Source organism: Pseudomonas sp. D4002, from assembly GCF_013385665.1.
GTDB lineage: Bacteria > Pseudomonadota > Gammaproteobacteria > Pseudomonadales > Pseudomonadaceae > Aquipseudomonas.
The window spans coordinates 1-53,937 of record NZ_JACAPN010000046.1 but is presented as its reverse complement, the minus strand read 5'-3'; the positions used below and the strand labels follow the sequence as shown (position 1 = coordinate 53,937).

58 protein-coding genes and 1 tRNA gene (1 of these 59 only partly in view) are annotated in these 53,937 nt (G+C 60.6%); 21 read left to right on the top strand and 38 right to left on the bottom strand.

Annotated elements, in window-relative coordinates:
* The 9 genes from HX824_RS28075 to HX824_RS28035 form a co-directional block, all read right to left on the bottom strand.
* Window positions 1-705, bottom strand: partial view of a sigma 54-interacting transcriptional regulator gene (locus tag HX824_RS28075; RefSeq protein ID WP_177009586.1) — the 5' portion only. It extends 228 nt beyond the left edge of the window; 705 of the gene's 933 nt are visible here — the first part of the coding sequence; it begins with the start codon at window positions 703-705; its stop codon lies beyond the left edge, outside the window.
* 402 nt (window positions 706-1,107) lie between these two features.
* Window positions 1,108-2,208, bottom strand: coding sequence for a redox-regulated ATPase YchF (gene ychF / locus HX824_RS28070; RefSeq protein WP_008432257.1), 1,101 nt, complete (start codon window positions 2,206-2,208; stop codon window positions 1,108-1,110).
* 23 nt (window positions 2,209-2,231) lie between these two features.
* Window positions 2,232-2,816 carry an aminoacyl-tRNA hydrolase gene (pth, locus tag HX824_RS28065; RefSeq protein WP_003208389.1) on the bottom strand — a complete coding sequence of 195 codons (585 nt, stop codon included), beginning with the start codon at window positions 2,814-2,816 and terminating at the stop codon, window positions 2,232-2,234.
* A gap of 165 nt (window positions 2,817-2,981) precedes the next feature.
* Complete coding sequence (locus tag HX824_RS28060) at window positions 2,982-3,581, bottom strand: 50S ribosomal protein L25/general stress protein Ctc (RefSeq protein WP_003208391.1); 600 nt, start codon at window positions 3,579-3,581, stop codon at window positions 2,982-2,984.
* A gap of 138 nt (window positions 3,582-3,719) precedes the next feature.
* On the bottom strand, window positions 3,720-4,661 hold the full coding sequence (locus HX824_RS28055; RefSeq protein ID WP_003208392.1) for a ribose-phosphate pyrophosphokinase: 942 nt from the start codon (window positions 4,659-4,661) through the stop codon (window positions 3,720-3,722).
* A gap of 45 nt (window positions 4,662-4,706) precedes the next feature.
* Window positions 4,707-4,781: transfer RNA gene (locus HX824_RS28050), tRNA-Gln, on the bottom strand.
* A gap of 36 nt (window positions 4,782-4,817) precedes the next feature.
* The gene (ispE, locus tag HX824_RS28045) at window positions 4,818-5,669 is read right to left on the bottom strand and encodes a 4-(cytidine 5'-diphospho)-2-C-methyl-D-erythritol kinase (RefSeq protein WP_177055668.1); all 852 of its coding nucleotides are present in this window, start codon (window positions 5,667-5,669) and stop codon (window positions 4,818-4,820) included.
* Between the two features lies 1 nt (window position 5,670).
* Window positions 5,671-6,288, bottom strand: a complete 618-nt coding sequence (gene lolB / locus HX824_RS28040; RefSeq protein WP_008432261.1) for a lipoprotein insertase outer membrane protein LolB — start codon at window positions 6,286-6,288, stop codon at window positions 5,671-5,673.
* 4 nt (window positions 6,289-6,292) lie between these two features.
* Entirely contained in the window at window positions 6,293-8,017 is a 1,725-nt protein-coding gene (locus HX824_RS28035) for a tetratricopeptide repeat protein (RefSeq protein WP_008432263.1), read from the bottom strand.
* 274 nt (window positions 8,018-8,291) lie between these two features.
* Here HX824_RS28035 and hemA point away from each other — a divergent pair, with 274 nt between their 5' ends.
* The 6 genes from hemA (at window position 8,292) to HX824_RS28005 (ending at window position 13,658) form a co-directional block, all read left to right on the top strand.
* Complete coding sequence (gene hemA, locus HX824_RS28030) at window positions 8,292-9,581, top strand: glutamyl-tRNA reductase (protein ID WP_008432265.1); 1,290 nt, start codon at window positions 8,292-8,294, stop codon at window positions 9,579-9,581.
* Window positions 9,578-10,660, top strand: a complete 1,083-nt coding sequence (gene prfA / locus HX824_RS28025; protein ID WP_003208405.1) for a peptide chain release factor 1 — start codon at window positions 9,578-9,580, stop codon at window positions 10,658-10,660. Before hemA ends, prfA begins: the two co-directional genes overlap by 4 nt.
* The gene (gene prmC, locus HX824_RS28020; RefSeq protein WP_003208408.1) at window positions 10,661-11,488 is read left to right on the top strand and encodes a peptide chain release factor N(5)-glutamine methyltransferase; all 828 of its coding nucleotides are present in this window, start codon (window positions 10,661-10,663) and stop codon (window positions 11,486-11,488) included.
* Window positions 11,485-12,240, top strand: a complete 756-nt coding sequence (locus HX824_RS28015; protein ID WP_177055667.1) for a molybdopterin-synthase adenylyltransferase MoeB — start codon at window positions 11,485-11,487, stop codon at window positions 12,238-12,240. The genes prmC and HX824_RS28015 overlap by 4 nt, the downstream gene beginning before the upstream one ends.
* Window positions 12,233-13,027 (top strand): glutamate racemase, encoded by a 795-nt coding sequence (murI, locus tag HX824_RS28010; RefSeq protein WP_177055666.1) that lies wholly within the window; start codon window positions 12,233-12,235, stop codon window positions 13,025-13,027. Before HX824_RS28015 ends, murI begins: the two co-directional genes overlap by 8 nt.
* Window positions 13,028-13,139: 112 nt before the next feature.
* Window positions 13,140-13,658 (top strand): acyloxyacyl hydrolase, encoded by a 519-nt coding sequence (locus HX824_RS28005; protein WP_003208415.1) that lies wholly within the window; start codon window positions 13,140-13,142, stop codon window positions 13,656-13,658.
* 137 nt (window positions 13,659-13,795) lie between these two features.
* On the opposite strand, the gene HX824_RS28000 is transcribed toward HX824_RS28005, so the two are convergent.
* From HX824_RS28000 to HX824_RS27945, 12 genes are all read right to left on the bottom strand, one after another.
* Window positions 13,796-14,101 (bottom strand): YkgJ family cysteine cluster protein, encoded by a 306-nt coding sequence (locus HX824_RS28000; protein ID WP_003208416.1) that lies wholly within the window; start codon window positions 14,099-14,101, stop codon window positions 13,796-13,798.
* A 54-nt stretch (window positions 14,102-14,155) separates the two neighbouring features.
* Entirely contained in the window at window positions 14,156-14,647 is a 492-nt protein-coding gene (locus HX824_RS27995) for a DUF2878 domain-containing protein (RefSeq protein WP_008432274.1), read from the bottom strand.
* The gene (locus HX824_RS27990) at window positions 14,640-15,911 is read right to left on the bottom strand and encodes a cyclopropane-fatty-acyl-phospholipid synthase family protein (RefSeq protein ID WP_003208420.1); all 1,272 of its coding nucleotides are present in this window, start codon (window positions 15,909-15,911) and stop codon (window positions 14,640-14,642) included. The genes HX824_RS27995 and HX824_RS27990 overlap by 8 nt, the downstream gene beginning before the upstream one ends.
* Window positions 15,898-16,704, bottom strand: a complete 807-nt coding sequence (locus HX824_RS27985) for a DUF1365 domain-containing protein (RefSeq protein ID WP_003208422.1) — start codon at window positions 16,702-16,704, stop codon at window positions 15,898-15,900. Before HX824_RS27985 ends, HX824_RS27990 begins: the two co-directional genes overlap by 14 nt.
* Window positions 16,701-17,948, bottom strand: coding sequence for an NAD(P)/FAD-dependent oxidoreductase (locus HX824_RS27980; RefSeq protein ID WP_134325746.1), 1,248 nt, complete (start codon window positions 17,946-17,948; stop codon window positions 16,701-16,703). Before HX824_RS27980 ends, HX824_RS27985 begins: the two co-directional genes overlap by 4 nt.
* Entirely contained in the window at window positions 17,945-18,727 is a 783-nt protein-coding gene (locus HX824_RS27975; protein ID WP_177029275.1) for an SDR family oxidoreductase, read from the bottom strand. Before HX824_RS27975 ends, HX824_RS27980 begins: the two co-directional genes overlap by 4 nt.
* On the bottom strand, window positions 18,724-19,146 hold the full coding sequence (locus tag HX824_RS27970) for a nuclear transport factor 2 family protein (protein ID WP_003208426.1): 423 nt from the start codon (window positions 19,144-19,146) through the stop codon (window positions 18,724-18,726). The genes HX824_RS27975 and HX824_RS27970 overlap by 4 nt, the downstream gene beginning before the upstream one ends.
* Complete coding sequence (gene phrB, locus HX824_RS27965) at window positions 19,139-20,584, bottom strand: deoxyribodipyrimidine photo-lyase (protein ID WP_177055665.1); 1,446 nt, start codon at window positions 20,582-20,584, stop codon at window positions 19,139-19,141. The genes HX824_RS27970 and phrB overlap by 8 nt, the downstream gene beginning before the upstream one ends.
* Window positions 20,585-21,514 (bottom strand): MerR family transcriptional regulator, encoded by a 930-nt coding sequence (locus tag HX824_RS27960; protein ID WP_008432286.1) that lies wholly within the window; start codon window positions 21,512-21,514, stop codon window positions 20,585-20,587.
* 3 nt (window positions 21,515-21,517) lie between these two features.
* Entirely contained in the window at window positions 21,518-22,489 is a 972-nt protein-coding gene (locus HX824_RS27955; protein WP_256347057.1) for a DUF523 and DUF1722 domain-containing protein, read from the bottom strand.
* Window positions 22,490-22,601: 112 nt separating this feature from the next.
* On the bottom strand, window positions 22,602-22,817 hold the full coding sequence (locus tag HX824_RS27950; RefSeq protein ID WP_003208432.1) for a TIGR02450 family Trp-rich protein: 216 nt from the start codon (window positions 22,815-22,817) through the stop codon (window positions 22,602-22,604).
* Window positions 22,814-23,800, bottom strand: coding sequence for an NAD(P)/FAD-dependent oxidoreductase (locus HX824_RS27945; protein ID WP_177055663.1), 987 nt, complete (start codon window positions 23,798-23,800; stop codon window positions 22,814-22,816). The genes HX824_RS27950 and HX824_RS27945 overlap by 4 nt, the downstream gene beginning before the upstream one ends.
* Before the next feature lie 209 nt (window positions 23,801-24,009).
* Between HX824_RS27945 and HX824_RS27940 the strand changes: the two genes are divergently transcribed.
* Together HX824_RS27940 and hemH are read left to right on the top strand one after the other, a co-directional pair.
* A complete protein-coding gene (locus HX824_RS27940; RefSeq protein ID WP_177036370.1) occupies window positions 24,010-24,909 on the top strand; it encodes a TIGR01777 family oxidoreductase in 900 nt (299 codons plus the stop codon).
* Window positions 24,910-24,923: 14 nt separating this feature from the next.
* Window positions 24,924-25,949: a ferrochelatase gene (gene hemH, locus HX824_RS27935; protein ID WP_177055661.1), complete on the top strand. Its 1,026-nt coding sequence runs from the start codon at window positions 24,924-24,926 to the stop codon at window positions 25,947-25,949.
* A 753-nt stretch (window positions 25,950-26,702) separates the two neighbouring features.
* On the opposite strand, the gene HX824_RS27930 is transcribed toward hemH, so the two are convergent.
* The 3 genes from HX824_RS27930 to algW all read right to left on the bottom strand — a co-directional run bounded on the left by HX824_RS27930 (window position 26,703) and on the right by algW (window position 30,809).
* Window positions 26,703-27,422 carry a DUF4198 domain-containing protein gene (locus tag HX824_RS27930; protein ID WP_177020541.1) on the bottom strand — a complete coding sequence of 240 codons (720 nt, stop codon included), beginning with the start codon at window positions 27,420-27,422 and terminating at the stop codon, window positions 26,703-26,705.
* A 12-nt stretch (window positions 27,423-27,434) separates the two neighbouring features.
* On the bottom strand, window positions 27,435-29,546 hold the full coding sequence (locus tag HX824_RS27925; RefSeq protein WP_177055659.1) for a TonB-dependent siderophore receptor: 2,112 nt from the start codon (window positions 29,544-29,546) through the stop codon (window positions 27,435-27,437).
* Window positions 29,547-29,654: 108 nt separating this feature from the next.
* Window positions 29,655-30,809, bottom strand: coding sequence for a Do family serine endopeptidase AlgW (algW, locus tag HX824_RS27920; protein WP_003208442.1), 1,155 nt, complete (start codon window positions 30,807-30,809; stop codon window positions 29,655-29,657).
* Window positions 30,810-30,912: 103 nt separating this feature from the next.
* Between algW and HX824_RS27915 the strand changes: the two genes are divergently transcribed.
* From HX824_RS27915 to cysN, 3 genes are all read left to right on the top strand, one after another.
* On the top strand, window positions 30,913-31,671 hold the full coding sequence (locus HX824_RS27915) for a Nif3-like dinuclear metal center hexameric protein (protein ID WP_003208444.1): 759 nt from the start codon (window positions 30,913-30,915) through the stop codon (window positions 31,669-31,671).
* 256 nt (window positions 31,672-31,927) lie between these two features.
* Entirely contained in the window at window positions 31,928-32,845 is a 918-nt protein-coding gene (gene cysD / locus HX824_RS27910; RefSeq protein WP_003208447.1) for a sulfate adenylyltransferase subunit CysD, read from the top strand.
* Between the two features lie 9 nt (window positions 32,846-32,854).
* Entirely contained in the window at window positions 32,855-34,753 is a 1,899-nt protein-coding gene (gene cysN, locus HX824_RS27905; protein WP_008432291.1) for a sulfate adenylyltransferase subunit CysN, read from the top strand.
* A 168-nt stretch (window positions 34,754-34,921) separates the two neighbouring features.
* Here cysN and HX824_RS27900 read toward each other — a convergent pair whose 3' ends face one another.
* Genes HX824_RS27900 through HX824_RS27890 form a run of 3 tightly spaced genes read right to left on the bottom strand, consistent with a single transcriptional unit; the run spans window position 34,922 to window position 38,320 of the window.
* Entirely contained in the window at window positions 34,922-35,821 is a 900-nt protein-coding gene (locus HX824_RS27900) for an acyltransferase (protein WP_003208452.1), read from the bottom strand.
* Complete coding sequence (gene pta, locus HX824_RS27895) at window positions 35,822-37,921, bottom strand: phosphate acetyltransferase (RefSeq protein WP_003208454.1); 2,100 nt, start codon at window positions 37,919-37,921, stop codon at window positions 35,822-35,824.
* A gap of 60 nt (window positions 37,922-37,981) precedes the next feature.
* Window positions 37,982-38,320 carry a DUF3565 domain-containing protein gene (locus HX824_RS27890; RefSeq protein WP_003208456.1) on the bottom strand — a complete coding sequence of 113 codons (339 nt, stop codon included), beginning with the start codon at window positions 38,318-38,320 and terminating at the stop codon, window positions 37,982-37,984.
* On the opposite strand from HX824_RS27890, the gene HX824_RS27885 reads away from it, so the two are divergent.
* The 3 genes from HX824_RS27885 to HX824_RS27875 all read left to right on the top strand — a co-directional run bounded on the left by HX824_RS27885 (window position 38,289) and on the right by HX824_RS27875 (window position 40,727).
* On the top strand, window positions 38,289-38,774 hold the full coding sequence (locus HX824_RS27885; protein ID WP_003208457.1) for a peptidylprolyl isomerase: 486 nt from the start codon (window positions 38,289-38,291) through the stop codon (window positions 38,772-38,774). The genes HX824_RS27890 and HX824_RS27885 overlap by 32 nt on opposite strands.
* A gap of 135 nt (window positions 38,775-38,909) precedes the next feature.
* Window positions 38,910-39,392, top strand: a complete 483-nt coding sequence (locus HX824_RS27880) for a glutathione peroxidase (protein ID WP_102606072.1) — start codon at window positions 38,910-38,912, stop codon at window positions 39,390-39,392.
* A gap of 231 nt (window positions 39,393-39,623) precedes the next feature.
* Window positions 39,624-40,727, top strand: a complete 1,104-nt coding sequence (locus tag HX824_RS27875) for an NADH:flavin oxidoreductase (protein ID WP_003208465.1) — start codon at window positions 39,624-39,626, stop codon at window positions 40,725-40,727.
* Here HX824_RS27875 and HX824_RS27870 read toward each other — a convergent pair.
* Both HX824_RS27870 and cysZ read right to left on the bottom strand, forming a co-directional pair.
* Window positions 40,696-41,898: a glycosyltransferase family 1 protein gene (locus tag HX824_RS27870; protein WP_008432296.1), complete on the bottom strand. Its 1,203-nt coding sequence runs from the start codon at window positions 41,896-41,898 to the stop codon at window positions 40,696-40,698. The two genes, HX824_RS27875 and HX824_RS27870, sit on opposite strands and share 32 nt — an antisense overlap.
* Window positions 41,899-41,962: 64 nt before the next feature.
* Window positions 41,963-42,718, bottom strand: a complete 756-nt coding sequence (gene cysZ, locus HX824_RS27865) for a sulfate transporter CysZ (RefSeq protein ID WP_003208468.1) — start codon at window positions 42,716-42,718, stop codon at window positions 41,963-41,965.
* 293 nt (window positions 42,719-43,011) lie between these two features.
* On the opposite strand from cysZ, the gene trxB reads away from it, so the two are divergent.
* A complete protein-coding gene (trxB, locus tag HX824_RS27860; RefSeq protein WP_003208470.1) occupies window positions 43,012-43,974 on the top strand; it encodes a thioredoxin-disulfide reductase in 963 nt (320 codons plus the stop codon).
* Between the two features lie 182 nt (window positions 43,975-44,156).
* On the opposite strand, the gene HX824_RS27855 is transcribed toward trxB, so the two are convergent.
* From HX824_RS27855 to HX824_RS27830, 6 genes are read right to left on the bottom strand one after another with little or no spacing between them, the layout of a single operon-like run.
* Window positions 44,157-44,498 carry a HopJ type III effector protein gene (locus HX824_RS27855; protein ID WP_008432300.1) on the bottom strand — a complete coding sequence of 114 codons (342 nt, stop codon included), beginning with the start codon at window positions 44,496-44,498 and terminating at the stop codon, window positions 44,157-44,159.
* Complete coding sequence (locus HX824_RS27850) at window positions 44,491-44,787, bottom strand: DUF1244 domain-containing protein (protein ID WP_003208473.1); 297 nt, start codon at window positions 44,785-44,787, stop codon at window positions 44,491-44,493. Before HX824_RS27850 ends, HX824_RS27855 begins: the two co-directional genes overlap by 8 nt.
* Before the next feature lie 23 nt (window positions 44,788-44,810).
* Window positions 44,811-45,182, bottom strand: coding sequence for a dihydroneopterin triphosphate 2'-epimerase (gene folX / locus HX824_RS27845; RefSeq protein ID WP_003208474.1), 372 nt, complete (start codon window positions 45,180-45,182; stop codon window positions 44,811-44,813).
* A 2-nt stretch (window positions 45,183-45,184) separates the two neighbouring features.
* Complete coding sequence (folE, locus tag HX824_RS27840) at window positions 45,185-45,745, bottom strand: GTP cyclohydrolase I FolE (protein ID WP_003208476.1); 561 nt, start codon at window positions 45,743-45,745, stop codon at window positions 45,185-45,187.
* A gap of 20 nt (window positions 45,746-45,765) precedes the next feature.
* Complete coding sequence (folM, locus tag HX824_RS27835) at window positions 45,766-46,476, bottom strand: dihydromonapterin reductase (protein ID WP_008432306.1); 711 nt, start codon at window positions 46,474-46,476, stop codon at window positions 45,766-45,768.
* Window positions 46,477-46,533: 57 nt separating this feature from the next.
* Window positions 46,534-47,094: an antibiotic biosynthesis monooxygenase gene (locus HX824_RS27830; RefSeq protein ID WP_008432309.1), complete on the bottom strand. Its 561-nt coding sequence runs from the start codon at window positions 47,092-47,094 to the stop codon at window positions 46,534-46,536.
* Between the two features lie 245 nt (window positions 47,095-47,339).
* Between HX824_RS27830 and HX824_RS27825 the strand changes: the two genes are divergently transcribed.
* Window positions 47,340-48,266: a MerR family transcriptional regulator gene (locus HX824_RS27825; RefSeq protein WP_003208481.1), complete on the top strand. Its 927-nt coding sequence runs from the start codon at window positions 47,340-47,342 to the stop codon at window positions 48,264-48,266.
* Window positions 48,267-48,268: 2 nt separating this feature from the next.
* Here HX824_RS27825 and HX824_RS27820 read toward each other — a convergent pair whose 3' ends face one another.
* Together HX824_RS27820 and HX824_RS27815 are read right to left on the bottom strand one after the other, a co-directional pair.
* Entirely contained in the window at window positions 48,269-48,874 is a 606-nt protein-coding gene (locus HX824_RS27820) for a hypothetical protein (protein ID WP_003208483.1), read from the bottom strand.
* Window positions 48,875-48,932: 58 nt separating this feature from the next.
* A complete protein-coding gene (locus HX824_RS27815; protein WP_008432316.1) occupies window positions 48,933-49,400 on the bottom strand; it encodes a PAS domain-containing protein in 468 nt (155 codons plus the stop codon).
* 113 nt (window positions 49,401-49,513) lie between these two features.
* Between HX824_RS27815 and HX824_RS27810 the strand changes: the two genes are divergently transcribed.
* A complete protein-coding gene (locus HX824_RS27810) occupies window positions 49,514-49,969 on the top strand; it encodes a flavodoxin (protein WP_003208486.1) in 456 nt (151 codons plus the stop codon).
* On the opposite strand, the gene HX824_RS27805 is transcribed toward HX824_RS27810, so the two are convergent.
* Window positions 49,950-50,846 carry a LysR family transcriptional regulator gene (locus HX824_RS27805; protein ID WP_003208487.1) on the bottom strand — a complete coding sequence of 299 codons (897 nt, stop codon included), beginning with the start codon at window positions 50,844-50,846 and terminating at the stop codon, window positions 49,950-49,952. The two genes, HX824_RS27810 and HX824_RS27805, sit on opposite strands and share 20 nt — an antisense overlap.
* A 99-nt stretch (window positions 50,847-50,945) precedes the next feature.
* On the opposite strand from HX824_RS27805, the gene HX824_RS27800 reads away from it, so the two are divergent.
* The 4 genes from HX824_RS27800 (at window position 50,946) to HX824_RS27785 (ending at window position 53,842) form a co-directional block, all read left to right on the top strand.
* Entirely contained in the window at window positions 50,946-51,332 is a 387-nt protein-coding gene (locus HX824_RS27800) for a CidA/LrgA family protein (RefSeq protein WP_008432321.1), read from the top strand.
* Window positions 51,322-52,008: an LrgB family protein gene (locus HX824_RS27795; RefSeq protein WP_003208490.1), complete on the top strand. Its 687-nt coding sequence runs from the start codon at window positions 51,322-51,324 to the stop codon at window positions 52,006-52,008. The genes HX824_RS27800 and HX824_RS27795 overlap by 11 nt, the downstream gene beginning before the upstream one ends.
* Before the next feature lie 149 nt (window positions 52,009-52,157).
* Window positions 52,158-52,940 (top strand): class II aldolase/adducin family protein, encoded by a 783-nt coding sequence (locus HX824_RS27790; protein ID WP_003208491.1) that lies wholly within the window; start codon window positions 52,158-52,160, stop codon window positions 52,938-52,940.
* The gene (locus HX824_RS27785) at window positions 52,940-53,842 is read left to right on the top strand and encodes an alpha/beta fold hydrolase (protein ID WP_102368142.1); all 903 of its coding nucleotides are present in this window, start codon (window positions 52,940-52,942) and stop codon (window positions 53,840-53,842) included. The genes HX824_RS27790 and HX824_RS27785 overlap by 1 nt, the downstream gene beginning before the upstream one ends.
* Window positions 53,843-53,937: the final 95 nt, after the last annotated feature.

The following is a 53,937-nucleotide window of genomic DNA, read 5'->3' as shown; positions in this document are numbered from 1 at the left end:
CTTGGCTGTCGAGCGCAGTTCGCGGACGTTGCCCGGCCAGGAATGGCATAGCAATTGTTGCAGCAGCGAGCTGGATGCCAGGGGTATCGGGTATTTAAAGTACTCGGCTTCCTGGCGGACGATGTTCAGGAACAAGGGGATAATCTGCTCGCGACGTTCGCGCAGGGGAGGGAGGCTGATGCTGATTACGTTCAGGCGAAAATACAGGTCGCGCCTGAATAACCCTTGCTCGACCATTTCGTGCAGCGAATGCTGGGCGGACGCGATAACGCGCATGTCCACCGGGATAAAGCGGGTAGAACCCAATCGCTCAACGCCCCGGGACTCCAGTACCCGCAGCAGTTTGGCTTGCAGGGTGAGGGGCATGCTGTCTATTTCGTCGAGGTACAAGGTACCCAAGTGTGCGGCTTCGACAAAGCCTGCCCGTGATTGCATCGCACCGGTGTAGGCGCCGCTGTTGACCCCGAACAGTTGGCTTTCCGCCAGGCTTTCGGGAATTGCAGCACAGTTGACGGCGACGAAGTTGCCTCGCCGGCCCGATAAGCGATGGATGCGTTGGGCCAGGGTATCTTTACCGGTGCCGGTTTCCCCCAGCAAAAGTATGTCGATGTTTAAAGCCGCAGTATTGTTGATAGTGGCTTCAATGGTTGGGCATTCAGTAAATGGATCATCCGTTTCAAACGTGCTTTGATAGGAGGCCGACATATCGCTGTTGCTCCTATTGTTTCTCATTGTTTTACTGAGGGGCTTCCCTGCTGATATGGATAAGTAAAACGGAATTTAGCTGATTTGTCATTCTGTCGGAGAGTGCGAAATAGACGTTTGTTATGTGTGAAAAACCAAAAAATCTTAAGTTAAATATTATCAAGTGGGCGCTCGCTCGTGATTGCCTGATAATGGGTCGGAATAATCTTAAACTCGGGGGTGTCAGGGAGGATTGACGTATTTTTACGTATTGAGGGCTGTGGTTGTTTTATAGGGTTGCCGTATTAAGATGTCAGGGGATATTTCAAAGTCGATCTTTGTAGAAAGTTGCAAACATCGCCCACAAAAAAGCCGATGCAGTGCATCGGCTTTTTGTTTTGCGGCATAGGCCGCAGGTAAAGCTTATACGTTGAAGCGGAAGTGCATCACGTCGCCATCCTTGACGATGTATTCCTTGCCTTCCAGGCGCCATTTACCGGCTTCCTTGGCACCGGCTTCACCCTTGAACTGGATGAAGTCGTTGTAGGCGATGACTTCGGCGCGGATAAAGCCTTTTTCGAAGTCGGTGTGGATCACCCCAGCCGCTTGCGGGGCAGTGGCACCGACCTTGACGGTCCAGGCGCGCACTTCTTCAACACCGGCGGTGAAGTAGGTCTGCAGGTGCAGCATTTCGTAGCCGGCACGGATCACGCGATTCAAGCCAGGCTCTTCCAGGCCCAGGGCCTCGAGGAACATGTCTTTTTCTTCGCCGTCTTCCAGCTCGGCGATTTCCGCTTCGATCTTGTTGCACACCGGAACAACGATAGCGCCTTCTTCTTCGGCAATGGCCAGGACCACGTCGAGCAGCGGGTTGTTCTCGAAACCGTCTTCAGCCACGTTGGCGATGTACATCACCGGCTTGGTGGTCAGCAGGTGGAAGCCCTTGATCACAGCTTTTTCGTCGGCGCTCATGCTCTTCATCAGGCTGCGTGCCGGCTTGCCCAGGGTGAAGTGGGCAATCAGTTGCTCCAGCAAGGCTTTCTGGACCACTGCGTCCTTGTCGCCGCCCTTGGCGTTACGCGTGACCTTTTGCAGTTGCTTCTCGCAGCTGTCGAGGTCGGCGAAGATCAGTTCCAGGTCGATGATCTCGATGTCGCGTTTCGGGTCGACGCTGTTGGAGACGTGAATCACGTTCTCGTCTTCGAAGCAGCGGACCACGTGGGCGATGGCATCGGTCTCGCGGATGTTGGCGAGGAACTTGTTGCCCAGGCCTTCACCTTTCGAAGCGCCGGCTACCAGGCCCGCGATGTCGACGAACTCCATGGTGGTCGGCAGGATGCGCTTTGGATTCACGATGGCCGCCAGGGCGTCCAGGCGTGTATCGGGCATCGGCACGATACCGGTGTTCGGTTCGATGGTGCAGAAGGGGAAGTTCTCCGCCGCAATACCGGATTTGGTCAGGGCGTTGAACAGGGTGGACTTGCCGACGTTAGGTAGGCCGACGATGCCGCAATTGAATCCCATGGTGTTTCCCCTCGGGTAAAGAGTCAGGCCTTCTGGCTGTGCAGGTTTTTCATCGCACGGTTCCATTCACCGGCGAAGATATCCGGCAGCACGCCGAGGGCAAAATCGATGCTGGCATCGAGTTTTTCCTGTTCGGCGCGTGGCGCACGACCCAGGACGAAATTTGAAACCATACTGGCAACGCCCGGGTGGCCAATGCCAAGCCGCAAGCGGTAGAACGTATTCTGATTGCCCAACTGCGCGATGATGTCGCGCAGGCCATTATGCCCGCCATGGCCGCCGCCTTGCTTGAGCTTGGCAACGCCGGGTGGCAGGTCTAGTTCGTCATGGGCCACCAGGATTTCTTCGGGTTTGATCCGGAAGAAGCCCGCAAGCGCCGCGACAGCCTGGCCGCTGCGGTTCATGTAGGTGGTGGGAATCAACAGACGAACATCCTGACCCTGATGCGAAAAGCGTCCGGTCAGGCCAAAATATTTGCGATCGGCCACAAGATTGACGCCTTGGGCGTGGGCGATACGCTCAACAAAAAGGGCCCCCGCGTTATGCCGGGTCTGTTCGTATTCGGCGCCTGGATTTCCCAGGCCAACGATCAGTTTAATGGCAGTCACGACAGGGGCCCTTCCTTTGGAGTTGTGGATAACATCGCCGTTGGTGCGGCGAAAGTGGACGACAAAAACTCATTAACCGTTAGAGGCCAACTTCGCATTCTCGCCCGCTTTCTCGCTACGTTCCGGTCCGCGATGTTTCCTCAAGCTCCGGCATTACAGAGTGAATTACTCTGCAGCGCCTTCTTCAGCTTCTGGTGCAACGCGTGGAGCGTGTACGTTTGCAACAGCTTTGTCGTCACCGTGAGCCAGTGCAACGAACTCAACGCCTTTAGGAGCCTTGAGGTCGGACAGGTGAACGATTGCGCCGATTTCCAGAGCCGACAGGTCGACTTCGATGAACTCAGGCAGGTCTTTCGGCAGGCAGGTCACTTCGATCTCGGCGATAACGTGCGAAACTTCGCCGCCTTTCTTGACCGGAGCTTCTTCACCAACGAAGTGCACAGGCACGATAGCGGTCAGTTTCTGACCAGCTACTACGCGTACGAAGTCAGCGTGCAGCACGTGGCCTTTAGCTGGGTGACGTTGCAGTGCCTTGATGATGACGTTCTGCTTGGTGCCGCCAACGTTCAGCTCGATGATGTGGCTGTAAGCCGCGTCGTTTTCGAGCAGTTTGGCGATTTCTTTAGCCAGCATGCTGATGGATTCAGGGGCTTTTTCGCCACCGTAAACTACAGCTGGAACCAGGCTTGCGAGACGACGCAGGCGGCGGCTCGCACCTTTCCCCAGGTCGGAACGCAGTTCAGCATTCAAAGTAAAATCGTTCATGTTGTATCTCCAAAATAACCACATTCGCCCTAGCGTTTGCGACCAGCGCTAAAGGCGATATGGGCAAAAAAGCCCCGCCCCAACAGAATGCTGGGGCGGGGCGCTTTTCGTCAGGTTGATGCTGCTAAGGTTTGACCCTTAACGGAACATCGCGCTGATCGATTCTTCGTTGCTGATGCGGCGAACCGCTTCGGCAACTACCGGTGCGATATCCAGTTGACGGATACGCGAACAGGCTTGAGCGGCAGCGGACAACGGGATGGTGTTAGTCACCACCAGTTCGTCCAGCATTGAGTTCTCGATGTTCTCGATCGCTCGGCCCGACAGCACAGGGTGTGTGCAGTAGGCGAAGACTTTTGCTGCACCGTGCTCTTTCAAGGCTTTCGCCGCGTGGCACAGGGTGCCGGCGGTGTCGACCATGTCATCAACCAGAATACAGGTACGCCCTTCGACATCACCGATGATATGCATCACTTCAGAGTGATTGGCTTTCTCGCGGCGTTTGTCGATGATCCCGAGATCCACGCCCAGGGATTTGGCAACAGCCCGTGCACGCACGACGCCACCAATGTCCGGGGACACGATCATCAGGTTTTCAAAGCGCTGGTCTTCGATGTCATCCACCAGGACGGGGGAGCCGTAGATGTTATCTACCGGAATATCGAAGAACCCCTGGATTTGGTCAGCGTGCAGGTCAACCGTGAGAACACGGTCGATACCTACCACGGTCAGCATGTCAGCAACGACTTTCGCGCTGATAGCCACACGTGCGGAACGCGGACGGCGATCCTGACGGGCATAACCAAAGTAAGGGATTACAGCTGTGATTCGAGTCGCTGAGGAGCGGCGGAAGGCATCAGCCATCACGACGAGTTCCATCAGGTTATCGTTGGTCGGAGCGCAAGTCGGCTGAATAATGAAGACATCTTTACCGCGGACGTTTTCATTGATCTCGGCTGTAATTTCGCCGTCGGAGAATTTACCGACAGAGATGTCACCGAGAGGGATATGCAGCTGACGTACAACACGCCGAGCCAGATCGGGGTTAGCATTCCCCGTAAAGACCATCATCTTGGACACGCGCAGTACCTAGAGGCTGAGGGTAACCTGGATGAGTATAGAAAATGGCAGGGGCGGCTGGATTCGAACCAACGCATGGCAGGATCAAAACCTGCTGCCTTACCGCTTGGCGACGCCCCTGTATCTGTTGCAACGAGTACCCAGTACTCGGTTCCTTTAGAGCAGACTTTGCAGCTTGCGATGCAACATCGAAACGTTGCTTCCCTTTGCTACAAACCCTGTAAGGGTCTCTGTAAGAAGGGCCGAGACTTTATCAGCTTCAGCTTTGCTTGGGAAGCCCCCAAACACACAACTTCCAGTTCCGGTTAATTTTGCTTCGGTAAAATTACCTAACAAATTCAAAGTGTTACGTACATCTGGATAACGCCTTGCTACAACCGGTAAGCAGTCATTTCGACTGTTTCCCTTGGGAACGGGGCGCACTTTAATGGGAGGAGAGTTACGTGTCAACAGTGGATCTGAAAAAATTTCTGCTGTACTTACAGATACTTGCGGAACAAGCACGACATACCACGGCTCTTCGGGGTCTACAGGGGTGAGTTTCTCCCCCACGCCTTCGGCAAAAGCGGCGTGCCCACGCACGAAAACCGGGACGTCCGCGCCCAGTGTCAGGCCCAGCGCCGCCAGGCGATCGTGGTCCCAACCCAGTTGCCACAAGTGATTCAGGCCGAGCAATGTCGTTGCGGCATTTGAGCTGCCGCCACCGATGCCGCCGCCCATGGGCAGGATTTTTTCGATCCAGATGTCGATGCCCAACGGGCAACCGGATTGTTCCTGGAGTTTTTTCGCGGCCTTCACAATCAGGTTGCTGTCGTGAGGCACGCCGTCGAATTCGGTGTGCAACTGGATCACGCCGTCATCGCGAACGGCGAAGGTCAGCTCATCGCCGTAGTCGAGAAATTGAAAAATCGTCTGCAACTCGTGATAGCCGTCTTCACGGCGACCGAGAATGTGCAGCATCAAATTCAGTTTGGCCGGGGAGGGCAGGGTCAGGCGTTGCTCGTTCATCTCACTGCCCCAGCTTGCGCGGTTGCCAGTCCTTGATCACCAGCGTGACGTCAAGGTCGGTGCCATGCAGCTTGATGCGCTCGGGCAGCCAGTAACCGTTCTGTTGCACATAGCTCAGGTATTCGACCTGCCAGCCATCCTGTTCCAGCGAAGCCAGGCGGCTGTCGCCATTGAGGCTCAGGCGGCTCTTGCTGTCTGGCGCAGGAAGACCGCGTACCCACCACACCAGGTGCGATACGGGGAGTTTCCAGCCCATCTGTTCTTCCAGCAGGGCTTCCGGCGTTGGCGCTTCATAGCGGCCCTGATTGGCCACTTCCAGGCTGACTTGCCCCGGCCGGCCGGTCAGGCGTGCCGCACCGCGGCCCAGCGGGCCAGACAGGCGAATGTCGTAATAGTCCTGGCGTTGCAGCCAGAACAAGGTGCCGCTGCCCGAATCTTTCGGGGCGCGAATGCCCACCTTGCCCTCGATCTGCCAGCCATCAAGGCTGCTCAGTTGATCCTTGTGCTGCTGCCACTGCGCCGGGTTGCCCGGGCCTTCGACAGATTCACGGGTGCCAAGACCGGAACAGCCGGCAAGCAGGGCAATAAAGCTGAAAACGATAACGTGGCGCAAAAACATAAAGTTAAAGGGTCTCGGATCCGGTCAGGCGCTTGATGGTGCTGCGCAGGATTGGGCTTTCGGGCTGTTCCTTGAGGAACTTCTCCCAGATTTGTCGCGCTTCACGCTGCTTGCCATTGGCCCAGAGCACTTCGCCCAGGTGTGCGGCGACTTCCTGGTCGGGGAAGCGCTCCAGCGCCTGGCGCAACAAGCGTTCGGCTTCGTCCAGGTTGCCCAGGCGGTAATTCACCCAGCCGAGGCTGTCGAGTACGGCCGGGTCTTCCGGGTTGAGCTGGTGAGCTTTTTCAATCAGCTCCTTGGCTTCGGCGTAACGCGTTGTACGGTCGGACAAGGTGTAACCCAGGGCGTTCAGTGCCATGGCATTGTCCGGGTCGCGCTTGATGATCAGGCGCAGGTCTTTTTCCATCTGCGCCAGGTCATTGCGTTTTTCCGCCTGCATGGCGCGGGTGTACAGCAGGTTCAAGTCGTCCGGATATTGCAGCAAGGCTTGCTGGAGAATTTTCCAGGCGCGATCGCCCTGCTTGTTGGCCGACAGGGTCTCGGCCTGGATCAGGTACAGCTGGATCGCGTAGTCCGGTTCGGCATCCCGTGCGGCAGCCAGGCGTTTTTCCGCCTCGTCGGTGCGGCCGTTGTTCATCAGGATATCGGCCTGGCGCAGTTGCGCCGGCAGGTAGTCATTGCCGGCGCCGACCTGAGCGTATTCAAGCAATGCAGCCTGCGGGTCGTTACGCTCTTCAGCGATGCGGCCCAGGTTCAGGTGCGCCGAATCCACGTGGCTCTCGCGGGCGATCAGGTCTTCCAGGTAACCCTTGGCCTCATCCCAGGCCTTGGCTTCCAGGCACACCAGCGCCAGGGAGTAGCGCAATTCGTCATCGTCCGGGTATTGCTGCACGAGGTTGGCGAACTGCACCTTGGCGTCTTCCATGCGGTCCTGTTCAACCAGCATGCGGGCATAGGTCAGCAGCAGGCGTTTGTCGCCCGGGTACTTCTTGATGCTTTTTTCCAGCAGCGGAATCGCTTCCTTGCCGCGGTTGAGGTTTTGCAGCAGGCGGGCGCGCAGCAGGATCGGCGCAATCTCGCCCTCTTCCGGCGGGTGTTGCTCCAGCAACTTCAGCGCAGCCTCGGGCTCATCATCCTGTTGCAACAACAGCGCCTTGCCGAAAATCAGCTGGCTGTTGTTCGGGTGTTTTTGCAGCAGGCGGTCGAAACTCTTCATCAGGCCGTTGCGGGTGTCCTGATCTGTGTCGGCGGCCGACAGCGCGAGGAAGTCGAAATGCGTGTCGCCCTTGCCCTGCAGGACCTTCTCCATATACACCATGGAGTCGTCATAGCGCCCGGCGCGGGCCAGTTGAATGGCCGCTGCCCGTTGTGCCTCGAGATCGTCCGGGGCGTTTTTCGCCCAGATCAGCGAGGAGTCCAGGGCCGCCTGATCGGCGCCCAGGTACTCGGCGATGCGAAACGCCCGCTCCGAAATCCCCGGATCCTGAGTATTGATGGCCTGGGTCACGTAGTTATCCAGGGCAATGTCGAAACGATTGCGCTGGCCGGCCAGCTCCGCGCTCAGCAGGCTGAAGATCGTCTCTTCACTGAACGAGGAATAAACCTTGGGCTTTTCAGGGGCGGGGGTGCTGTCTTCTACCGGCGGCGTACCGTCCGGCGACACGGGTGCCATGGCCTGGCAGCCGCTGAGAAAGACAAAAGCAAGGAGCAACGCGGAAGATCTATTCATATAGGAAGAGGACGACTAACCTGCGGTCGGATCATCATGACACAAGCCTTCGGCCAAACATAACCGTGTAGGAGCGAGCTTGCTCGCGAAGAACCAGAGGACAACGCGTTTTATCCCGTAAGCCAGCGTTATCGTTAACGACCATCGCGAGCAAGCTCGCTCCTACAGATGGCCTTTATAGGCGTAAGCTACTAGGACAATAGCCTACGGTGGTTGTTCTGAATCATTCGAAGTAGGACAATTGTCGGCTTCCCGACATCATCAGCGATATTGAATGGCCTTCCTTGCACTCGGTATTAACCACAAGACTGCTTCTGTAGACGTCCGCGAGCGCGTGGCTTTTACTCCCGAGCAGTTGGTTGAGGCCTTGCAGCAGCTCTGCCGGCTCACCGACAGTCGCGAAGCTGCGATCCTTTCGACCTGTAATCGCAGCGAGCTCTATATAGAGCAGGAACATCTTTCAGCGGATGTGGTGCTGCGCTGGCTGGCCGATTACCACCATTTGAGCCTCGATGAGCTGCGCCAAAGCTCATATGTGCACGAAGAGGATGCGGCAGTTCGTCACATGATGCGCGTCGCCTCCGGGCTGGATTCGCTGGTGTTGGGCGAACCGCAGATTCTCGGCCAGATGAAGTCCGCCTACGCCGTGGCCCGCGAGGCCGGCACCATCGGCCCGCTGCTGGGGCGCCTGTTCCAGGCCACCTTCAACTCCGCCAAGCAGGTGCGCACCGACACCGCCATCGGTGAAAACCCGGTGTCCGTGGCGTTTGCCGCCGTCAGCCTGGCCAAACAGATTTTCAGTGACTTGCAGCGCAGCCAGGCCCTGCTGATCGGCGCCGGCGAGACCATCACCCTGGTCGCCCGCCACCTGCACGAACTGGGCGTAAAGCGCATCGTCGTCGCCAACCGTACCCTGGAACGCGCCAGCATCCTGGCCGAGCAGTTCGGTGCCCACGCGGTGTTGCTCTCCGACATCCCGGCCGAGCTGGTGCGCAGCGACATCGTCATCAGCTCTACTGCCAGCCAGTTGCCGATCCTCGGCAAGGGCGCGGTGGAAAGCGCCCTGAAACTGCGCAAGCACAAGCCGATCTTCATGGTGGATATCGCCGTTCCGCGGGATATCGAGCCTGAAGTCGGCGAGTTGGACGACGTTTACCTCTATAGCGTCGACGACCTGCACGAAGTGGTCGCCGAAAACCTCAAGAGTCGCCAGGGCGCTGCCCAGGCTGCCGAGGAAATGGTCAGCACCGGTGCCGACGATTTCATGGTGCGCCTGCGTGAACTGGCGGCAGTGGACGTGCTCAAGGCCTACCGTCAGCAAGGCGAACGCCTGCGGGACGAGGAATTGATCAAGGCCCAGCGTATGCTCGCCAACGGCAGCAGCGCCGAAGACGTGCTGATGCAGTTGGCGCGCGGCCTGACCAACAAATTGCTGCACGCTCCCAGTGTCCAGTTGAAAAAGCTTACCGCCGAAGGCCGCCTCGATGCGCTGGCCATGGCTCAGGAACTCTTTGCCCTCGGTGAGGGCGCGACAGAAAGCTCTTCGGATAAAAAACCGCAATGAAAGCGTCACTGCTCAATAAACTGGACGTCCTTCAGGACCGTTTCGAAGAACTGACCGCCTTGCTCGGCGATGGCGAGGTCATCTCCGATCAGACCAAGTTCCGCACCTATTCCAAGGAATACGCGGAAGTTGAACCGATCGTGGGCACCTATAAACAGTTGCTCAAGGTTCAGGCTGACCTCGAAGGCGCCCAGGCGCTGCTCAAGGACAGCGACCCGGACATGCGCGAAATGGCCGTTGAAGAAGTGCGAGAAGCCAAGGACAAGCTGATCGAACTGGAAGGCGACCTGCAACGCATGCTGTTGCCCAAGGACCCGAACGACGGGCGCAACGTATTCCTTGAAATCCGCGCCGGCACCGGCGGTGACGAAGCGGCGATTTTCTCCGGCGACCTGTTCCGCATGTATTCGCGCTATGCCGAGCGTCGCGGCTGGCGTGTGGAGATCCTGTCCGAGAACGAAGGCGAACACGGCGGCTATAAAGAAGTCATCGCCCGGGTTGAGGGCGAGAATGTCTACGGCAAACTGAAGTTCGAATCCGGCGTGCACCGCGTGCAGCGGGTGCCGGCCACGGAATCCCAGGGCCGTATCCACACCTCGGCGTGCACCGTGGCCGTGTTGCCCGAGCCCGACGAGCAGGAAGCCATCGAGATCAACCCGGCAGACCTGCGGGTCGACACCTACCGCTCATCGGGCGCCGGTGGCCAGCACGTCAACAAGACCGACTCGGCGATCCGTATCACTCACTTGCCTTCGGGGATCGTGGTGGAGTGCCAGGAAGAACGTTCCCAGCACAAGAACCGTGCGCGGGCCATGTCCTGGCTGTCGGCCAAGCTGAATGACCAGCAGACCAGCGCCGCCGCCAATGCGATTGCCAGCGAACGTAAGTTGCTGGTGGGCTCGGGCGACCGTTCCGAGCGCATTCGTACCTACAACTTTGCCCAGGGCCGGGTCACCGACCACCGCGTCAACCTGACGCTGTACTCCCTGGACGAAATCCTCGCCGGTGGCGTCGATGCGGTAATCGAGCCGTTGTTGGCCGAATACCAGGCCGACCAGCTTGCGGCGATAGGTGAATAAATGACCATTATTGCCAGTTTGTTACGCGCCGCCGACCTGCCGGACTCGCCGACTGCGCGCCTGGACGTGGAATTGTTGCTGGCCGCCGCCTTGGGCAAGTCCCGCAGCTACCTGCACACCTGGCCGGAAAAAATCGTCAGCAGTGAACACGCGCTGACCTTTGCCGACTACCTGCAACGCCGTCGTGCCGGCGAGCCCGTGGCCTACATCCTCGGCCAGCAAGGCTTCTGGAAGCTCGACCTGGAAGTGGCACCGCACACGCTGATCCCGCGTCCGGAAACCGAGATGCTGGTGGAAGCCGCCCTGGAATTGCTGCCTGCCACACCGGCCAAGGTCCTGGACCTGGGCACCGGCAGCGGCGCGATTGCCCTGGCCCTGGCCAGCGAACGCCCGGCCTGGCAAGTCACGGCGGTCGACCGCGTGCTGGAAGCTGTGGCCCTGGCCGAACGCAACCGCCAGCGCCTGCACCTGAACAACGCCACGGTGCTGAACAGCCATTGGTTCAGTGCCCTCGAAGGCCACACTTACAACCTGATCATCAGCAACCCACCTTATATAGCCGACACCGACCCGCACCTGGTGGCCGGTGACGTGCGCTTTGAACCGGCCAGCGCGCTGGTATCCGGGCATGACGGCCTGGACGACCTGCGGCTGATCATCGCCCAGGCGCCTGCGCACCTCGACGCCGCGGGTTGGTTGCTGCTGGAACACGGTTACGACCAGGCGCCCGCCGTGCGCGACCTGCTGCTGGGGGAAGGCTTTGAAGAAGTCCACAGCCGCATCGACCTGGGCGGCCACGAACGCATTACGTTGGGACGCCGCCCGTGATGAACGACCAGGAGCTGTTGCGCTATAGCCGGCAGATTCTGTTGCAGCATGTCGACATCGAAGGCCAGTTGCGCCTGAAAAACAGCCGCGCGCTGATCGTCGGCCTGGGTGGCCTCGGTTCGCCGGTGGCGCTGTACCTGGCGGCGGCGGGTGTGGGTGAGCTGCATTTGGCGGATTTCGACACTGTCGACCTGACCAACCTGCAACGCCAGATCATTCACGACACCGACAGCGTCGGCCTGAGCAAGGTCGACTCGGCGATTCGCCGCCTGAGCGCGATCAATCCTGAAATACAGCTGGTTGCCCATCGCAGCGCGCTGGATGAGGATTCCCTCGCGGCCGCCGTGGCGGTGGTCGATGTGGTACTGGACTGCAGCGACAACTTCTCCACCCGCGAAGCGGTCAACGCTGCGTGTGTCGCTGCCGGCAAGCCTTTGGTGAGCGGTGCGGCGATTCGCCTCGAAGGCCAGTTGTCGGTGTTCGACCCTCGTCGCGCCGAAAGCCCCTGCTACCACTGTTTATACGGGCACGGCAGCGACGCCGAACTGACCTGCAGCGAAGCCGGTGTCATCGGCCCGCTGGTGGGTTTGGTCGGCAGCCTGCAAGCCCTGGAAGCCTTGAAATTGCTGGCCGGTTTCGGCGAGCCGTTGGTGGGGCGGCTGTTGTTGATCGACGCCCTGACCACGCGTTTTCGCGAGTTGCGGGTCAAGCGCGATCCCGGTTGCATCGTCTGCGGTAGCCAACATGGTTAAGGATGCGCCGATTGGTGTGTTCGACTCCGGTGTCGGCGGCCTGTCGGTGCTGGACGAAATCCAGCGTCTGCTGCCCCATGAGTCGCTGCTGTACGTGGCGGATGGCGGGAATATCCCCTACGGCGAGAAAACCCCGGCGTTCATCCTCGATCGTTCGCGACAGGTGGCGGAGTTCTTCCGTGAGAAGGGCGCCAAAGCGTTTGTGATTGCCTGCAACACGGCGACCGTTGCGGCGGTTGCCGATTTGCGCCAGGACTATCCCGACTGGCCATTGGTGGGCATGGAACCGGCAGTCAAACCCGCGGCTGCCGCGACCCGCAGTGGCGTCGTCGGCGTGCTGGCGACCACCGGCACCCTGCAAAGCGCCAAGTTCGCCGCCTTGCTCGACCGCTTCGCCACCGATGTGCGGGTGATCACCCAACCCTGCCCGGGCCTGGTGGAGCTGATCGAAACCGGCGACCTGGACAGCCCGGCCCTGCGCCTGCTGTTGCAAGGCTACGTGGAGCCGCTGATTGCGGCCGGTTGCGACACCATCATCCTCGGCTGCACCCACTACCCGTTCCTCAAGCCCCTGCTCGCCGAGATGCTCCCGCCGACGATCATTTTGATCGACACCGGGGCGGCAGTAGCGCGTCAATTGCAGCGTCTTTTGAGTGATCGCGAACTGCTGGCCACTGGCAATCCGCCGCCTGTACAGTTCTGGACCAGCGGCGATCCGCAGCATCTAAGAAATATCCTACCGACCCTATGGAAATCTCCCGGAGTTGTGAGTAGTTTTGGCGTGTGAAAAAAACGTGAAATAACGCCTTTATCCGCTGAACTTCTGGCTATACGGCGGCTTCTATAGCAAGTTAGCCGGTACAAAATCATACAACTTCGTTCGGAAGGGATGTTTCTCTATGAAGCGCTTGTTCTGTTTGGCTGCGATTGCGGCCGCAATGTTGGGGCACTCTTTTTCCGCACAGGCGGCAGGCCTGGAACTTGGGGTGGGAAGTACGAGCGATTCGACCATGACCTATCGGTTGGGGCTGACCTCGGACTGGGATAAAAGCTGGTGGCAGACCGATACGGGGCGCGTGACCGGGTACTGGAGCGGCGCCTACACCTACTGGGACGGTGACAAGCGGGCCAGCGTCAGCAGCCTGTCGTTCTCACCCGTGTTTGTGTATGAGTTTGCCGGGGAGAGGGTGAAGCCGTACATCGAGGCCGGCGTGGGTGTGGCCGTGTTCTCCCGCACGCGGGTAGAAGACAACAATATCGGCCAGGCTTTCCAGTTTGAAGACCGGCTGGGCTTTGGCTTGCGCTTTGTCGGTGGCAGTGAAGTGGGGATTCGGGCCACCCATTACTCCAATGCCGGGATCAGCAGCAATAATGATGGTGTAGAGAGTTATTCGCTGCACTACACGCTGCCGTTGTAGTTTTTTAAGCACACTGCAAAACCATTGTGGGAGCGGGCTTGCTCGCGAAAGCGGTATATCAGCCACGAATCAGTTGACTGACACACCGCTTTCGCGAGCAAGCCCGCTCCCACATTTGCTACTCATTGGTTCCGAAATCAGCGATACACCGTCGCAATCCCCTGGCGCTCATCGATGCACTCCGGCGCGCCCATCTCGAATTCCCGGCAGATCAGCGGCCGCTTCTCGTAAATCGTGCACATCATCGTGTCGCGATCCAGCGCCGCGCACCAGCCGTCATCCAGGCGCAGCATGACTTCGCCGCCCCAATCGTCGGTATCGATAAAGCGATCGGGCACGCCGGTATCAGTGATCAGCATGACTTCCAGCTGGCAGCAGCACGCGGCGCAGGTGGAGCAGGTGACGGCAGGTTCGGCGATTTGGGTATGGGGGATGTTGGTCATAGGCGCGCAGTGTAAGGCAAGCGGCTCATAGGTGTGTGAAAGGCCTGACGGACGTCAATGTGCCAACTGCCTGGCAACCCAATGCAACAACGGAAAAATCATCCCCCAGAGTAACGCCAGGCCGATGACGGTCGGCACGGTGCCATAGCCGAAACTCACCCCGGCCAGTTGGCTGCCCGCGTAATAGGACAACGGCCCGCCCACCGCCCCCAACAAACTCGCACGCCACCAGGGCTGCGCGCTCCAGGCCAGGCAATGGCGCAGCGTGGTCGCCAGCAATGCCCACAACAGGATCAGCCACCATGGTGCCAACGGTCCGGGCAGGCTGAAATGAAACACGCCGAATGCTCGTAGCACGGTGTCGATCACGGTGCCCAACAAGGTGACGGCAAGAATCACCTGGCCTTCCGCTGACCACGAACTTATCCACAGCAGATGGATTACCAGCACCGCCAACCCCACCAACAGCCACAGACTGTCGCCGCCCAGCACACAGGCAAACCAGCCGCACTGGAACAGCACGGCATTTGCCAGTGGTTTAAGCATCAAAGCGCCCGAGCAGTGGCTGGGTCAGCGCCGCCGGCTTGGCCAGCAGCATCTGCGCGGTGCCGATGGTGCGCTCCATAAAGCCGCCTTCGCAGTAGCACAGGTAAAACTCCCACAGCCGCAGGAAGTATTCGTCGTAGCCCATTTCCGTCAGGCGGCTGTGGGCGCGGCGAAAGTTCTCATGCCACATGCGCAGGGTTCGCGCGTAGTGCAGGCCGAAGTCCTCCATGTGCAGCAGGTTCATGTCAGTGTCGCGGCTGACGACCTCCAGCATCTTCTGTACACAGGGCAGGGCGCCGCCGGGGAAGATATAGCGCTGGATAAAATCCACGCTGCTCTTGGCTTGTTCGTAGCGCTGCTCGCGAATGGTGATCGCTTGCAGCAACATCAGGCCGTTGCTCTTGAGCAACTGCGCGCACTGTTTGAAATAGGTCGGCAGGAAGCGGTGGCCCACGGCTTCGATCATCTCGATCGACACCAGCTTGTCGTACTGCCCGGTCAGGTCGCGGTAGTCCTCCAGCAGCAACGTCACCTGATTCTGCAAACCCAGGGCCTCGATGCGTTTTTCAGTGTAGGCAAACTGCTCTTTGGACAGGGTCGTAGTGGTGACCTTGCAGCCGTACTGCTGCGCGGCATAAATCGCCATGCTGCCCCAGCCGGTGCCGATTTCCAGCAGGTGGTCGGACGGTTTCAGCGCGAGCTTCTGGCAGATGCGTTCCAGCTTGTTCAACTGCGCCTGTTCCAGGGTGTCGTCAGCGGTGAGGAACTGCGCGGCCGAATACATCATGGTCGGGTCGAGGAACTCCTCGAACAGGTCGTTGCCCAGGTCGTAGTGGGCGGCAATGTTTTTCTGCGAGCCCTTGCGCGTATTGCGGTTGAGCCAGTGCAGGCCCTGGGTGAAGGGCCGCGCCAGTTTGGCCAGGCCACCTTCCAGCGCATCCAGCACGTCGAGGTTACTGACCATCACTCGTACCACGGCGGTCAGGTCCGGGCTGCTCCAGTAACCATGGATAAATGCCTCGCCGGCGCCGATGGAGCCGTTGGCCGCCACCAGCCCCCACACGGCTGAATCGAGGATCTGGATCTCCCCCAGCAGGTGCGCTTCCCGTGCGCCGAAGACTTGCCGTTCGCCGTCCTCGATCACCACCAACTGGCCGTGGCGCAGTTGGCCGAGCTGGCGCAGCACGGCTTTGCGCAGCAGCGCGGCGGTCATGCCGTTGACGTTCAAGCGGTTGGATTTGACCGATAAGCTAGGGGATTTCATGGCGGCGATCCTTGGTGTAACCGACTGCGGTGCGAGAAGCGCCTTCGGCGGCGTGATGGGAAAAAATCGGCGTGCGTTTAAGCAAGAGGCGCAAGGCCTGCCAATAAATGGCCAGGCAGGTCTTGGCGGTCATCCACGGGAAGCGCCACAGGTAGCGGTGCAGGCTGGCGCGGTTCAGGGCTTCGCGTTGCAGGCTCAAGGTGGCGTCGAAGACTTTCAGTTCGCCCTGCCAGTCGGCCATATGCACGCCGAGCCTGGCGGCGGGCGGGCTGAAGCTCATGCGGTATTCCAGGTCCCGGGGCAAGAACGGCGACACATGAAACGCCTTGGCCACGGCGAAGTGCTGATGCTCACCGGCAGGCAGCGCCTGGGCCGGCAGCACGTAGTGATAGCGCTCGCGCCACGGGGTGTTGGTCACTTCACAAAGGATCGCGGCCAGCGTTCCGTCGGCCTCGAAGCAGTAGAAGAAACTCACCGGGTTAAAGGCCAGGCCCCAACTGCGGGCCTGGGTCAGCAGGCAGATAACGCCCGAGGGGATGCGCCCCAGGGCCTTGCCGACTTCTTGGCGTACGGCATCGGTCAAGCTCATGCCGTGACGGGTAAATTCACGCAGGTAATCCTGCTGGCGAAACGCGAACGGCGCCCAGCGCTCGCCCGCCAATGGCGACAAGCCGAACACTTCGTCCTGTTCGCTGAGGTCCAGGTACAGCAGGCCGATCCGGTAGCGGAAGGCATGGCCCTTTGGCGTAAACCGCCGATGGGCGATCCAGCCACTGTACAGGGCGCTGTTCACAGGATTTCCCCGAACGCCTTGGCCACGCGCAATGCGCTGACCACGCCGTCTTCGTGGAAACCGTTGGCCCAGTAGGCGCCGCAATAATAGGTGTGCTGCGTGCCGTGCAGTTCTTCCCAGCGCGCTTGGGCGGCCACGGCGGCCAGGCTGTATTGCGGGTGGGCGTAGGTGTAGCGGGCGAGGACTTTGAGCGGGTTGATCAGCGCCGTTTGATTGAGGCTCACGCAAAAGGTGGTGGTGCTGTCGATGCCCTGCAGGATGTTCATGTCGTAGGTCACCGCCGCCTGTTTTTGCGCGCGGCCATCCAGGCGGTAATTCCAGCTGGCCCAGGCCAGTTTGCGCTCGGGCAGCAGACGGGTATCGGTGTGCAGGACGACGTCATTGTCGGCGTAGGGCAGGGCGCCAAGGATCTGTTGCTCGGCCAGGCTCGCATCCCCCAGCAAGGCCAGAGCCTGGTCGCTGTGGCAGGCGAACACCACCTTGTCGAATGCCTCGCTGCCGGCGGCGCTGTGGATAACTGCGCCGATGGCTGAGCGCTCAACCCGGGTGACCGGGCAATTGAGGCGGATATTTTCGCGGAAGGACTGGGTCAGCGGTTCGATATAGCGGCTGGAACCGCCTTCGATCACGCACCACTGCGGCCGGTTGCTCACCGACAACAAACCATGGTTCTTGAAGAACCGCACGAAGAATTGCAGGGGAAACCCGAGCATGTCGGCCAGGGACATCGACCAGATCGCCGCGCCCATCGGCACGATGTAGTGCTGGATAAAACGCTGGCCGTAGCCGCCCGCTTGCAGATACTCGCCCAGGGTCATCTCGGCGCTGATGCGTTGCTCTTGCAGGTCCAGCGGCGCCTGGCGGTTGAAGCGCAGGATATCGCGCAACATGCCCCAGAACCCCGGCGACAGAATATTCCGGCGCTGGGCAAACAGGCTGTTGAGGTTGTTGCCGTTGTACTCGAACCCGGCGTTCGGGTCGCACACCGAAAAGCTCATCTCGGTGGGTTTGTACGTCACGCCAATTTGCCCCAGCAGCTTGATGAAGTTGGGATAGGTCCAGTCGTTGAACACGATAAAGCCGGTGTCCACCGCATGGCTTTTGCCTTCCACCGTGACATTCACCGTGTGAGTGTGCCCGCCGATGCGGTCGCCCGCTTCGAACAGGGTGATGTCGTGGCGGCGACTGAGCAGGTAGGCGCTGGTCAGCCCGGCAATGCCGCTGCCGATAATGGCGATCTTCACAGGTCGTCCTTTCTCGGCGGCGGGCTGCGCAGCATGCGTTTGCCAATGATCAACTGGACGCGGTTCGGCAGTTTCGACAGTGGCCACAAGGCGGCAATAAACAGGGCAGGGAAGGCAATTTCCAATGGGCGGCTCTGCAGCTTGGCGAAGATATGTCGCGCGGCCTTGTCTGCCGGCCAGCTCAGGGGCATCGGGAAGTCATTGCGGGCGGTCAGCGGCGTGTCGACAAACCCCGGGCTGACCACGGTGACGTCGATCCCTTCAGGCGACAGGTCGATACGCAGGGACTCGAACAGGTAACGCAGGCCCGCCTTCGACGCACCATAGGCTTCCGCCCTAGGCATCGGCAGGTAGGTCACCGCACTGGCCACACCGACCAGGTGCGGTGTATGACCGGCACGCAACAGCGGCAGCGCGGCCTCGATGCAGTAACTGCTGGCCAGCAGGTTGGTGCGCACCACGTGCTCGATGATCGAGGCGTCGAACTGCCTTGCATCCACGTATTCGCAGGTGCCGGCATTCAGGATCACCGTATCCAGCGAACCCCAGGCCACCGCTATGTGTTCACCGATCTCGCGCACGGTCTGGCTGTTGGTCAGGTCGCCGGCCACCACCAGCACTTGCCCGGGGTATTGCTGGGCAAGCTGTTCCAGGGGCGCCTTGGAGCGGGAACTGAGGGCCACATGGGCACCGCTTTCGAGCAGCGTCTTCGCCAGTTCGGCCCCGATGCCACTGCTGGCACCGGTCAACCAGTAACGACGTGGAAGGTTAAGGCTCATCCCATTCTCCTTTTCAGCCAGCTGACCACACCGCCAAGGACCGGCACGTGTTCATACAGCAACTGTCCAGCGTCAAAATAATCCCGGTGGCGATACACCTTGTCGCGCCACAGCAGGTGCGAGCAGCCTTCCACACGAATCACTTCGCCCTTGGCCAGGCGCGGGTGGCAGAAGCTCATTTTCCAGCGCAGATAGCCTTCGCCTTCCGCTACTTGATCAAAGCCATGGAAGTCAAAGCGCAACTGAGTGACGTTGTCGTACAGCTCGGCGAAGTAGCGGTGCAACGCCGGTAGCCCGTGCACCTCGTGCAGTGGGTCGGTGAAACTGATGTCCTGGCTGTACAGGCCGTCGAGCAGGTGCAGGTTGTGCTTGTCCACACTGGCGAACACCTGGGCGAAGCGGCGCAGGAAATCACTCATAAGCACCTCCGACCGCCTGGCGTGAAGGCAGGCTGCGGAAAGCGGCGAGGGCGCGCTCGCGGGATTTTTTCAAATCGACGATAGGACGAGGATAGTCGGCCACACCAAACAGGCCGCCCACGGCGTCGGGGTTGTGCACTTCCTTTTTGTTCAGCGCCGACAACTGTGGCAGCCAGTGCTTGATAAACACACCTTCGCCGTCGAATTTTTCCGATTGGCTCAAGGGGCTGAAAATCCGGAAGTACGGGGCCGAGTCGGTGCCGGTGGACGAGCTCCACTGCCAGCCACCGTTGTTCGCCGCGAGGTCGCCATCGATCAGGTGACGCATGAAAAAGCGCTCGCCTTCGCGCCAGTCGATCAGCAGGTTTTTGGTCAGGAACATCGCTACCACCATGCGCAGGCGATTGTGCATCCAGCCGGTTTCCAGCAGCTGGCGCATGGCGGCGTCGATGATCGGCAGGCCGGTGCGTGCTTCCTGCCACGCTTTCAAGTCTTCCGGGCTGTTGCGCCAGGCCACGGCTTCGGTCTCTGGGCGGAATGCGCGGTGGCGCGAGACCCGTGGGTAGCCCACCAGAATATGTTTGTAGAACTCGCGCCACAGCAGCTCGTTGATCCAGGTAATCGCGCCGATGTCGCCGCTTTCGAATTCACCCTGGTTGCTTTGCAGCGCGGCATGCAGGCACTGGCGCGGTGAAACCACGCCCGCTGCAAGGTAGGCCGAAAGCTGGCTGGTACCGGGCTTGGCCGGGAAGTCGCGTTCGTCCTTGTAGTAGCTGATTTGTGCGTCGGCGAACTGGTCGAGACGGCGCCGGGCTTCGGCTTCGCCGGCAGGCCACAGGGCGCGCAAGGCTTCGCTCGGGGTAGCGAAGCCCTCGACGTGATCCGGAACCTCGTCGCTTTTGAGTGTGAGCTGCGCCTGCGCCTTGGGCGTGGCGACCAAACGCGGCAAGGCGCCATGCAGGCGGCTGTAGCAGACCTTGCGGAACTGGCTGAACACCTGGAAGTAGGTGCCGGTCTTGGTCAGCACGCTGCCGGGCTGGAAAAACAACTGGTCCAGATAGGTGTGGAACGTGATGCCTTGAGCTTCGAGGGCCTTGGCCACGGCGGCGTCGCGGCGCTCTTCGTGGATGCCGTATTCGTCATTGACGTGCACCGACTCCACCGACAGTTCCTGGCACAGGCCTGCCAAAACTTCAGGTGCTTGATCCCAAGTGTCGGCATGGCGGATCAATAACGGAATGTTCAACTCGCCCAGCGCTGAGCTCAAGCGCTGCAGGTTGCGCAGCCAGAAATCGACCTTGCACGGCGCGTCATCGTGGGCCAGCCATTGCCCGGGGCTGATCAGGTAGACGGCCGCTGTCGGGCCACGCTGTGCGGCGGCGGCGAGGGCGGTGTTGTCATGTAGGCGCAGGTCGGTGCGCAGCCAGATCAAGTGCATTTAAATAAGTCCACGCTGGATCAGTACCTGATGGGCCGACAACGGGTCTTCGGCCAGGAGCAATTCAGGAATCTCTTGGGTTAATACGGACAGCTCCGCCTGGTGGATGCATACCGTTGGTCCGGTTATCAGTTTTGGGCAACTGAAGCCGCTCAACAGTTTGCCCAGCACCGAGGTATGGAGTGCCTTGCTCGAATACAGCAGTACCGCGCGGGGTTGCAGATGCTCGACGGCCAGGGCCAGTTCGCCCACCGGCAATGGCCAGTCGAAAACTTCCACCGGGCAATCGGCGCTGCTGGCGAGCCAGGCGGTGAGCCACAGGTGCGGCTCCAGCGGCAGGTCGGAATGGTTGATCAGCAACAGGGGGGCGCCGTTGAGCTGGCGGTTGTTGTGATACATCCGCGCACCGAATTTGCTGCGCAGCCAGGAATAGAAAAACACCCGTTCCATCTGCGCGCCGAACTGGCCTTGCCAGCGCAGCTCGAGCTCCTTGAGCAACGGCAATAACAGTTGCTCGCACAAGGTGCGCGGCGGGTACAGCGCCATGGCCTGGTTGAAGGCATCATCCACCCGGCGCTCGGCCAGTTCGCTGATGGCCTGCACCAGGTGCTGGCGGCGGTTGTGCCATTCGTTTTCCACCGGCGGCTCGCTGGTGGCTTGCGCGGTGTCGATCAGGCTCTTGACCTGGCTGACCGGCACACCGCGGTTGAGCCAGGTCAGGATGGTATGGATGCGTTGCACGTGCTCGGCACTGAACAGGCGGTGCCCCTTGGGCGTGCGCTGGGGCACGATCAGGCCGTAGCGCCGCTCCCAGGCGCGCAAGGTCACGGCGTTGACGCCGGTCTGGCGCGCCACTTCGCGGATCGGCAGCCAGCCTTGTTCGATGGCCTCGGCGATGTCTTCGCCAGGTTCTTGCAGGGGAAAAGTCATAGGTTAAATCGCATTACGCAGGCTGAGGTTTTCCGGGTGCGGTTGCAGGTAGGCCTGCTGCGCGATATAGCGGTCCGGATGCTGGCGAAAGTGGTGCTTGAGCAGCGTCAGCGGTACCACCAGCGGCACGATGCCCTGGCGGTATTGGCTGATGATGGTCTGCATTTCCTGTTTGTCTTCGGCGCTGATGGCTTGTTTGAGGTAGCCGCTGATGTGTTGCAGCACGTTGGTGTGGGTGCCGCGTGTGGCGCACTGGGACAGGGCGCTCATCAGTTCGCTGAAGTAGCCGGCGGCCAAGGCGTCGAGGTCGACGTCCCTGGGCATGCTGCCCAGCAGGTTGCCGAGGCTTTTGTAATGCACCGGGCTGTGGGCCATCAGCAGGTATTTGTAGCGCGAGTGAAATTCCAGCAGGCGGTGACGGGTCAGGCCTTCGGCGAGCAGTTGCTGCCAGGTGGCGTAGACGAACACCCGGGTCAGGAAGTTTTCCCGCAGCACCGGGTCATTCAGCCGACCGTCTTCTTCCACCGGCAGGTTGGGGTGGCGCGCACAAAACGCCTGGGCGTAGATGCCGCGCCCGCCGCCGTCGATGGGCATGCCGTTGTCCTGATAGACCTTGACCCGTTCCAGGCCGCAGGACGGGGATTTCTGCATGAAGATGTAACCGCAGAGGTCGGTGTGTTCAGCAGCCATTTGCTGGCCGTAATCGTCCAGCGGCTGGGTCACGTTAAGTTCGCGGTTTACGGTGCCAACGGCCTGGGGATTGAGCGGGTCGCCCACCAGGCGAATCGGCTCGCGGGGAATGCCCAGGCCAATGGCGACTTCAGGACACAGCGGCACGAAGTCGAAATAATCGGCCAGGGTCTGGCTACACAGCTGGGATTGTTTATGCCCGCCGTTGAAGCGCACGTTCTCGCCCAACAGGCAGGCGCTGATGGCGATTTTCGGTTTGCCGGTGGCGGGCAGGGTGCTGGACATGGCCAAACCTCGATGAAATTCCTGTACAGGGTTAAATTTCTGTACAACTTAATCTCATCATAGGTTTGAAGCTGTACAAGTCAAATAATTTGTACAGGTATTTGCGGAATGGCTATTTCCAGCCGATTTTCCAGTCTTCGGCGTTCTGCAGGGTTTGCCAGGCCAGGCGCTGCACGCGATGGCTCATCACGGCTTCCAGCTCGATTTCCTGCACATCGCCTTCGTCATCACGCAGCAGTTTGGTCACCAGAAAATGTTTTTCCTTGTGCTGCGGGCGGGCTGCTGTCCACTTCGACAGCAGCAACTTGGCGGGATTGATGCGGTTCATCGCAGGTGCTCGATCAACCGCCGCGCCGCCTCCTGGCCGCTGAGCCACGCACCTTCCACGCGGCCTGACAGGCACCAGTCGCCACATACATACAGGCCCAGGTCGGCGTCGGCCAGCACGCCAAATTCATGGCTGGTGGACGGCCGCGCGTACAGCCAGCGGTGGGCGAGGGTGAAGGAAGGCGCCGGCATGGCGCTGTGCAGCAGTTCGGCGAAGGCGCCGTGCAGGTGTTCGATCACGGCTTCCTTGGACAGGTCCAGGTGTTGCTTGCTCCAGGTGCTGGTGGCGTGCAAAACCCAGGTGTCGAGGGTGGTGTCGCGCCCCGGTTTGCTGCGGTTGCGCGCCAGCCAGTCCAGCGGGCTGTCCTGGACGAAGCAGCCTTCCATGGGCGTATCCAGCGGCTTGTCGAAGGCCAGGGCAATGGCCCAGGTCGGGTCCATCTTGACCCCGGCGGCGACACTCGCCAGCTTGGGCGCAGCGGCCAGCAAGGCAGTGGCCTGGGGCGCCGGGGTGGCGATGATCACGTGGCTGAACGGGCCGTGGCTTTCGCCGTCGGCGTCCAGCAGGTTCCAGTGATGTTTACCCTGGAACACTTCGGTGATGCGGCAACCGAACTGCACCGGCAAGTCATCGAGCAGGGCGCGGGTGATCGCACTCATGCGCGGCGTGCCGACCCAGCGGATCTGTTCATCGGGGGAGGGCGTCAGTTGGCCGGACTTGAAGTTGTACAGCTGTGGCTTCCATTGCTCGGCGCAACCATTGGCCTGCCAGCGTTGCACCTCGTTGACGAAGCGCCGGTCGCGGGCGGTGAAGTACTGTGCGCCCATGTCCAGCAAGCCCGCATCGCTGCGCTTGCTGGACATGCGACCGCCACTGCCGCGGCTTTTATCGAAGAGTTGTACAACGTGCCCCGCGTCTTTCAACGCTCGGGCGGCGGAGAGACCGGCGATGCCGGTGCCAATGATCGCGATGGGAACAGTCATGGGAGGCCTCGTTTTACCGTTGGGTACAGACTACGCCGACACCAATAGCTGTACAATATTGTTTTTTGGTATAAGTTTTGGCGTACCTGATCGTTTGGCGTGACCTATGGTTAAACCTGAAGGTTTAACCAGCGTTGCGCCCGATTAAAACATCCCTGTTTATAAAATAGACTAACGGTGGTCGGCGAACGTTACACGAGGAACAACTCATGCACATTTTGCTGACCGGCGGTACCGGTTTGATCGGCCGTCAACTTTGCCAATACTGGCTTGCCCAGGGCCATCGCCTCACGGTCTGGAGCCGCCATCCCGAACAAGTGGCTAAATTGTGCGGCGCCCAGGTGCGTGGCGTCGCCCGCCTGCAGGACATAAACGAGGCGGTGGACGCGGTGGTCAACCTGGCCGGCGCGCCGATTGCCGACCGGCCCTGGACGCATAAACGCAAGGCGCTGTTGTGGAGCAGCCGTATCGGCCTCACCGAAACCCTGCTGGCCTGGCTTGAGGACCTTGAGCACAAACCGGCGGTGTTGATCTCCGGTTCCGCGGTGGGCTGGTACGGCGACGGCGGTGAGCGCGAGCTGACCGAAGACAGCGGTCCGGTGCAGGACGATTTCGGCAGCCAGCTCTCCATTGCCTGGGAAGAAACCGCCCAGCGTGCCGAGGCATTGGGCATCCGCGTGGTGCTGGTGCGTACCGGGCTGGTGCTGGCGGCGGAGGGCGGCTTTTTGTCGCGGCTGTTGCTGCCGTTCAAACTGGCGCTGGGCGGGCCTATCGGCAATGGTCGGCAGTGGATGCCATGGGTCCATATAAAGGATCAAATCGCCCTGATTGATTTTCTTCTGCACAAGACCGATGCCAGCGGTCCTTATAATGCCTGCGCGCCACACCCGGTACGCAACCTGGAGTTCGCCAAGACCCTGGGCAAGGTGCTGCACCGCCCGGCGTTCATGCCCATGCCGGCGTTTGCCTTGCGTATCGGCCTGGGCGAGTTGTCCGGTTTGTTGCTGGGTGGCCAGCGGGCTTTGCCGCAGCGGCTGTTGGCGGCCGGTTTCACTTTCCAGTTCACTGAGTTGCATGCGGCCCTGGACGACTTGTCCAGCCGCCTCTAGAGATAGGATGTTGCATGACGGATCACGCGTTGTTACTGGTCAACCTGGGTTCACCGGCGTCCACTTCGGTGGCGGATGTGCGCAGCTACCTCAATCAGTTCCTGATGGACCCTTACGTCATTGACCTGCCATGGCCGGTTCGGCGTTTGCTGGTGTCGCTGATCCTGATCAAGCGCCCGGAGCAATCGGCCCATGCCTACGCCTCGATCTGGTGGGACGAAGGCTCGCCGCTGGTAGTTCTTAGCCGTCGCTTGCAACAACAGATGACTGCACAGTGGACCCAGGGGCCGGTGGAGTTGGCCATGCGCTATGGCGAGCCGTCGATTGAAAGCGTACTGACCCGGCTGGCGTCCCAAGGCATCCAGAAAGTGACCCTGGCGCCGTTGTACCCGCAGTTTGCCGACAGCACCGTGACCACGGTAATCGAAGAGGCCCGGCGCGTGGTGCGGCACAAAAAGCTGGCGATCGAGTTTTCGATTCTGCAGCCGTTCTACGATGAACCGGAGTACCTGGATGCCTTGGCCAACAGCGCCAGAGCCTATGTGGAAACGGATTTCGATCACCTCCTGCTGAGCTTTCATGGGTTGCCCGAGCGCCACCTGAAAAAGCTCGACCCTACGGGGCAACACTGCTTCAAGGGCGCCAACTGCTGCCAGAACGCCTCTCCCGAGGTGCTTGCCACGTGCTATCGCGCGCAGTGTTTCAGCGTTGCGCGGGATTTTGCCGAGCGCCTTGGCTTGCCGGATGGCAAATGGTCGGTGGCGTTCCAGTCGCGGCTGGGCCGGGCCAAGTGGATCGAACCGTACACCGAGGCACGCCTTGAAGCGTTGGCTCAACAGGGCGTGAAGAAGCTACTGGTGATGTGCCCGGCGTTTGTTGCGGACTGCATCGAGACACTGGAGGAAATTGGTGATCGCGGCCTGGAGCAATTCCGCGAGGCGGGGGGCGAAGAGTTGGTGTTGGTGCCGTGCCTGAATGATGACCCGCAGTGGGCGGCGGCGCTCAATACCCTGTGTGAAAGAGCGCCGGTGGCACTGTAATCAAGCCGAGTGAGGACTGAATGTGGGAGCGGGCTTGCTCGCGAATTACGGCGGGTCAGTTAATGAAGATAGCGACTGACCCACCGCCTTCGCGAGCAAGCCCGCTCCCACATTGACTGTGCCCACTTTGGATTTGCGGTGTTACTCGTGATGCGGCTCGCCCAGGAAGGTCAGGGAACTGGAAAGAGCGCCGGTTGTACTGTAATCAAGCCGAGTGAGGACTAAATGTGGGAGCGGGCTTGCTCGCGAAGACGGTGGGTCAGTTAATGAAGATGGCGACTGAAACACCGCTTTCGCGAGCAAGCCCGCTCCCACATTGACTGTGCCCACTCTGGATTTGCGGGGTTACTCGTGATGCGGCTCGCCCTGAAAGCTCAGGGAACTGGAAAGAGCGCCGGTTGCACTGTAATCAAGCCGAGTGAGGACTAAATGTGGGAGCGGGCTTGCTCGCGAAGACGGTGGGTCAGTTAATGAAGATAGCGACTGAAACACCGCTTTCGCGAGCAAGCCCGCTCCCACATTGACTGTGCCCACTCTGGATTTGCGGGGTTACTCGTGATGCGGCTCGCCCTGAAAGCTCAGGGAACTGGAAAGAGCGCCGGTCGCGCTGTAATCAAGCCGAGTGAGGACTGAATGTGGGAGCGGGCTTGCTCGCGAAGACGGTGGGTCAGTTAATGAAGATGGCGACTGAAACACCGCTTTCGCGAGCAAGCCCGCTCCCACATTGACTGTGCCCACTTTGGATTTGCGGGGTTACTCGTGATGCGGCTCGCCCAGGAAAGTCAGGGAACTGAACAGTCCGCGAGTCGCGACATCAGCATTGTCTTTGAGCTGGATTTCCACCTGCGCCGCAATCACATTCAATCCTTCATTTCTCACCAGCACCCGGGCGCGACCGTCTTTATCGGTCTCGGTGCTCAGGGTGTTCGGTGCGTTGCGATAGTCTCCGATCAGCTTGACCCCAGCCGCCGGCTTGCCATCCAGCAGCACCCGTACCGGCAGTGATTTACCCGGGCCGACCGTCAGCGGATCAACTTCCGGCAAGATCAGCAGTTTGATCTGATCCAGCTTCGGCAACTTCGCCCCCGGCTGGTAGATCGCCAGGCTGTACTTGAAGGTCTGGGTCGACTCAATCGCCCCCGGCACCTTGCTGCGGCCCTCGTTGATCCACTTCTTGTCAGGCGTCTGTGACCACATCCCGTTATCCAGGGCGACCGCCAGTACAGCCGGCGATTTGAGCGGCTTCAGGCGCGCATGGTCGGGCAGACGTTCCACGGTCACCGGGATCATTTTGCCGCTGGCGTCGTAGGCCCAGGCGCCGCTGATTTTCTGCGCCTTGAACGCGTTGTCTTCGGCGCCGTGGCCGTAGATCACTTCGATATTGCCGCGCCGTTGTTCGGTCCACAGTCCGTGGGCCGAGACTTGGGTGGCAAACAGCAGGCCGAGCACGGCCAGGGATTTGAAGGCTTGCATGGTGACGTCCTTTTACAGGTTGAGGGTCAGGCTGACGGTGAAGTTGCGCGGCTCGCCGGGATTGACCCAGTAGTTGCTGTAGGAGCGCTCGTAGTACTTTTCATCGAACAGGTTGTTGAGGTTCAGGCCCACGGTGACGTTGTCGCTGGCCTTGTAATGGGCCAGTAAATCGACGGTGTGGTAGGCCGGTAATTCAAAGCGGCCCCCGGCTTCACCGGAGCGGTCGCCGACGTAGGTAAAGGCCGCGCCGAGGTCGGAGCCACGCAACAGGCCGTCCTGGAATTCATACACCCCGAGCAAGCTGCCGCTGCGTTTGGCTACGCCGAGAATCCGGCTGCCGGTGGGGATGGCTTTGTCGCCTTTGGTCACTTCGGCGTCGATGTAGGCAAAGGCGCCGATCATCCGTACGGCGTCAGTCACCTGGCCGGTCAGTTGCAGGTCAAAACCCTGGCTGCGGGCCTTGCCCATGGCGCGCTGTGTGTCGGTAGCCGGGTCCAGGGCCAGGACATTTTCTTTCTCGATATGGAAGGCGGCGAGGGTGGTGCTCAGGCGGTCGTCGAACAGCTCGCTCTTGATCCCGATTTCATACCCCACGCCTTCTTCCGGCTTGAAGGATTTGCCGCCGGCGTCCAGGCCATTGTTGGGTTTGAACGAGGTGGAGGCGTTGGCGAACAGGCCCACTTCAGGCGTCAGTTGGTAGAGCAGGCCGGCGCGTTGGGTCAGGGCGTCGTGGGTCTGCCGGCTTTTGGCATGGTTGCGGCTGAAGTCGTCGGTGCGCTGCTCGAAGTGTTCGAACCGCGCGCCGATCATCCCCCGCAGGCGGTTGGTGAAGATGATCTGGTCTTGCAGGTTCAGCGCCTGGCTTTTCACCTGTTCGAAAAAGTCAGTGCCGGAGCGCTTGCCGTTCGGTTTGGGCTGGCCATAGACCGGGTCATAGATGTCGATGGCGTAATCGCCGCCGGCGATGGCGGTCACCCGTTCTTTCTTGCGGTAGTCCTCGTACTCGGTGCCGATCAGCAATTCGTGCTGCCAACTGCCGATGTCGAACCGACCGCGCAGTTCGAGCTGGGTGATGCTGTCATGCCAACCGGTGGAGCGCTCGCGGTAGCGGCGGCTGAGGGTGTGGCCATCGGCATCCAGCGCGCGGTTTTCCGAGGCGTTGCCCCACAGGCTGCCTTGTTTGTAATGGCTGGCCAGGCGCAGTTGCCAGGCATCGTTGAGGTGATGTTCGAGGCTGGCTTGCAGGCGGTTGTTGTGGTTGCGGATATCGCCGTCGTCGGGCTCGCCGAGAAAGGTCGAGCGGGAGACGCCGCTCCAGCGGTTGTTGGGCGCGACGATGCCGCGGTCGAAAGTGGAGCGGTGACGCACGAATTCACTTTCCACCAGCAGGTGTGTGTCCGGGTCCAGTTGCCAACTGATGGAGGGCGCGACGAAGACCCGTTTGGCCTCAACGTGGTTGCGGAAGCTGTGGTTGTCTTCCACCGCCAGGTTGACCCGCGATAACACGTTGCCCTCGCTGTCCAGCGGCGTGTTCACGTCCAGCGCGGTGCGGTAGCGGTCCCAACTGCCGGCGCTGGTCTGCAGTGTGGTGAAGGCCTCGGGCTGCGGCTTTTTGCTGACGATATTCACCGTGCCGCCTGGGTCACCACGGCCATACAGGCTGGCGGCGGGGCCCTTGAGCACCTCGATGCGCTCGATATTCGCCGCGTCCGGCGTGCTCGGGTAACCGCGGTTGGCGCTGAAACCGTCCACGTAAAACTCTGACGTGGTGAAGCCGCGAACGCTGTATTCGTAGAGCGTCAGGCCGCCGAAGTTGTTCTGTTTGGACACGCCGCCGGCAAACTCAAGGGCACGCTCGACGTTGGTGCTGCCCAGGTCGTTGAGTACCGAAGCGGGAATCACGCTGATGGACTGTGGGATATCCCGCAAGGCGGTGTCGGTTTTTGTGGCGCTGGCGGAGCGGGTGGCGCGATAGCCCTTGACCGGGCCGGTGGCTGATTCGTACGCCTCGCTGGTGATGCGGGTGGCTTCCAGTTCAACGGGGGCGGTGTCTTCGGCGTAGGCCGGGTCCACCAGCAAACCCAGGGCGATTCCCGCCAGCGGGGCAAATCTTCGAGACGGCATGATAGAGCGTTCCAATAGCGATATTGAAACAATATAACATGACTAATGAGAATGAATTTCTTTTGAAATATTAGGTAACAGGAGCCCGCGAGCGGGCTCCCGAAGCCGTTATTCCTCTTCTTTCACCGGTGCAGGCGGCGGACGCAGGCCGATTTCCGCCGACAGCTTGATTTCCTTGCCATTGCGCATCACCTGGATCGCCACCTTGTCGGTGGGTTTGATCCGCGCCACCTGGTTCATCGACTTGCGACCATCCCCGGCCGGCTCGCCGTCGATGCTGAGGATCACATCCCCCAGTTGCAGGCCGGCTTTCTGCGCCGGGCCGTCGCGGAAGATCCCGGCGACCACGATGCCAGGGCGCCCGGTCAGGCCAAACGACTCGGCCAGTTCCTTGGTCAGCGGCTGGACTTCAATCCCCAGCCAGCCACGAATCACCTGGCCATGCTCGATGATCGACTTCATCACTTCAGTGGCCAGCTTCACCGGAATCGCGAAACCGATGCCCTGGGAGCCGCCGGACTTGGAGAAGATCGCGGTGTTGATGCCGGTCAGGTTGCCGTTGGCATCCACCAGCGCGCCGCCGGAGTTGCCCGGGTTGATCGCCGCGTCGGTCTGGATGAAGTCTTCGTAGCTGTTGAGGCCCAACTGGTTACGCCCGGTGGCGCTGATGATGCCCATGGTCACGGTCTGGCCGACGCCGAAGGGGTTGCCGATGGCCAGCGCCACGTCACCTACGCGCAGCCCTTCGGAGCGCCCGATGGTGATCGAGGGCAGGCCTTTCAAATCGATTTTCAGCACCGCGAGGTCGGTTTCCGGGTCGCTGCCGACCACGCGGGCCAGGGTTTCCCGGCCATCACGCAGGGCCACCACAATCTGGTCGGCGCCGGTGGTCACGTGGTTGTTGGTGAGGATGTAGCCTTCCGGGCTCATGATCACGCCGGAGCCGAGGCTGGATTCCATGCGCCGCTGCTTGGGCGAGTTGTCGCCGAAATAGCGACGAAACTGTGGGTCTTCAAACAGCGGGTGCGCCGGTTTGTTGATGACCTTGGTGGTGTACAGGTTGACTACGGCGGGGGCGGCGATCACCACCGCATCGGCGTAAGTCACCGGGCCTTGTACCACCGCGCTGGTTTGCGGTGCCTGTTGCAGGTTGACATCAAGGGTCGGCAGGCCGACCAGTTGTGGATAACGCTGAATAATCAGCATCGCGATCAGCACGCCAGCCAACAATGGCCATCCAAAAAAACGCAGTGCCTTGAGCATTAAGAAAAATCCTGACAGGTTGCAGGGGGCGGGAGAGCGCCCATAATGTCGCGCATTATACGAGGCCGTGAGCGCCTCTGAACGGGATATTTAGGAGTCTTTTATGGCCGTTGCCCTGAGCACCTTAGTCGAGGAAGCGGACCGCTACCTTAATAGTGCCAAAATCGCCGATTACTGCCCCAACGGCCTGCAGGTCGAGGGCCGTCCGCAAGTGCTGCGCATCGTCAGCGGCGTGACCGCCAGCCAGGCATTGCTGGACGCGGCGGTCGAAGCCCAGGCCGACCTGGTGCTGGTGCACCACGGTTATTTCTGGAAAGGCGAAAGCCCGTGCATCACCGGCATGAAGCAGCGCCGCCTGAAAACCCTGCTCAAGCACGACATCAGCCTGCTGGCCTATCACTTGCCGCTGGACCTGCACCCTGAGGTCGGCAACAACGTGCAACTGGCCCGGCAACTGGACATCACCGTCGAAGGCCCGCTGGACCCGGACAACCTCAAGGTCGTCGGCCTGGTGGGCTCCCTGGCCGAGCCGGCGTCGCCCCGTGATTTTGCCCGCCGCGTGCAGGAAGCCATGGGCCGCGAGCCGCTGCTGATCGAAGGCAGCGAGATGATTCGCCGCGTGGGCTGGTGCACCGGTGGCGGCCAGGGCTATATCGACCAGGCGGTGCTCGCCGGGGTTGACCTGTACCTGAGCGGCGAAGCCTCGGAGCAGACCTTCCACAGCGCCCGGGAAAACGACATCAGCTTTATCGCGGCCGGGCACCACGCCACCGAGCGGTATGGTGTACAGGCGTTGGGTGATTACCTGGCGCGACGCTTCGCCCTCGAACACCTCTTCATCGATTGCCCAAACCCGATCTGACGAACACCACCGGACACATGTGGGAGCGGGCTTGCTCGCGAATGCGGTGCATCAGTCGCCATATGCATTGACTGACACACCGCATTCGCGAGCAAGCCCGCTCCCACATTTGATCGAGTCGAGCCAAACCCAGCGGTATATTGATATACCGTTTCGATCTAGCCAGCCCCCTCAATAGAATCAGGCGCTGTGCTAGCATGCCCCGCTCGAACACGGCCCGCTGGCCGTCCATAAGATCGTTTTTCCGTGAGTAACCATGGTCGACAAACTGACGCATCTGAAACAGCTGGAGGCGGAAAGCATCCACATCATCCGCGAGGTCGCCGCCGAGTTCGATAACCCGGTGATGCTCTACTCGATCGGTAAAGACTCCGCCGTGATGCTGCACCTGGCACGCAAGGCCTTTTTTCCGGGCAAGCTGCCGTTTCCGGTGATGCACGTCGACACCCGCTGGAAATTCCAGGAGATGTACAAGTTCCGCGACAAGATGGTCGAAGAGCTTGGTCTTGAGTTGATCACTCACGTCAACCCGGACGGGGTGGCGCAGGGCATCAACCCGTTCACCCACGGCAGCGCCAAGCACACTGACATCATGAAGACCGAGGGCCTGAAACAGGCGCTCGACAAGTATGGTTTCGATGCTGCATTCGGCGGTGCCCGTCGCGATGAAGAGAAATCCCGTGCCAAAGAGCGCGTGTACTCGTTCCGCGACAGCAAGCACCGCTGGGACCCGAAAAACCAGCGCCCGGAGCTGTGGAACGTCTACAACGGCAACGTCAACAAAGGCGAGTCGATCCGTGTGTTCCCGCTGTCCAACTGGACCGAGCTGGACATCTGGCAGTACATCTACCTGGAAGGAATCCCGATTGTCCCGCTGTACTTCGCCGCCGAACGCGAAGTGATCGAGAAGAACGGCACGTTGATCATGATCGACGACGACCGCATCCTCGAGCACCTGTCCGACGAAGACAAAGCCCGAATCGTCAAAAAGAAAGTACGTTTCCGTACCCTTGGCTGCTACCCGTTGACGGGCGCGGTGGAGTCCGAAGCCGAGACGCTGACGGACATCATTCAGGAAATGCTCCTGACGCGAACTTCCGAGCGCCAGGGCCGTGTCATCGACCACGATGGTGCAGGCTCGATGGAAGATAAAAAACGTCAAGGCTATTTCTAAGGGGCTGTCATGTCGCATCAATCTGATTTGATCAGCGAGGACATCCTCGCCTACCTGGGCCAGCACGAGCGCAAGGAAATGTTGCGCTTCCTGACCTGTGGCAACGTCGACGACGGCAAGAGCACCCTGATCGGGCGCCTGCTGCACGACTCCAAGATGATCTATGAAGATCACCTGGAAGCCATCACCCGCGATTCGAAAAAATCCGGCACCACCGGTGACGACATCGACCTGGCGTTGCTGGTCGACGGCCTGCAGGCCGAGCGTGAGCAGGGCATCACCATCGACGTTGCCTACCGCTACTTCTCCACCGCCAAGCGCAAATTCATCATCGCCGACACCCCCGGCCATGAGCAGTACACCCGCAACATGGCCACCGGTGCCTCCACCTGTGACCTGGCGATCATCCTGATCGACGCCCGCTACGGCGTGCAGACCCAGACCCGTCGCCACAGCTTCATCGCCTCGTTGTTGGGCATCAAGCACATCGTGGTGGCCGTCAACAAGATGGACATCAATGGCTTTGACCAAAGCGTATTCGAGTCGATCAAGGCTGATTACCTGAAGTTTGCCGACGGTATCGCGTTCAAGCCGAGCACCCTGGCCTTCGTGCCGATGTCGGCCCTCAAGGGCGACAACGTGGTGAACAAGAGCGAGCGTTCGCCCTGGTACACCGGGCAGTCGCTGATGGAGATCCTCGAGACCGTCGAGATCGCCAATGACCGCAACTACACCGACCTGCGTTTCCCGGTGCAGTACGTCAACCGTCCGAACCTGAACTTCCGTGGTTTTGCCGGCACCCTGGCCAGCGGCATCGTGCACAAGGGCGACGAAGTCGTGGTGCTGCCGTCGGGCAAGAGCAGCCGCGTCAAATCCATCGTCACCTTTGAAGGTGAACTGGAAAACGCAGGTCCCGGCCAGGCCGTGACCCTGACCATGGAAGACGAAATCGACATCTCCCGTGGCGACCTGCTGGTGCATGCCGACAATGTGCCGCAAGTGACCGATGCTTTCGACGCCATGCTGGTGTGGATGGCTGAAGAACCGATGCTGCCGGGCAAGAAATACGACATCAAGCGCGCCACCAGCTACGTGCCGGGTTCCATCACCAGCATTGTGCATCGCGTGGATGTGAACACCCTGGAAGAAGGCCCGGCGAGCGCCTTGCAGTTGAACGAGATTGGCCGGGTCAAGGTCAGCCTCGACACGGTCATCGCCCTGGACGGTTACGCGAGCAACCGCACCACCGGTTCGTTCATCGTCATCGACCGTTTGACCAACGGCACCGTGGCTGCGGGCATGATCATCGCGCCGCCGGTGACCCATGGCAGCGCGGCGCAGCACGGCAAACTGGCTCACGTGGCCACCGAAGAACGCGCCCAGCGCTTCGGCCAGCAACCGGCGACCGTGTTGTTCAGCGGCTTGTCGGGCGCCGGCAAAAGCACCCTGGCCTACGCGGTTGAACGCAAGCTGTTCGACATGGGCCGTGCGGTGTTTGTGCTGGACGGCCAGAACCTGCGCCACGACCTGAACAAGGGCTTGCCGCAGGACCGTGCCGGGCGTACCGAGAACTGGCGTCGTGCCGCGCACGTGGCGCGTCAGTTCAACGAAGCCGGCTTGCTGACGTTGGCGGCGTTTGTTGCCCCGGATGCTGAAGGGCGTGAACAGGCCAAGGCGCTGATCGGCGGTGATCGTTTGCTGACCGTGTACGTGCAGGCTTCGCCGCTGGTGTGTGCCGAGCGTGATCCGCAAGGTTTGTACGCGGCGGGCGGCGATAACATCCCGGGTGAGTCGTTCCCGTATGACGTACCGTTGAATGCGGACCTGGTGATCGACACCCAGGCGTTGTCGCTGGAAGACAGCGTCAAGCAAGTGCTGGAACTGCTGCGCCAGCGCGGCGCGATCTAAGCTTCACGCGCGCAAAAAAGCCCGCCATGTTGGCGGGCTTTTTTATGGGGCCTTGGAAACAACTCGGTCAAACGTGGGAGCGGGCTTGCTCGCGAAAGCAGAGTGTCAGCCGCCACATGTATAGGCTGGCACACCGCATTCGCGAGCAAGCCCGCTCCCACATTTTGATCAGTGACTGGCGGGATAATCTGTGTGCAATTTGGCGAGCAGCACATCCTTCTCTTCCCACAACCGGTTGATCCAGCCCTGGAACGCCAACCGATACTCCCCATCCTGCTCGTAATTCTTGCCGATAAACTCGGCCGGAATCTGCACCTCTTCAAACTGCACGACAACGTCCTTCACATTCCCGCACAGCAAATCCCAATAACCGGGGCGCCCACCAGGATAGTGAATGGTCACGTTCACCAGCGACTTCAGCTGTTCACCCATGGCATCCAGCACAAAGGCAATGCCGCCGGCCTTGGGCTTGAGCAGGTAGCGAAACGGTGACTGTTGCTGTGCATGCTTGCCCGGGGTAAACCGCGTGCCTTCGGCAAAGTTGAAAATGCCCACCGGGTTGTGGCGAAACTTCGCGCAGGTCTTGCGGGTAGTTTCCAGGTCCTTGCCTTTCTTCTCCGGGTGCTTTTCCAGGTACGCCTTGGTGTAGCGCTTCATGAACGGGAAGCCCAGCGTCCACCACGCCAAGCCAATCACCGGGACCCAGATCAACTCTTGCTTGAGGAAGAACTTCAGCGGGCGAATGCGCCGGTTGAGCACGTATTGCAGCACCATGATATCGACCCAGCTCTGGTGGTTGCTGGTCACCAGATATGAGTGTTCATAGTCCAGGCCTTCCAGGCCTTTCAGGTGCCAGCGGGTGCGTCGCACCAGGTTCATCCAGGCCTTGTTGTTGCTGATCCAGGCCTCGTGGGTCTGGTTCATCAGCCATTCGCTGAAGCGCTTGGCAAACGGCAGCGCCTTGAACAGCGCCACGATAAACAGGAACGAGCACAGCAAAATCGTATTCAACGCCAGCAACAGCGAGGCGATCACCCCGCGCACGGCGGCAGGTAGAAAATCCAGCATTTAGACATCCATAGGTCGGTTGGCGGCTTGAATCGCGGTCAATGCGATCGTGTACACGATGTCGTCCACCTGCGCCCCGCGGGGCAGGTCGTTCACCGGTTTGCGCAGGCCTTGCAGCATCGGCCCCAGGCTCACGCAATCAGCGCTGCGCTGCACCGCCTTGTGGGTGGTATTGCCGGTGTTGAGATCCGGGAACACGAACACCGTGGCCTTGCCCGCCACCAGGCTGTTGGGCGCCAGTTGCCGGGCCACGCTTTCGTTGGCGGCGGCGTCGTACTGCAACGGGCCGTCGATCAGCAGCGAGCTTTGGGCTTCGTGGGCGAGCAGGGTGGCTTCGCGGACCTTCTCGACCTCCTCGCCCGTGGCCGAATCACCGCTGGAGTAACTGATCATCGCCACCCGTGGCGTGATACCGAATGCGGCGGCCGAGTCGGCGCTTTGCAGGGCGATTTCCGCCAGCTCCGCCGCGCTGGGGTGCGGGTTCATCACGCAGTCGCCGTATACCAGCACTTGCTCGGGGAACAGCATGAAAAACACCGACGAGACCAGGGTGCAGCCCGGCGCGGTCTTGATCAGTTGCAAGGCCGGGCGAATGGTATTGGCAGTGGAGTGGATGACGCCGGAGACCAGGCCGTCCACTTCATCCAGGGCGAGCATCATGGTGGCGATCACCACGGTGTCTTCCAGTTGCTGCTCGGCCATCGGCGCGTTGAGGCTTTTGGTTTTGCGCAGGGCCACCATCGGTTCCACGTAGCGCTGGCGAATCAGGTCGGGGTCGAGAATCTCCAGGCCTTCGGGCAGCTCGATGCCATGGGCGCGGGCTACGGCTTCCACGTCGGCCGGCTTGGCCAACAGTACGCAACGGGCGATCCCGCGTGCCTGGCAGATGGCGGCGGCCTGCACGGTCAGCGGCTCGCTGCCTTCGGGCAACACGATGCGCTTGTTGGCCGCCTGGGCGCGCTGGATCAGTTGATAACGGAACACCGCCGGCGACAGGCGCATCTCCCGCGGCGTGCCGCAGCGTTGGTGCAGCCAGCGGGCGTCGAGGTGGCTGGCGACGAAATCGGTGATGATCTCCGCACGTTCGCGGTCATCAATCGGGATTTCCTTGTTCAGGCTGTTGAGCTGGTTGGCGGTGTCGTAGGAGCCAGTGCTCACCGACAGCACCGGCAAACCGGCCTGGAACGCGCCCCGGCACAGGTCCATGATCCGTGGGTCGGGCAGGGTGTCACTGGTCAGCAGCAGGCCGGCCAACGGCACGCCGTTGATGGCGGCCAGGCTGACAGCGAGGATGATGTCGTCGCGGTCGCCGGGGGTCACCACCAATACGCCGGGCTTGAGCAGCTCCACAGTGTTACGCATGGTGCGGGCGCAGATGATGATTTTGGTCATGCGCCGGGTTTCGTAGTCACCGGCGTTGAGGATCTGCGCGCCCATCAGGTCGGCCACGTCGCGGGTGCGCGGGGCGTTGAGTTCCGGCTGGTAGGGGATGCAGCCCAACAGGCGGAAATCGCCGCTGCGCAACAACGGCGAATGCTCTTTGAGCCGTGCCGAGAACGCCTCCATGCTTTCGTCGGTGCGCACTTTGTTGAGGATCACGCCCAACACTTTTGGATCTTTCGGGCCGCCGAACAGCTGGGCCTGCAATTCCACGCGGCCGGAGAGTTCGGTCAGCACTTCGTTTTCCGGGGCCGAGACCAGGATCACCTCGGCGTCCAGGCTCTTGGCCAGGTGCAGGTTGACCCGGGCCGCATAGCTGGCACTGCGGGTCGGCACCATGCCTTCGACGATCAGCACGTCCTTGCCCACGGCGGCTTGCTGGTAAAGGGTGATGATTTCTTCCAGCAGCTCGTCGAGCTGGCCGTCGCCGAGCATCCGTTCGACATGGGCCAGGCCCAGAGGCTGGGGCGGTTTCAGGCCGTGGGTGCGGGCTACCAGCTCGGTGGAGCGCTCGGGGCCGGTGTCGCCGGGGTGCGGCTGGGCAATCGGTTTGAAGAAGCCGACTTTCAGCCCGGCCCGTTCAAGGGTGCGCACCAGCCCAAGGCTGATGGAGGTCAGACCCACACCAAAATCGGTGGGCGCGATAAAAAAAGTCTGCATGCGAATTCTCTGGAGGTGCATGGCTTCGGTGGCGGCCTATGGCTGGCTGCCTACCGGGAATCAGGTGCCAAGGTTATCTTTATCTGAGCCTTGCGCACACCAGCCGCACGTAAAGGGCTTGTCTATTTTTTCAAGGCGTTGCGCCGGGTCCGTGACCCAGGCCCGGGATTGCCAGGGTGGCTGGTGGCGCAGGTGCTGGGTGTGGCCGCAGGAAAGCTCGACGACCCAGTGCCGGTCTTCGTCCTGGTGAAATCCGACGACCGTCGGGTCAGTTGTTCGACCCCGTCCGTCCGGGTTGTGTTCGCTTTCGGGCAAATCCTTGTTTAGACTTGTCCGTTCTTCATTCTTCTGCAAAAGGTCTCGCCCCATGCCGATCGCCGCCAATAAGGCTGTCTCCATTGACTATACCCTGACCAACGACGCTGGTGAGGTCATCGACAGTTCTGCCGGCGGCGCGCCGCTGGTCTACCTGCAAGGTGCAGGTAACATCATCCCGGGCCTGGAAAAGGCCCTGGAAGGCAAAGAGGTCGGTGACGAACTGACCGTTGCCGTAGAACCTGAAGATGCCTACGGCGAATACGCTGCCGAACTGGTCAGCACCCTGAGCCGCAGCATGTTCGAAGGTGTCGACGAGCTGGAAGTGGGCATGCAGTTCCACGCTTCCGCTCCGGACGGCCAGATGCAAATCGTCACCATCCGTGACCTGGACGGCGACGACGTGACCGTCGACGGCAACCACCCGCTGGCTGGCCAGCGCCTGAACTTCCAGGTGAAGATCGTCGCTATCCGTGACGCTTCCCAGGAAGAAGTGGCCCACGGCCACGTGCACGGCGAAGGTGGTCACCACCATTAATTGACTGAGCGACGCTCTGTCAGTTGGAAAAAGGCGCCTTCGGGCGCCTTTTTCATTTGGCGGCTATTCTTGCCGACTTGGCGGCTGTAATCTCGAATGGCCGTTACGAAGAACATGGGATATCTGGAGTTCGTCATGAGTGCTTTCCACGACCTTAAACTCAAAGCCCTGGATGGTCAGGAGCTGCCTCTGGCGCCCTTCAAGGGGCAAGTCGTGCTGGTGGTCAACGTCGCCTCCAAATGTGGGTTGACCCCACAGTACGCCGCGCTGGAAAACCTCTATCAGCAATACAAAGACCAGGGTTTCACCGTACTCGGGCTGCCGTGCAATCAATTTGCCGGGCAGGAACCGGGTACTGAAGAAGAAATCCAGAAATTCTGCAGCCTCAACTACGGCGTGACCTTTCCCCTGGGCAGCAAGCTTGAGGTGAATGGCCACGATCGCCACCAGCTGTATCGATTGCTGGCGGGCGAGGGCGCCGAATTTCCCGGGGACATCACCTGGAACTTCGAGAAATTCCTGTTGGGCAAGGACGGCCGGGTGCTGGCGCGTTTCTCGCCGCGTACACCGCCGGATGACCCCTCCATTATTCAGGCGATCGAAAAAGCATTGAGCTGATACTTTCAGCATTGTCGAGTGAGTTTCTGTGGCAAGGGAGCTTCCTGTGGCAGGGAGTTTCCTATGGCAAGGGAGCTTGCTGTGGCGAGGGAGCTTGCTCCCGCTGGGCTGCGAAGCAGCCCCATGCCCTCCCGCTTTTACCCCTTAATCACCCCAATCAATAGTGCTATCCAACACGCTGCACACTCCATATTATCCACATCATAAATTCCTTTCCGATGGAGTGCTCCCATGCCTGTCCAAGCCTTGTTCAAACCGTTCCAGCTCGGTGCACTGCAACTGCCGAGTCGCGTGGTCATGGCGCCGATGACCCGTTCCTTTTCTCCGGGTGGCGTGCCCAACTCCAAAGTGATCGAGTACTACCGCCGCCGCGCCGCCGCCGGTGTAGGCCTGATCATCACCGAAGGCACCGTGGTCGGCCACCCGGCTTCCAACGGCTACCCGAACGTCCCGCACTTCTACGGTGAAGCCGCCCTGGCCGGCTGGAAGAAAGTAGTCGACGCGGTACATGCCGAAGGCGGCAAGATCGTTCCGCAACTGTGGCATGTGGGCAGCGTACGGCGCATCGGCACCGAGCCGGATGCCAGCGTGCCGGCTTACGGCCCCACCGAAAAACTCAAGGACGGCAACGTCGTCGTCCACGGCATGACCGTGCAAGACATCAAGGACGTGATCGCCGCGTTCGCCCAGGCTGCCAAGGATGCCCAGAGCATCGGCATGGACGGCGTTGAAATCCACGGCGCCCATGGCTACCTGGTGGACCAGTTCTTCTGGGAAGGCACCAACCAGCGCACCGACGAATACGGCGGCAGCCTGGCCAACCGTTCGCGTTTCGCCATCGAATTGATCCAGGCCGTCCGCGCCGCCGTGGGCCCGGACTTCCCGATCATCCTGCGTTTCTCCCAGTGGAAGCAGCAGGACTACACCGCGCGCCTGGTGCAAACCCCGGAAGCCTTGGGTGAATTCCTCAAGCCGCTGTCTGACGCTGGCGTGGATATTTTCCACTGCTCCACCCGCCGTTTCTGGGAACCGGAATTCGAAGGCTCCGAGCTGAACCTGGCCGGCTGGACCCGCAAGCTCACCGGCAAGCCGACCATCACCGTGGGCAGCGTCGGCCTGGATGGCGAGTTCCTGCAGTTCATGGTCAACACCGACAAAGTGGCGCAACCCGCCAGCCTGGAAAAACTGCTGGAGCGCCTGAACAACGACGAGTTCGACCTGGTCGCTGTGGGCCGTGCGCTGCTGGTGGATCCGGATTGGGCACTGAAGGTTCGCGAAGGCCGTGAAGGCGACATCCTGCCGTTCAGTCGTGAGGCGTTGACGACGTTGGTGTAAGGGGCGACAGGGCGGGCACCGGTTGCTCGTCCTCGCACACCCCGCGTAATTGGCGCTCAAACTGCTCGATAATCGCCGGCCAACCCTGACGGCTGGCGTGTTGCCGGGCATTGAGCCGCACCCGGCGCAAGCTCTCGCGCTCTTCCAGCAGCCAATTGGCCGCATCGCAAAACGCTTCTTCATCCCCCGGCATCGCCAGCACGCCGCTGTAGCCATGGCGAATGTGCTGGGTTGCGGCCGCCTGGTCGTATGCCACCACGCCCAACCCTGAAGCCATGGCCTCCAGCACCACGTTGCCGAAGGTTTCGGTCAGGCTGGGAAACAGGAACACATCCCCGGACGCGTAATGCCGGGCCAGTTCTTCACCGCGCAAGGTGCCGCAGAAAATCGCCTCCGGCAGTTCCTTTTCCAGCATCGCCCGTTGCGGGCCATCGCCGACGATGATCAGTTTCATCTGGCGCAGTGGATAGGTGTCCTGCAGCGTCTCGAAACAGCGCTTGAGTAACCCGAGGTTTTTTTCCTGGGCCAGGCGGCCGACATGCAGCACGGCAGTTTGCTCACTGGTCAGTGCCCAACTTTCACGCAACGCATTGTCGCGTTTGGCCGGGTGAAACAGCTGGCTGTCGACACCGCGCGCGAGCATGCCCAGGCGCTCGAAATGGCGCCGCTCCAGCTCCAGTCGCTGGCTGGCGCTGGGCACCAGGGTCAGGGTCGAGCGGTTATGGAACCAGCGCAGATAGTGGGTCAGCACCCGGCTCAGCATGCCCAGGCCGTACTGGTTGGAATACTGCTGGAAGTTGGTGTGAAAGCCACTCACCACGCTGATCCCCAGGCGCCGCGCCGCCCGCAACGCCGACAAACCCAGCGGCCCTTCCGTGGCGATATACAACACATCCGGGCGCTGGCGGGTCCAGCGCCGCAACAGCTTGTGCATCGACGACTGGCCCCATTGCAGCCCCGGGTAGCCCGGCAGCGGCCAGCCGCGACAGAGCATCAGGCCGTCGTCGCTGGGCCGGCTCTGGTCGCTGCCCTGTCGTGGGCGAACCAGTTCGACTTGATGCCCGCGCGCGCGCAAACCGTCACACAGGCGGCCAAGGGTATTGGCCACCCCGTTGATCTCTGGCGGGAAGGTTTCGGTGATCAGGGTGATGTGGAGCGAAGCTGTCGTCATGACCCACAGTGTCGGCGTGGGCCATGTCGTCATTGTGTCTTTTGGATGATGGATTTGTGACGGCTCAGGCCTTTTTAATGGCCATGGCCTCGGCGCCTTGCTCACGCACCCAGAACAACGTCGCCCCAGCCACCGCTGCCGGCATCATCAGCAGGTTGACCACTGGCACCAGCAGCACCAGGTAGACGATGCCGCCAAAACTCATGCTCTGCCAGCGCTTCTGGCGCAGCCAGGCGAGCATTTCGTTCCAGCCCAGCTTGTGGTTGTCCGCCGGGTAGTCGATGTACTGGATCGCCATCATCCACACACCAAACAGCAGCCACAGCGGCGCCGCCACCAGATTGACCACCGGGATGAACGACAGGATAAACAGGCCGATAGCCCGGGGCAGGAAGTAACCCAGTTTGCGCATTTCCCGGGCCAGGGTGCGCGGGACCATGGCCGCCAGTTCGCCCCAGCTGAACGCCGGGAAATCATCGGTGCCGCGCACCACCACTTCGACCTTTTCCGACAGAAAGCCGTTGAACGGCGCGGCAATGATGTTGGCAAGCATGGTGAAGGTGAAAAACACCATCAGCACCACCAGCACCACAAATAAAGGCCACAGCAGGTAATTGAGGAAGCTCAGCCAGCTCGGCAGGGTCGGCATCAGCGTGTCGACCCACAGGCTGAACTGATGGCCGGCGAAGTAGATCAATCCGACGAACAGGATCAGGTTGATTGCCAGCGGCAGCAGCACAAACAGCCGCAGGCCGGGGCTGAGTACCAGTTTGAGACCTTCGCGCAGGTACTGTGGGCCTGAAAGAACGGGGGCGGGCATGGATAACTCCGGGCAATAGGGGCGAACGCGCCGACCTTACCGGCTTTGGGAGTACCGGGAAAGCACGGCCCGCATCGCGACATTAACGGTAACAAAGGTGTCGATTAATAGAAGGCATGGGATAGAGACCACCTATGAGCTGGATTGTTAATCCGTATTTCCTTAATCTTGCCTCCCTCTATACGCTGCACCCATTATTTTCAGGATCTGCGAGTTCAAGCCTTCCCCAAGTGCTTCGCGGTCCTTTTTTATTCCAGCCGTTCTGTAGTCCGGGCGGTCGATAGGAGTGAGTCATGTCTGATACCCGTCATTCGCGAGTGATTATTCTCGGTTCCGGCCCTGCCGGTTACAGCGCTGCCGTCTACGCTGCCCGGGCCAACCTCAAGCCGTTGCTGATCACCGGCATGCAAGCGGGCGGTCAGTTGACCACCACCACTGAAGTCGACAACTGGCCGGGCGACGTCCACGGCCTGACCGGCCCGGTGCTGATGGAGCGCATGAAAGAGCACGCCGAGCGTTTCGAAACCGAGATCGTGTTTGATCACATCAACAAGGTCGACTTCTCCAAGAAGCCTTACAGCCTGACCGGCGACAGCGGCGTGTACACCTGTGACGCGCTGATCATCGCCACCGGCGCCAGCGCTCGTTACCTGGGCCTGCCGTCGGAAGAAGCGTTCATGGGCAAGGGCGTTTCCGCCTGCGCAACCTGCGACGGTTTCTTCTACCGCAACAAGCCAGTGGCTGTGGTCGGTGGCGGCAACACCGCGGTGGAAGAAGCGCTGTACCTGGCCAACATCGCCAGCACCGTGACCCTGGTTCACCGTCGCGAGACCTTCCGCGCCGAGAAGATCCTGATCGACAAGCTGCATGCCCGCGTGGCCGAAGGCAAGATCATCCTCAAACTCAACGCCACCCTGGATGAAGTCCTGGGCGACAACATGGGCGTGACCGGTGCTCGCCTGAAGAACAACGACGGCAGCTTCGACGAGCTGAAAGTCGACGGCGTGTTCATCGCCATCGGCCACACTCCGAACACCTCGTTGTTCGAAGGCGTGCTGGATGCCAAAGATGGTTACCTGATCGTGCAGGGCGGCCGTGAAGGCAATGCGACTGCCACCAACATCGAAGGTATCTTCGCTGCCGGTGACGTGGCCGACCACGTGTACCGCCAGGCGATCACCTCCGCCGGCGCCGGTTGCATGGCGGCACTGGATGCCGAGCGTTACCTCGACGGTTTGAAGGACGCTTCGTTCTAAACCGCAGAAACAAAAAAACCGGCTGCGAGGCCGGTTTTTTTATGCACGGGATTTGATGATCACCGCAGTCCAAATGTGGGAGCGGGCTTGCTCGCGAAAGCGGTGTGTCAGTCACCCGATGTATTGACTGACACTCTGCTTTCGCGAGCAAGCCCGCTCCCACATTTTGATCTATGTCTGACTCAGGATTTGCGGGTCAGTGGCTGTGCGGCAAACTTCACACCCGCCAACCCATGCTCGATCAGCGCACGAATGTTGCCATGGTCACTGCCTTCAGGCGTGGCCAGCACCGAACGGTAATGCTCGCCAAACGCCAACAGCGCTTCCTGGTCGCTCAAGCCTTCCAGCAGCGCCAGGCCCAGGGTCTTGCACGAACCTTCGTTCTGCCCGGCGGCGTTTTCCACGCTGCCATTGGTGAACGCTTGTGGCTGGTAGTCGTAACCCGCAGCCACAAAGGCCAGGGTATCGGCAAAAACATGTTCGCCACTGTTGAGGCTGGCGCGCAGGGTGTTCAGGTCAGTCATGGGGTTTTCCTTTGGCGAATGCCGCTTGCTGTTCGGCACTGGCTTCTTGCTGGTATTGGGCTTTCCACTCGGCGTACGGCATGCCGTACACCACTTCACGGGCGTCATCGAGGCTCAGCTCGATCTGGCGCTCGTCGGCCTCGGCCTTGTACCACTTGGACAAGCAGTTGCGACAGAAGCCCGAGAGGTTCATCAGGTCGATGTTCTGCACATCCTTGCGGCTGTCCAGGTGGGCCACCAGCCGGCGGAAGGCGGCGGCTTCGAGTTCGAGGCGTTGTTGATCGTTCATGATGCTCACTGCAAAGGTAAGGGTTAGCGACTGGCCGCCAGGGTGATCGACACCGATTCGGCAAAACGCAACGCATGGGGTTTGTCGACTTCGACTTCGGCGTACAGCACCGATGTATTGCTCATCACCAGGTCGAGGATCTCCTGGGTCAGGCGCTCCAGCAGGGCAAAGCGGTTGCCTTCCACATGGGCGATGATCGCCTTGGTGATGGTGCGGTAGTTCAACGCGTGGTCGATGTCGTTGTCGCGCACGGCTTCCTGGGCGGCATACAGGATGGTCAGGTTGATCAACACATCCTGCTTGTTGAGGATTTCATCCTCGTTGATCCCGATAAACGTGCGCAGGCACAGGTCCTTGACCCGGATGCGCGCCATGCCTGGCTGAAGTTGTGGCATTGCTACTTGCTCCGTCCAATCAGTTGCAGGAACTCCATGCGCGTGGTGTTCGACTCGCGGAAGGCGCCGAGCATCACCGAGGTGTTCATGGTTGAATTCTGTTTTTCGACACCGCGCATCATCATGCACATGTGCCTGGCTTCGATCACCACCGCCACGCCGGCGGCCTGGGTCACCGTCTGGATGGCGTCGGCAATTTCGCGCGTGAGGTTTTCCTGGATCTGCAGGCGACGGGCGAACATGTCGACGATACGCGCCAGCTTCGACAGGCCGAGCACCTTGCCGGTCGGAATATAGGCCACATGGGCCTTGCCGATAAAGGGCAGCAGGTGATGCTCGCACAGCGAATACAGCTCGATGTCCTTGAGGATCACCATCTCGTCGTTGTCGGAGGAAAACAGCGCACCGTTGACGATTTCTTCCAGGTTCTGCTCGTAGCCGTGACACAGGTACTGCATGGCCTTGGCGGCACGCTTTGGCGTGTCGAGCAAACCCTCGCGCTCGGGGTCTTCACCCAGGCCCTTGAGGATCTCGCGGTAGTGGTGGGGCAGGGACAAAGTCATACAACATCCTCGCAAACGGCTTACTTGATATGCCGCCCGCCGTTGACGGTCAGGGTGGTACCGGTGACATAAGGGTTATCCAGCAGGTAGCGCACGCTCTGGTAAATCACCTCGGGGCCGGGCTCGATGCCCAGTGCCGCCTTGGCCAGGACCTTGGCGCGGTAGGCCGCGTCGTCGCCCTCGTTGAACATCACCATTGCCGGGGCAATGCCGTTCACCTTGATATCCGGTGCAAGCTGCGCGGCAAACGACAAGGTCAGGCTGTCGAGCCCGGCCTTGGTGGCGCAGTAGGCAATGTGCTGGCGGCTGCCCTTGCGGGTCACGTCATCGCTGATGTGCACGATATCCGCAGGCGTGGAGCGTTGGAGCAGGTAAGCACAATGCAGGTTGATCAGGTACGGCGCAAGCATGTGCACGCTGAACATGTCGGTAAAGGCGCGGCTCTCGTCGCCGGGCGCTTCCGCTTCCCAGGCCGAGGCATTATGAATGATCGCCCGCAGGCTTTGGGTGTGCGTCTTCAGTTCGTCGATGAAGGCGAGAATACCGGTCTCATTGGAGAAGTCGGCAAACACACCGATCGCACCGCGTTCGCGCAAGGCTTGCACGCCGGGACGTTCGCTGCGGTAGCTGAAAATCACTGGCTGCCCTTCGTCCAGCAGGCGCTGGGCGCAATGCAGGCCGACGCGCTGGCCGGCACCGGTGATCAGGATCGGGGCGGGTGTTGAAGACATGGGAGGCTCGAGTCGCTGGCAGGCTAAAACTATACCAGCGAGCGGCCTCCCTTGTACTCAAGCAGCGGCTTCGGTGGCCTTTACCCGGGCTGGCGCCGGATGCAGCCAACCGGCCAGCAGGTGGGTCGACAACGGGATAAAGAAGTAAACCATCAATGGCGTGAGCGCGAGGGTGCTGACCAGCACACGGCTCAGCAACCCCAACTCGCTGAGCAGCGGCTCAAGGCCGAAGTTGAACAGCAGCGACACCGGGAAAAATGCCAGCCAGATGGCCACGGCCTGCTTCCAGCGCGGCGGACGTGCGGCGGCGGCGCCAAACCAGCCGTCGATACCGCGTACGCGATGCTCCGACGGCGCAGCAAACAGCTCACTGCCACGCCCGAGCCATGCACCACGGGAGGCGGAAAACTCCCACGCATGCAGGGTTTTTTCGTCGGCGAAGCGGAAAATAATCTGGAACTCGTCATCGTTGGGCGGCGGTGCAAGCACGCCTGAACCCAGGTAACCGGGGAAGTCCGTGGCCAATTGCTCGCCTTCGCGCAGCCAGGCCATCAACTCTTCATAGCGGCCCTTGGCCACGCGGCGCGCAACCATCAGGGTGACGGGGGAGGTAGACATTGTGTATCTCCATAAGGATCAGGTGCACTGGGCCGGGTAGGCGGCGCACGAACGAAGCTGCGGGGTAAGCAGCCACGTTGAAAAAACAGGCAAGGATTATTCCTGTTTTGCAGAAATACACCAGCGACATTGGTCGGCTTGTCGAAGACCTTGAATCGGACAGCTGTATGGGCGTTAAATGGGATCCAAGTTCCTGACAGTATATTGATGCCCTGATGTCTGTAATGACTGCTTCACGTCCCGACATGGCCCTTGGCAACCCTGCCGATTCCGATGAGCTGTTTCCGATTCGCGAAGTCGCGAGATTGACAGGCATCAACCCTGTCACCTTGCGTGCCTGGGAACGGCGTTACGGGCTGATCCACCCGGTTCGCACCGAAAGTGGGCACCGCCTGTATTCGCGCACCGATATCGAGACCGTTCATCGCATTCTTGACTGGATCGAGCGTGGCGTGGCCGTGAGCAAGGTCGGCAAGATCCTCGCCCGCGACGATCATCAAGTCGAAGCGGCGGCTGCTTCGCCGGCAGGTGCAGAGCATGAGTGGGCCCAATGGCAGGCGCAGTTGCGAACGGCCGTCGGTGCCTTCGACGACCGGCAACTGGACCGGTTGTATGGCCAGATTTTCGCTGCCTACCCGGTCGCGGTGGTGTTCCAGGACATCCTGATGCCCCTCTGGCAGCAACTGTTGCGACATCAGGGGTTGTTTGGCCAAACCAGTGAATGGCTGTTTTTTGATGGATTCCTGCGCAGCCGAACCTGGAAACGCCTGCAGATAGGCTGTGCCTCAGCGGCGCCGCGGGTATTGCTGGCCGCCATTGCGGGGGAGTGCCGAGAGCTGGAGTTGTTGGTCGCAGGCCTGTTGATGAGCGGTGACGAGTTGGCGGTCAAGGTTCTGGCTGTGGGCCAGCCGATGGATGAATTGACCCTTGTCTGTGAAAAAACCAGGCCACAAGCCCTTGTGGTGTTCTCCAATCACTCGCCGGCCAATGGCTTGCCTCGGCGCCTTGAACGGTTGGCCCTGACCCTGGATTGCCCACTGTTGCTGGCCGGCGATGCGGCGGAGTTGGCGCAGGAACAACTGGCGGGTTCATCCGTTGGCTGCCTGGGTAACGAAGGGCGATTGATGCAGCGCCGCTTGCAGCAGTTTCTGCGCGGTAACCTGGATACCTGACTTCAGGCGTGGACTTCGGGGTGAAAAAGGCGATGTTGCTGCAGGATAAACTGGCGCAGGCGCTCGGTCTCATCCACATCGTTCTGGCTCAGGCGGTAGGCGAACAATCCTCGGGCAGTTTCCCGTTCCAGCGTGCCCCGCACCGAAATGCGCTCGTACCCGGACGGACTGAACCACAGCGAAAAGGTTCTTGGCGCCTTGATCCGCCCGCGAATTTCCACCAGCAATCCCTTGAATGACACCTCATGCACCCACAGCGCACCGGGCTGGCCCTTGATGTTTTCCAGGGGTACCGGCTCTTCGAGCGCCAGGCGCCACGGGCGGATCATCGGCCCGTCTTCGAAAATACTCGGTACACCCAGCCGCAGATGCACGGCATGAAACTCGTCTTCCACCAATTGCAGCGGAAACGTCATTTGCTGGTTGTCGAATTGGGCCTGGAGGGTGACATGGTCATGGGCGGCCAGGCGGGTGAGCAGATCTCGAATCTGCGCACCGCCATTGACCGTCAGGCTCGACGACGCGTCCCGCACATTGAGTTGCGGGTTATGGTGCATGGTCTGAATAAAATCCAGCTCGTCCTGCGTCAAAAGCGCGTCGCGTTGCATTGATCTTGCTCAAGAAAAAGGTATTAAAACGCCATTATCTCTTTAAAGACCGCGTTTTCTAGTTTTTGTTAGATCCGCTCGTCGCCTTGAGTGCCGCAAGCTCCGCCTTGAGGTCAGCCAACTGGGCTTCCAGTTGCGCGACACGCTGCTGGGCCTTGACCTGAACGGTCACATCCTTCTGCACGCCGACCACATAGGTCTGTTTGTCGGCCGGGTTGTAAACCGTCGATAACGACAGCTCGTTCCAAAAATGTGTGCCGTCCTTGCGGTAATTGCGCAGGATTTCCCGGCAGGCGCCGCCACTCTCCAGGGCTTCGCGAATCGCCATCAGGCCCGGCTGGTCACGGTCACCCGATTGCAGGAAGCGGCAATCCTGATAGAGGATTTCGTCGAGGGTGTAGCCGGTCATGCGCTCGAACGCCGGGTTTACGTAAATCAGTGGCATATCCTTGCCTTCGCGCTCGGCGATAACGATGCCGTCGTTGGAAGCGTTGATCACCAGTTGCATCAGCTTGGCGTTAATCATTGAGCGGTCCATGGCTTGTCTTGGGAATTCGAAGTTTAAGACATGCCGGCAGCCTGTCCACTGGCCCCAGCTGTTAATATCCCAGGCTTTTAGTCAGCTACAGGATCAGATTGATGAAAGTCGCCATCCTTTCCGGCTCGGTGTACGGCACCGCTGAAGAAGTCGCCCGTCACGCTGCAAGCATTCTCAACGCTGCCGGTTTCGACGCCTGGCACAACCCGCGCGCCACCCTGGCCGATGTGCAGGGTTTTGCCCCCGAGGCCTTTTTAGCCGTGACCTCCACCACCGGCATGGGCGAATTGCCCGATAACCTGCAACCGCTGTATTCGACCATTCGCGACCAACTGCCGGCCGCCTGGCGCGGACTACCAGGCGCGGTGATCGGGCTGGGCGACGCCAGCTATGGCGACACCTTCTGCGGGGGCGGCGAGCAAATGCGCGAGCTGTTTGCCGAGTTGGGCGTGCACGAAGTGCTGCCGATGCTGCGCCTGGACGCCAGCGAAAGCGTGACCCCGGAAGCCGACGCCGAGCCGTGGCTGGCCGAGTTGGTTACTGCACTGCGCGGTTGACCGGGAACTCGCGCAATAACGCCAGCCAGGCCTGGGCGGCTTTCGACAGGTAGGCACCCTCACGCCAGATAAAGGCAATGTCCCAGCGCAGGTAGTCCGGCGCCTTGAGTGTCAGGCGCACCACCCCGGGCCTTATCAGGCCCCGGGCTACTACGCTGGGCAGCAGCACCACGCCTTGGCCGGCGGCCACCAGGGCCGCAAGGAAATCCGCCTGGCCGCTGCGACCACTTTCCTTCGGGGTGAAGCCCAGTTGCTGACAGGCCTGTAGCAGGCGGTCGTTCAACACAAAACTGCGCTGATACATCAGGAACGGCGTGTCAGCCAACTCCTCCAGGCGGATCTGCGCGTTATCGGCCAATGGATGGTCCATCGGCAGCAGGGCATCCAGCGGTTCATCGCAGAATGCCTGCCAGGCGAATGCCGGGTCGCTGGGCATCAGGCTGCCGCCCACTTCCAGCTCTCCGCTCAAGATCGCCTGCTCGATATTGCGGCTGCCGCCTTCCAGCAACTGGATGGTGACGTTCGGATAACGGCGGCGGTATTCGGCAAACAGCCCGGCGAACAACGTGTCGCCGCCCAACTGCGGCAGGCCCATGCGCAACTCGCCACGGGTCAACTGATTCAAGTCATCCAGCTCACTGAGCAATTCGGTTTGCTGGCGCAGCATGGCCTCCGCCCGCTGCAGCACCACTTGTCCGGCAGCCGTCAGGCGAATCTGCGAACCCAGGCGATCCAGCAGCGGCGTGCCCAGGCTTTGCTCCAGTTGTGCCACCTGCTTGCTGACGGCGGATTGGCTGATGTGCAGGGTTTTGCCGGCCTGGGTAAAGCCGCCGCGGTGGATCACTTCGACAAAGCTGCGCAGTTGTTTAAATTCCATCGACATGATTCCAGTTTGGAATAGCTTGCAGTCTAACAATTCGCTGTGGGGATGCCAGGGGCCTCTTTAAAATGGGAGCCCTGCGAGGACCCAAAGCTCATGAAACGTTTCACCTTCAAAGTCGTCGGTCGGTTGTTGACTGAACTGATTGTGCTGCTGGCCATATATTTTCTGGGCTGCCAATTGGCCGCCTGGCTGAGCTGGCCTATTCCCGGTGGTGTGATCGGCCTGGGCCTGTTGTTGCTGACCTTCGCCACCGGCCTGGTAAAACCGGCGGCTCTGCAACTGGGCGCCGGTGTACTGATGGCGGAGATGCTGCTGTTCTTCATTCCTGCGTTGATGAGCCTCTTGGACTACGGTGGCCTGGTAAAGCACGACGGCTGGCGGATCATGTTGGTCATCGGCTTCAGCACCTTGTCGGTGATGCTGGTGACTGCGTTTACCGTGGAATTCGTCTGCCGCTGGAAGCTGCGCCATGAAGCTTGAGCTGATGCCGATGTTCTGGCTGGCGCTGACCCTCGGTGCCTACGGCTTCAGCCGGTGGATCTACCGGCGCACCGGGCGCTACCTGCTATCGCCGCTGATCCTGGTGCCGGCGCTGCTGCTGGCGGTGGCCGTGCCCATGAAAACCGCCTATGCCGAATACGCCACAGACACCCACTGGCTGATGCTGGTGCTGGGCCCGGTGACCGTGGCGTTCGCGATTCCGATCTGGCAACAGCGCCAATTGCTGGTGCGCCACTGGTCAGCGTTATTGCTGGGGATGGTCGCGGGCAGCGCGGCGTCCATCGCCACTTCGTATGGCCTGGCCAAGGCCCTCGCTCTCGACAGCTCGGTGACGATGTCGTTGGTGCCCCGTTCGATCACCACCCCGTTCGCGATGCCGGTGTCTTCCGACCTGGGCGGCGTGCCGGAACTGACGGCGGTGTTCGTGATGTTCACCGGGGTGTTTGGCGCCATGCTCGGCGGCGTACTGCTCAAGTGGTTGCCGTTGCGCACGCCATTGGCTCGTGGCGCATTGTTTGGCGTGGGCGCTCATGGCGCGGGTGTCAGCCGGGCTCATGAAGTGGGCGGCGAGGAAGGCTCCGTGGCGGGCCTGGTAATGGTGCTGACCGGCTTGCTCAACCTGTTCGCCGCGCCTTTATTGGCGTCGCTTCTCTGACACGCGCAGAACAAAATCGAACTATCCTCAGGACTGACCCGTTCGGTCATCAAGCTGGCTGCCAATGCAACTACGGCGGCCTCGAGGTCTGACTAGACTGCCTCTTCACTCAAAAAAACAATAATAAGCGCGCCAAGGAGGTCATTGCCGTGAGCCTAGCCACTGTTCAATCGACACACAGTGTAAAAGACCAGGTCAGCGCGGCCGAATGGCAGGCCCGCGTCGACCTCGCCGCGTGCTATCGCCTGGTGGCGATGCATGGTTGGGACGACCTGATTTTCACCCACATCTCGGCCAAGGTGCCGGGCACCGAAGACTTCCTGATCAACCCCTACGGGCTGATGTTCCACGAGATCACCGCGTCGAGCCTGGTGAAGGTCGATCAGGCCGGCAACAAGCTGATGGACAGTCCCTACGAGGTCAACCCGGCGGGCTACACCATCCACAGTGCGGTGCACGAAGTACGGCACGATGTGGTCTGCGTGCTGCACACCCACACCGCTTCCGGCATTGCCGTCTCCGCGCAGAAACAGGGCGTGCTGCCCATCAGCCAGCAATCGTTGTTCGTGCTGTCCAGCCTGGCCTATCACGCCTACGAAGGTGTGGCGCTGAACCACGAGGAAAAGGCCCGTTTGCAGGCCGACCTTGGCGAAAACAATTTCCTGATGCTGCACAACCACGGTCTGCTGACCTGTGGCGGCAGCATCGCCGATACGTTCCTGATGATGTTCATCTTCCAGCGCACCTGCGATATCCAGGTGATGGCGCAGAACGGTGGCGCTGAACTGATCAGCATTGCGCCGCAGATATTGGCCGGTGCCCGGGCGATGATCGCTGGGGTCACCAAAAGCGCTCAGGGCATGGGCGGCGCGCTGGCGTGGCCGGCGTTGCTGCGCAAACTCGATGCACTCGACCCCGGGTATAAAAGCTGATGCCACTCGCCGAGATCCCGCTGCGCATCTGGCGCCAGCGTGCCCAGAGCTTTGAGTTTCGCGGCCGCACCATTCGGTACTGGGTGGCGGGGCAGGGCGAGCCGTTGCTGCTGATCCATGGTTTTCCCACGGCCAGTTGGGATTGGCATTACCTCTGGCAGCCGTTGGCCCAGCGCTATCAAGTGATTGCCTGCGACATGCTGGGGTTTGGCGATTCGGCCAAGCCGCTGGACCACACCTATTGCCTGCTGGAGCAGGCGGACTTGCAACAGGCGTTGCTGGAGCATCTTTGGGTGCAGCAGCCGGTGCATGTGCTGGCTCATGATTACGGTGACAGTGTTGCGCAGGAATTGTTGGCGCGGCATTACGAAGGCCGGTTTCGGATGGGCAGTTGTGTGTTTCTCAACGGTGGGTTGTTTCCGGAGACGCATCGTCCGGCGTTGGTGCAGAAGCTGTTGCTGAGCCCGTTGGGGTGGATGATCGGGCGGGCGTTTGGGCGTAATGCGCTGGCCAATAGTTTCGGGCAGATTTTCGGGCCGGCGACTCGGCCCAGTGAGAGTGCGCTGGATGATTTCTGGAGCTTGATCGAGAGCCAGGATGGGCCGCGGATTTTGCACAAGTTGATTGCGTATATTCCTCAGCGTCGGCGGCAGCGGGATCGATGGGTGGCGGCCATGCAGCGGGGGGAGGTGCCGTTGCGGGTGATCGATGGGGAGGTTGATCCGATTTCCGGGGGGCATATGGTTCAGCGTTATCGTGAGCTGGTGCCGCACGCGGATACGGTGTTGCTGGCGAATATTGGGCACTACCCGCAGATTGAGGCGCCGGTGCAGGTGTTGAAGCATTATTTGGCGTTTCGGGAGGGGCTTGGGGTTGGGGCTGCTCGGGTGGCTTATTCTTGATTGGGGTTGAGTACATATCCGTTATTTAGGTAACGGCGGCTTATGGTTCCGCTCTTACAGCGGGTCACTTTTGAAAAGCGTGTACGGACCGGACA

What these genes read in the sequence shown, in the direction of transcription:
- HX824_RS27945 (WP_177055663.1), bottom strand. Translation starts at nt 23,800, where the DNA reads ATGACTGTTCCCATCGCGATCATTGGCACCGGCATCGCCGGTCTCTCC.
- HX824_RS27795 (WP_003208490.1), top strand. Translation starts at nt 51,322, where the DNA reads ATGAAGCTTGAGCTGATGCCGATGTTCTGGCTGGCGCTGACCCTCGGT.
- HX824_RS27955 (WP_256347057.1), bottom strand. Translation starts at nt 22,489, where the DNA reads ATGTCCAGCACCCTGCCCGCCACCGGCAAACCGAAAATCGCCATCAGC.
- HX824_RS27880 (WP_102606072.1), top strand. Translation starts at nt 38,910, where the DNA reads ATGAGTGCTTTCCACGACCTTAAACTCAAAGCCCTGGATGGTCAGGAG.
- cysZ (WP_003208468.1), bottom strand. Translation starts at nt 42,718, where the DNA reads ATGCCCGCCCCCGTTCTTTCAGGCCCACAGTACCTGCGCGAAGGTCTC.
- HX824_RS27785 (WP_102368142.1), top strand. Translation starts at nt 52,940, where the DNA reads ATGCCACTCGCCGAGATCCCGCTGCGCATCTGGCGCCAGCGTGCCCAG.
- HX824_RS28035 (WP_008432263.1), bottom strand. Translation starts at nt 8,017, where the DNA reads ATGAATAGATCTTCCGCGTTGCTCCTTGCTTTTGTCTTTCTCAGCGGC.
- murI (WP_177055666.1), top strand. Translation starts at nt 12,233, where the DNA reads ATGGTTAAGGATGCGCCGATTGGTGTGTTCGACTCCGGTGTCGGCGGC.
- HX824_RS27890 (WP_003208456.1), bottom strand. Translation starts at nt 38,320, where the DNA reads ATGGAGACAGCCTTATTGGCGGCGATCGGCATGGGGCGAGACCTTTTG.
- HX824_RS27875 (WP_003208465.1), top strand. Translation starts at nt 39,624, where the DNA reads ATGCCTGTCCAAGCCTTGTTCAAACCGTTCCAGCTCGGTGCACTGCAA.
- HX824_RS27930 (WP_177020541.1), bottom strand. Translation starts at nt 27,422, where the DNA reads ATGCAAGCCTTCAAATCCCTGGCCGTGCTCGGCCTGCTGTTTGCCACC.
- phrB (WP_177055665.1), bottom strand. Translation starts at nt 20,584, where the DNA reads ATGCACTTGATCTGGCTGCGCACCGACCTGCGCCTACATGACAACACC.
- HX824_RS27915 (WP_003208444.1), top strand. Translation starts at nt 30,913, where the DNA reads ATGGCCGTTGCCCTGAGCACCTTAGTCGAGGAAGCGGACCGCTACCTT.
- HX824_RS27820 (WP_003208483.1), bottom strand. Translation starts at nt 48,874, where the DNA reads ATGCAACGCGACGCGCTTTTGACGCAGGACGAGCTGGATTTTATTCAG.
- HX824_RS27900 (WP_003208452.1), bottom strand. Translation starts at nt 35,821, where the DNA reads ATGCTGGATTTTCTACCTGCCGCCGTGCGCGGGGTGATCGCCTCGCTG.
- HX824_RS27940 (WP_177036370.1), top strand. Translation starts at nt 24,010, where the DNA reads ATGCACATTTTGCTGACCGGCGGTACCGGTTTGATCGGCCGTCAACTT.
- HX824_RS27970 (WP_003208426.1), bottom strand. Translation starts at nt 19,146, where the DNA reads ATGAGTGATTTCCTGCGCCGCTTCGCCCAGGTGTTCGCCAGTGTGGAC.
- prmC (WP_003208408.1), top strand. Translation starts at nt 10,661, where the DNA reads ATGACCATTATTGCCAGTTTGTTACGCGCCGCCGACCTGCCGGACTCG.
- ispE (WP_177055668.1), bottom strand. Translation starts at nt 5,669, where the DNA reads ATGAACGAGCAACGCCTGACCCTGCCCTCCCCGGCCAAACTGAATTTG.
- HX824_RS27885 (WP_003208457.1), top strand. Translation starts at nt 38,289, where the DNA reads ATGCCGATCGCCGCCAATAAGGCTGTCTCCATTGACTATACCCTGACC.
- HX824_RS27850 (WP_003208473.1), bottom strand. Translation starts at nt 44,787, where the DNA reads ATGAACGATCAACAACGCCTCGAACTCGAAGCCGCCGCCTTCCGCCGG.
- pta (WP_003208454.1), bottom strand. Translation starts at nt 37,921, where the DNA reads ATGCAGACTTTTTTTATCGCGCCCACCGATTTTGGTGTGGGTCTGACC.
- folE (WP_003208476.1), bottom strand. Translation starts at nt 45,745, where the DNA reads ATGACTTTGTCCCTGCCCCACCACTACCGCGAGATCCTCAAGGGCCTG.
- HX824_RS28005 (WP_003208415.1), top strand. Translation starts at nt 13,140, where the DNA reads ATGAAGCGCTTGTTCTGTTTGGCTGCGATTGCGGCCGCAATGTTGGGG.
- HX824_RS27810 (WP_003208486.1), top strand. Translation starts at nt 49,514, where the DNA reads ATGAAAGTCGCCATCCTTTCCGGCTCGGTGTACGGCACCGCTGAAGAA.
- HX824_RS27855 (WP_008432300.1), bottom strand. Translation starts at nt 44,498, where the DNA reads ATGACTGACCTGAACACCCTGCGCGCCAGCCTCAACAGTGGCGAACAT.
- HX824_RS27960 (WP_008432286.1), bottom strand. Translation starts at nt 21,514, where the DNA reads ATGACTTTTCCCCTGCAAGAACCTGGCGAAGACATCGCCGAGGCCATC.
- HX824_RS27990 (WP_003208420.1), bottom strand. Translation starts at nt 15,911, where the DNA reads ATGAAATCCCCTAGCTTATCGGTCAAATCCAACCGCTTGAACGTCAAC.
- folM (WP_008432306.1), bottom strand. Translation starts at nt 46,476, where the DNA reads ATGTCTTCAACACCCGCCCCGATCCTGATCACCGGTGCCGGCCAGCGC.
- cysD (WP_003208447.1), top strand. Translation starts at nt 31,928, where the DNA reads ATGGTCGACAAACTGACGCATCTGAAACAGCTGGAGGCGGAAAGCATC.
- HX824_RS28060 (WP_003208391.1), bottom strand. Translation starts at nt 3,581, where the DNA reads ATGAACGATTTTACTTTGAATGCTGAACTGCGTTCCGACCTGGGGAAA.
- HX824_RS28000 (WP_003208416.1), bottom strand. Translation starts at nt 14,101, where the DNA reads ATGACCAACATCCCCCATACCCAAATCGCCGAACCTGCCGTCACCTGC.
- HX824_RS27830 (WP_008432309.1), bottom strand. Translation starts at nt 47,094, where the DNA reads ATGTCTACCTCCCCCGTCACCCTGATGGTTGCGCGCCGCGTGGCCAAG.
- hemA (WP_008432265.1), top strand. Translation starts at nt 8,292, where the DNA reads ATGGCCTTCCTTGCACTCGGTATTAACCACAAGACTGCTTCTGTAGAC.
- folX (WP_003208474.1), bottom strand. Translation starts at nt 45,182, where the DNA reads ATGCCACAACTTCAGCCAGGCATGGCGCGCATCCGGGTCAAGGACCTG.
- HX824_RS27800 (WP_008432321.1), top strand. Translation starts at nt 50,946, where the DNA reads ATGAAACGTTTCACCTTCAAAGTCGTCGGTCGGTTGTTGACTGAACTG.
- hemH (WP_177055661.1), top strand. Translation starts at nt 24,924, where the DNA reads ATGACGGATCACGCGTTGTTACTGGTCAACCTGGGTTCACCGGCGTCC.
- ychF (WP_008432257.1), bottom strand. Translation starts at nt 2,208, where the DNA reads ATGGGATTCAATTGCGGCATCGTCGGCCTACCTAACGTCGGCAAGTCC.
- lolB (WP_008432261.1), bottom strand. Translation starts at nt 6,288, where the DNA reads ATGTTTTTGCGCCACGTTATCGTTTTCAGCTTTATTGCCCTGCTTGCC.
- algW (WP_003208442.1), bottom strand. Translation starts at nt 30,809, where the DNA reads ATGCTCAAGGCACTGCGTTTTTTTGGATGGCCATTGTTGGCTGGCGTG.
- HX824_RS27950 (WP_003208432.1), bottom strand. Translation starts at nt 22,817, where the DNA reads ATGAACCGCATCAATCCCGCCAAGTTGCTGCTGTCGAAGTGGACAGCA.
- HX824_RS27995 (WP_008432274.1), bottom strand. Translation starts at nt 14,647, where the DNA reads ATGCTTAAACCACTGGCAAATGCCGTGCTGTTCCAGTGCGGCTGGTTT.
- HX824_RS27925 (WP_177055659.1), bottom strand. Translation starts at nt 29,546, where the DNA reads ATGCCGTCTCGAAGATTTGCCCCGCTGGCGGGAATCGCCCTGGGTTTG.
- HX824_RS27870 (WP_008432296.1), bottom strand. Translation starts at nt 41,898, where the DNA reads ATGACGACAGCTTCGCTCCACATCACCCTGATCACCGAAACCTTCCCG.
- prfA (WP_003208405.1), top strand. Translation starts at nt 9,578, where the DNA reads ATGAAAGCGTCACTGCTCAATAAACTGGACGTCCTTCAGGACCGTTTC.
- trxB (WP_003208470.1), top strand. Translation starts at nt 43,012, where the DNA reads ATGTCTGATACCCGTCATTCGCGAGTGATTATTCTCGGTTCCGGCCCT.
- HX824_RS27825 (WP_003208481.1), top strand. Translation starts at nt 47,340, where the DNA reads ATGGCCCTTGGCAACCCTGCCGATTCCGATGAGCTGTTTCCGATTCGC.
- HX824_RS27815 (WP_008432316.1), bottom strand. Translation starts at nt 49,400, where the DNA reads ATGATTAACGCCAAGCTGATGCAACTGGTGATCAACGCTTCCAACGAC.
- cysN (WP_008432291.1), top strand. Translation starts at nt 32,855, where the DNA reads ATGTCGCATCAATCTGATTTGATCAGCGAGGACATCCTCGCCTACCTG.
- HX824_RS27805 (WP_003208487.1), bottom strand. Translation starts at nt 50,846, where the DNA reads ATGGAATTTAAACAACTGCGCAGCTTTGTCGAAGTGATCCACCGCGGC.
- HX824_RS27975 (WP_177029275.1), bottom strand. Translation starts at nt 18,727, where the DNA reads ATGAGCCTTAACCTTCCACGTCGTTACTGGTTGACCGGTGCCAGCAGT.